General features: G+C 68.7%; 57 protein-coding genes (2 of these 57 only partly in view). 31 read left to right on the top strand and 26 right to left on the bottom strand.

Annotated features, from left to right (window positions below; genetic code table 11):
* A protein-coding gene (locus ABZ195_RS22455) for an EspA/EspE family type VII secretion system effector (protein ID WP_355221654.1) crosses the window boundary here: on the bottom strand, positions 1 to 499 show its 5' portion. Its footprint begins 416 nt before the window's first position; the window shows 499 of its 915 coding nt (coding positions 1-499); its start codon is at positions 497 to 499; its stop codon lies off the left edge, out of view.
* Positions 500 to 611: 112 nt separating this feature from the next.
* Here ABZ195_RS22455 and ABZ195_RS22450 point away from each other — a divergent pair, with 112 nt between their 5' ends.
* Complete coding sequence (locus tag ABZ195_RS22450) at positions 612 to 1,619, top strand: PHP domain-containing protein (RefSeq protein ID WP_355221652.1); 1,008 nt, start codon at positions 612 to 614, stop codon at positions 1,617 to 1,619.
* Here ABZ195_RS22450 and dinB read toward each other — a convergent pair.
* Positions 1,616 to 2,848 (bottom strand): DNA polymerase IV, encoded by a 1,233-nt coding sequence (gene dinB, locus ABZ195_RS22445; protein ID WP_355221651.1) that lies wholly within the window; start codon positions 2,846 to 2,848, stop codon positions 1,616 to 1,618. The genes ABZ195_RS22450 and dinB overlap by 4 nt on opposite strands.
* Before the next feature lie 158 nt (positions 2,849 to 3,006).
* Positions 3,007 to 3,645 (bottom strand): TetR/AcrR family transcriptional regulator, encoded by a 639-nt coding sequence (locus ABZ195_RS22440; RefSeq protein ID WP_355221649.1) that lies wholly within the window; start codon positions 3,643 to 3,645, stop codon positions 3,007 to 3,009.
* 76 nt (positions 3,646 to 3,721) lie between these two features.
* On the opposite strand from ABZ195_RS22440, the gene ABZ195_RS22435 reads away from it, so the two are divergent.
* Positions 3,722 to 5,191, top strand: a complete 1,470-nt coding sequence (locus tag ABZ195_RS22435; RefSeq protein ID WP_355221647.1) for an NAD(P)/FAD-dependent oxidoreductase — start codon at positions 3,722 to 3,724, stop codon at positions 5,189 to 5,191.
* A 66-nt stretch (positions 5,192 to 5,257) separates the two neighbouring features.
* Here ABZ195_RS22435 and rraA read toward each other — a convergent pair whose 3' ends face one another.
* The 7 genes from rraA to ABZ195_RS22400 form a co-directional block, all read right to left on the bottom strand.
* Positions 5,258 to 5,737 carry a ribonuclease E activity regulator RraA gene (gene rraA / locus ABZ195_RS22430; protein ID WP_355221645.1) on the bottom strand — a complete coding sequence of 160 codons (480 nt, stop codon included), beginning with the start codon at positions 5,735 to 5,737 and terminating at the stop codon, positions 5,258 to 5,260.
* Between the two features lie 14 nt (positions 5,738 to 5,751).
* Positions 5,752 to 6,210 (bottom strand): hypothetical protein, encoded by a 459-nt coding sequence (locus ABZ195_RS22425; protein ID WP_355221643.1) that lies wholly within the window; start codon positions 6,208 to 6,210, stop codon positions 5,752 to 5,754.
* A gap of 85 nt (positions 6,211 to 6,295) precedes the next feature.
* Positions 6,296 to 7,210, bottom strand: a complete 915-nt coding sequence (locus ABZ195_RS22420; protein WP_355221642.1) for a CopD family protein — start codon at positions 7,208 to 7,210, stop codon at positions 6,296 to 6,298.
* A gap of 11 nt (positions 7,211 to 7,221) precedes the next feature.
* Complete coding sequence (locus ABZ195_RS22415) at positions 7,222 to 7,728, bottom strand: copper resistance CopC family protein (protein WP_355221683.1); 507 nt, start codon at positions 7,726 to 7,728, stop codon at positions 7,222 to 7,224.
* Positions 7,728 to 8,369 (bottom strand): YcnI family protein, encoded by a 642-nt coding sequence (locus tag ABZ195_RS22410; RefSeq protein ID WP_355221681.1) that lies wholly within the window; start codon positions 8,367 to 8,369, stop codon positions 7,728 to 7,730. Before ABZ195_RS22410 ends, ABZ195_RS22415 begins: the two co-directional genes overlap by 1 nt.
* A gap of 103 nt (positions 8,370 to 8,472) precedes the next feature.
* Positions 8,473 to 8,943: a hypothetical protein gene (locus ABZ195_RS22405; RefSeq protein ID WP_355221640.1), complete on the bottom strand. Its 471-nt coding sequence runs from the start codon at positions 8,941 to 8,943 to the stop codon at positions 8,473 to 8,475.
* Between the two features lie 68 nt (positions 8,944 to 9,011).
* The gene (locus ABZ195_RS22400) at positions 9,012 to 9,668 is read right to left on the bottom strand and encodes a DUF6474 family protein (RefSeq protein ID WP_355221638.1); all 657 of its coding nucleotides are present in this window, start codon (positions 9,666 to 9,668) and stop codon (positions 9,012 to 9,014) included.
* A gap of 165 nt (positions 9,669 to 9,833) precedes the next feature.
* On the opposite strand from ABZ195_RS22400, the gene ABZ195_RS22395 reads away from it, so the two are divergent.
* From ABZ195_RS22395 to ABZ195_RS22385, 3 genes are all read left to right on the top strand, one after another.
* A complete protein-coding gene (locus ABZ195_RS22395) occupies positions 9,834 to 10,844 on the top strand; it encodes a hypothetical protein (RefSeq protein WP_355221636.1) in 1,011 nt (336 codons plus the stop codon).
* A 62-nt stretch (positions 10,845 to 10,906) separates the two neighbouring features.
* Entirely contained in the window at positions 10,907 to 11,398 is a 492-nt protein-coding gene (locus ABZ195_RS22390; RefSeq protein WP_355221634.1) for a DUF955 domain-containing protein, read from the top strand.
* A complete protein-coding gene (locus tag ABZ195_RS22385; RefSeq protein WP_355221633.1) occupies positions 11,395 to 12,519 on the top strand; it encodes a hypothetical protein in 1,125 nt (374 codons plus the stop codon). Before ABZ195_RS22390 ends, ABZ195_RS22385 begins: the two co-directional genes overlap by 4 nt.
* A gap of 12 nt (positions 12,520 to 12,531) precedes the next feature.
* Here ABZ195_RS22385 and ABZ195_RS22380 read toward each other — a convergent pair whose 3' ends face one another.
* From ABZ195_RS22380 to ABZ195_RS22370, 3 genes are all read right to left on the bottom strand, one after another.
* Entirely contained in the window at positions 12,532 to 12,930 is a 399-nt protein-coding gene (locus tag ABZ195_RS22380; protein ID WP_355221631.1) for a helix-turn-helix transcriptional regulator, read from the bottom strand.
* A 513-nt stretch (positions 12,931 to 13,443) separates the two neighbouring features.
* On the bottom strand, positions 13,444 to 13,977 hold the full coding sequence (locus tag ABZ195_RS22375; protein WP_149479948.1) for a peptidase: 534 nt from the start codon (positions 13,975 to 13,977) through the stop codon (positions 13,444 to 13,446).
* 130 nt (positions 13,978 to 14,107) lie between these two features.
* Positions 14,108 to 14,452 carry a S24/S26 family peptidase gene (locus ABZ195_RS22370; protein WP_355221629.1) on the bottom strand — a complete coding sequence of 115 codons (345 nt, stop codon included), beginning with the start codon at positions 14,450 to 14,452 and terminating at the stop codon, positions 14,108 to 14,110.
* Positions 14,453 to 14,474: 22 nt separating this feature from the next.
* Here ABZ195_RS22370 and sodN point away from each other — a divergent pair, with 22 nt between their 5' ends.
* Complete coding sequence (gene sodN / locus ABZ195_RS22365; RefSeq protein ID WP_355221627.1) at positions 14,475 to 14,897, top strand: superoxide dismutase, Ni; 423 nt, start codon at positions 14,475 to 14,477, stop codon at positions 14,895 to 14,897.
* A 79-nt stretch (positions 14,898 to 14,976) separates the two neighbouring features.
* On the opposite strand, the gene ABZ195_RS22360 is transcribed toward sodN, so the two are convergent.
* Positions 14,977 to 15,132, bottom strand: a complete 156-nt coding sequence (locus tag ABZ195_RS22360; RefSeq protein WP_185934890.1) for a hypothetical protein — start codon at positions 15,130 to 15,132, stop codon at positions 14,977 to 14,979.
* A gap of 364 nt (positions 15,133 to 15,496) precedes the next feature.
* Here ABZ195_RS22360 and ABZ195_RS22355 point away from each other — a divergent pair, with 364 nt between their 5' ends.
* From ABZ195_RS22355 to ABZ195_RS22345, 3 genes are read left to right on the top strand one after another with little or no spacing between them, the layout of a single operon-like run.
* The gene (locus ABZ195_RS22355) at positions 15,497 to 15,838 is read left to right on the top strand and encodes a rhodanese-like domain-containing protein (RefSeq protein ID WP_355221625.1); all 342 of its coding nucleotides are present in this window, start codon (positions 15,497 to 15,499) and stop codon (positions 15,836 to 15,838) included.
* Positions 15,839 to 15,857: 19 nt separating this feature from the next.
* On the top strand, positions 15,858 to 16,949 hold the full coding sequence (locus ABZ195_RS22350; protein ID WP_355221623.1) for a DUF4328 domain-containing protein: 1,092 nt from the start codon (positions 15,858 to 15,860) through the stop codon (positions 16,947 to 16,949).
* Positions 16,946 to 17,776, top strand: a complete 831-nt coding sequence (locus ABZ195_RS22345) for a glycerophosphodiester phosphodiesterase (RefSeq protein WP_355221621.1) — start codon at positions 16,946 to 16,948, stop codon at positions 17,774 to 17,776. Before ABZ195_RS22350 ends, ABZ195_RS22345 begins: the two co-directional genes overlap by 4 nt.
* Here the strand turns inward: ABZ195_RS22345 and ABZ195_RS22340 are convergent.
* From ABZ195_RS22340 to ABZ195_RS22325, 4 genes are all read right to left on the bottom strand, one after another.
* The gene (locus ABZ195_RS22340; RefSeq protein WP_355221619.1) at positions 17,773 to 18,318 is read right to left on the bottom strand and encodes a ferritin-like domain-containing protein; all 546 of its coding nucleotides are present in this window, start codon (positions 18,316 to 18,318) and stop codon (positions 17,773 to 17,775) included. The genes ABZ195_RS22345 and ABZ195_RS22340 overlap by 4 nt on opposite strands.
* Positions 18,319 to 18,456: 138 nt before the next feature.
* On the bottom strand, positions 18,457 to 19,674 hold the full coding sequence (locus ABZ195_RS22335; RefSeq protein WP_355221618.1) for an LCP family protein: 1,218 nt from the start codon (positions 19,672 to 19,674) through the stop codon (positions 18,457 to 18,459).
* A gap of 32 nt (positions 19,675 to 19,706) precedes the next feature.
* Entirely contained in the window at positions 19,707 to 20,486 is a 780-nt protein-coding gene (locus ABZ195_RS22330) for a CPBP family intramembrane glutamic endopeptidase (RefSeq protein ID WP_355221616.1), read from the bottom strand.
* Positions 20,487 to 20,528: 42 nt separating this feature from the next.
* Positions 20,529 to 21,305 (bottom strand): DUF2470 domain-containing protein, encoded by a 777-nt coding sequence (locus tag ABZ195_RS22325; protein WP_355221614.1) that lies wholly within the window; start codon positions 21,303 to 21,305, stop codon positions 20,529 to 20,531.
* 147 nt (positions 21,306 to 21,452) lie between these two features.
* On the opposite strand from ABZ195_RS22325, the gene pheA reads away from it, so the two are divergent.
* Together pheA and ABZ195_RS22315 are read left to right on the top strand one after the other, a co-directional pair.
* Positions 21,453 to 22,373, top strand: coding sequence for a prephenate dehydratase (gene pheA, locus ABZ195_RS22320; protein WP_355221612.1), 921 nt, complete (start codon positions 21,453 to 21,455; stop codon positions 22,371 to 22,373).
* Positions 22,370 to 23,050: a histidine phosphatase family protein gene (locus tag ABZ195_RS22315; RefSeq protein WP_355221610.1), complete on the top strand. Its 681-nt coding sequence runs from the start codon at positions 22,370 to 22,372 to the stop codon at positions 23,048 to 23,050. Before pheA ends, ABZ195_RS22315 begins: the two co-directional genes overlap by 4 nt.
* A 6-nt stretch (positions 23,051 to 23,056) precedes the next feature.
* Here the strand turns inward: ABZ195_RS22315 and ABZ195_RS22310 are convergent, their stop codons facing one another.
* From ABZ195_RS22310 to ABZ195_RS22300, 3 genes are all read right to left on the bottom strand, one after another.
* Positions 23,057 to 23,260, bottom strand: coding sequence for a hypothetical protein (locus ABZ195_RS22310; RefSeq protein ID WP_355221608.1), 204 nt, complete (start codon positions 23,258 to 23,260; stop codon positions 23,057 to 23,059).
* Positions 23,261 to 23,345: 85 nt separating this feature from the next.
* Positions 23,346 to 23,696 carry a metallopeptidase family protein gene (locus ABZ195_RS22305; RefSeq protein ID WP_355221606.1) on the bottom strand — a complete coding sequence of 117 codons (351 nt, stop codon included), beginning with the start codon at positions 23,694 to 23,696 and terminating at the stop codon, positions 23,346 to 23,348.
* A gap of 5 nt (positions 23,697 to 23,701) precedes the next feature.
* Positions 23,702 to 25,150: a septum formation family protein gene (locus tag ABZ195_RS22300; protein WP_355221604.1), complete on the bottom strand. Its 1,449-nt coding sequence runs from the start codon at positions 25,148 to 25,150 to the stop codon at positions 23,702 to 23,704.
* A 103-nt stretch (positions 25,151 to 25,253) separates the two neighbouring features.
* Here ABZ195_RS22300 and serS point away from each other — a divergent pair, with 103 nt between their 5' ends.
* Genes serS through ABZ195_RS22280 form a run of 4 tightly spaced genes read left to right on the top strand, consistent with a single transcriptional unit; the run spans position 25,254 to position 29,182 of the window.
* Positions 25,254 to 26,507, top strand: coding sequence for a serine--tRNA ligase (gene serS, locus ABZ195_RS22295; protein ID WP_355221602.1), 1,254 nt, complete (start codon positions 25,254 to 25,256; stop codon positions 26,505 to 26,507).
* Between the two features lie 46 nt (positions 26,508 to 26,553).
* Positions 26,554 to 27,336: a DUF5718 family protein gene (locus tag ABZ195_RS22290; RefSeq protein ID WP_355221679.1), complete on the top strand. Its 783-nt coding sequence runs from the start codon at positions 26,554 to 26,556 to the stop codon at positions 27,334 to 27,336.
* Positions 27,337 to 27,344: 8 nt separating this feature from the next.
* Positions 27,345 to 28,337 (top strand): MOSC N-terminal beta barrel domain-containing protein, encoded by a 993-nt coding sequence (locus ABZ195_RS22285; RefSeq protein ID WP_355221600.1) that lies wholly within the window; start codon positions 27,345 to 27,347, stop codon positions 28,335 to 28,337.
* Positions 28,334 to 29,182 carry an SDR family oxidoreductase gene (locus ABZ195_RS22280; RefSeq protein ID WP_355221598.1) on the top strand — a complete coding sequence of 283 codons (849 nt, stop codon included), beginning with the start codon at positions 28,334 to 28,336 and terminating at the stop codon, positions 29,180 to 29,182. Before ABZ195_RS22285 ends, ABZ195_RS22280 begins: the two co-directional genes overlap by 4 nt.
* Here ABZ195_RS22280 and ABZ195_RS22275 read toward each other — a convergent pair.
* The 3 genes from ABZ195_RS22275 to ABZ195_RS22265 are packed head-to-tail and all read right to left on the bottom strand — an operon-like array spanning position 29,179 to position 31,773.
* Positions 29,179 to 29,511, bottom strand: coding sequence for a hypothetical protein (locus ABZ195_RS22275; protein ID WP_355221596.1), 333 nt, complete (start codon positions 29,509 to 29,511; stop codon positions 29,179 to 29,181). The two genes, ABZ195_RS22280 and ABZ195_RS22275, sit on opposite strands and share 4 nt — an antisense overlap.
* On the bottom strand, positions 29,508 to 31,052 hold the full coding sequence (locus tag ABZ195_RS22270) for a Rieske 2Fe-2S domain-containing protein (protein WP_355221594.1): 1,545 nt from the start codon (positions 31,050 to 31,052) through the stop codon (positions 29,508 to 29,510). The genes ABZ195_RS22275 and ABZ195_RS22270 overlap by 4 nt, the downstream gene beginning before the upstream one ends.
* Positions 31,053 to 31,107: 55 nt before the next feature.
* On the bottom strand, positions 31,108 to 31,773 hold the full coding sequence (locus ABZ195_RS22265; protein WP_355221592.1) for a phosphotransferase: 666 nt from the start codon (positions 31,771 to 31,773) through the stop codon (positions 31,108 to 31,110).
* 45 nt (positions 31,774 to 31,818) lie between these two features.
* Between ABZ195_RS22265 and ABZ195_RS22260 the strand changes: the two genes are divergently transcribed.
* From ABZ195_RS22260 to ABZ195_RS22250, 3 genes are read left to right on the top strand one after another with little or no spacing between them, the layout of a single operon-like run.
* A complete protein-coding gene (locus ABZ195_RS22260; protein ID WP_355221590.1) occupies positions 31,819 to 32,586 on the top strand; it encodes a lysophospholipid acyltransferase family protein in 768 nt (255 codons plus the stop codon).
* 4 nt (positions 32,587 to 32,590) lie between these two features.
* Positions 32,591 to 33,337: a lysophospholipid acyltransferase family protein gene (locus tag ABZ195_RS22255; protein ID WP_355221588.1), complete on the top strand. Its 747-nt coding sequence runs from the start codon at positions 32,591 to 32,593 to the stop codon at positions 33,335 to 33,337.
* Complete coding sequence (locus tag ABZ195_RS22250) at positions 33,337 to 34,149, top strand: HAD family hydrolase (RefSeq protein ID WP_355221586.1); 813 nt, start codon at positions 33,337 to 33,339, stop codon at positions 34,147 to 34,149. Before ABZ195_RS22255 ends, ABZ195_RS22250 begins: the two co-directional genes overlap by 1 nt.
* A gap of 3 nt (positions 34,150 to 34,152) precedes the next feature.
* Here the strand turns inward: ABZ195_RS22250 and ABZ195_RS22245 are convergent, their stop codons facing one another.
* Together ABZ195_RS22245 and ABZ195_RS22240 are read right to left on the bottom strand one after the other, a co-directional pair.
* Complete coding sequence (locus ABZ195_RS22245; protein ID WP_355221584.1) at positions 34,153 to 35,763, bottom strand: N-acetylmuramoyl-L-alanine amidase; 1,611 nt, start codon at positions 35,761 to 35,763, stop codon at positions 34,153 to 34,155.
* A gap of 135 nt (positions 35,764 to 35,898) precedes the next feature.
* A complete protein-coding gene (locus ABZ195_RS22240; protein ID WP_355221582.1) occupies positions 35,899 to 36,798 on the bottom strand; it encodes a hypothetical protein in 900 nt (299 codons plus the stop codon).
* Between the two features lie 223 nt (positions 36,799 to 37,021).
* Here ABZ195_RS22240 and glf point away from each other — a divergent pair, with 223 nt between their 5' ends.
* The 13 genes from glf to ABZ195_RS22175 form a co-directional block, all read left to right on the top strand.
* Positions 37,022 to 38,251 (top strand): UDP-galactopyranose mutase, encoded by a 1,230-nt coding sequence (gene glf, locus ABZ195_RS22235; RefSeq protein ID WP_355221581.1) that lies wholly within the window; start codon positions 37,022 to 37,024, stop codon positions 38,249 to 38,251.
* Positions 38,252 to 38,253: 2 nt separating this feature from the next.
* Positions 38,254 to 40,206 carry a glycosyltransferase gene (locus ABZ195_RS22230; protein WP_355221579.1) on the top strand — a complete coding sequence of 651 codons (1,953 nt, stop codon included), beginning with the start codon at positions 38,254 to 38,256 and terminating at the stop codon, positions 40,204 to 40,206.
* Positions 40,203 to 40,733 carry a phosphatase PAP2 family protein gene (locus tag ABZ195_RS22225; protein WP_355221577.1) on the top strand — a complete coding sequence of 177 codons (531 nt, stop codon included), beginning with the start codon at positions 40,203 to 40,205 and terminating at the stop codon, positions 40,731 to 40,733. Before ABZ195_RS22230 ends, ABZ195_RS22225 begins: the two co-directional genes overlap by 4 nt.
* Entirely contained in the window at positions 40,730 to 41,647 is a 918-nt protein-coding gene (locus ABZ195_RS22220; RefSeq protein ID WP_355221576.1) for a decaprenyl-phosphate phosphoribosyltransferase, read from the top strand. The genes ABZ195_RS22225 and ABZ195_RS22220 overlap by 4 nt, the downstream gene beginning before the upstream one ends.
* Positions 41,648 to 41,663: 16 nt before the next feature.
* The gene (zomB, locus tag ABZ195_RS22215; protein ID WP_355221574.1) at positions 41,664 to 43,655 is read left to right on the top strand and encodes a flagellar motor control protein ZomB; all 1,992 of its coding nucleotides are present in this window, start codon (positions 41,664 to 41,666) and stop codon (positions 43,653 to 43,655) included.
* 206 nt (positions 43,656 to 43,861) lie between these two features.
* Positions 43,862 to 44,857: an alpha/beta hydrolase family protein gene (locus tag ABZ195_RS22210; RefSeq protein WP_355221572.1), complete on the top strand. Its 996-nt coding sequence runs from the start codon at positions 43,862 to 43,864 to the stop codon at positions 44,855 to 44,857.
* 159 nt (positions 44,858 to 45,016) lie between these two features.
* The gene (locus ABZ195_RS22205; RefSeq protein ID WP_355221677.1) at positions 45,017 to 45,877 is read left to right on the top strand and encodes an alpha/beta hydrolase family protein; all 861 of its coding nucleotides are present in this window, start codon (positions 45,017 to 45,019) and stop codon (positions 45,875 to 45,877) included.
* A gap of 70 nt (positions 45,878 to 45,947) precedes the next feature.
* On the top strand, positions 45,948 to 46,406 hold the full coding sequence (locus ABZ195_RS22200) for a DUF732 domain-containing protein (RefSeq protein WP_355221570.1): 459 nt from the start codon (positions 45,948 to 45,950) through the stop codon (positions 46,404 to 46,406).
* Positions 46,407 to 46,426: 20 nt separating this feature from the next.
* Entirely contained in the window at positions 46,427 to 47,440 is a 1,014-nt protein-coding gene (locus tag ABZ195_RS22195; protein ID WP_355221568.1) for a cutinase family protein, read from the top strand.
* Positions 47,441 to 47,619: 179 nt separating this feature from the next.
* Positions 47,620 to 49,509, top strand: coding sequence for a long-chain-fatty-acid--AMP ligase FadD32 (gene fadD32, locus ABZ195_RS22190; RefSeq protein ID WP_355221566.1), 1,890 nt, complete (start codon positions 47,620 to 47,622; stop codon positions 49,507 to 49,509).
* Positions 49,510 to 49,561: 52 nt separating this feature from the next.
* Positions 49,562 to 54,970 carry a polyketide synthase Pks13 gene (gene pks13 / locus ABZ195_RS22185; protein WP_355221564.1) on the top strand — a complete coding sequence of 1,803 codons (5,409 nt, stop codon included), beginning with the start codon at positions 49,562 to 49,564 and terminating at the stop codon, positions 54,968 to 54,970.
* Between the two features lie 8 nt (positions 54,971 to 54,978).
* Positions 54,979 to 56,547: an acyl-CoA carboxylase subunit beta gene (locus ABZ195_RS22180; RefSeq protein WP_355221675.1), complete on the top strand. Its 1,569-nt coding sequence runs from the start codon at positions 54,979 to 54,981 to the stop codon at positions 56,545 to 56,547.
* A 135-nt stretch (positions 56,548 to 56,682) separates the two neighbouring features.
* Positions 56,683 to 56,857: the beginning of a DUF222 domain-containing protein gene (locus ABZ195_RS22175; protein ID WP_355221562.1), read on the top strand. 767 nt of this gene lie beyond the right edge of the window; the window shows 175 of its 942 coding nt (coding positions 1-175); the start codon lies at positions 56,683 to 56,685; its stop codon lies off the right edge, out of view.

Raw genomic sequence — 56,857 nt, 5'->3', positions numbered from 1 at the left:
CCTCCGTGTCGAGAACCCTGCCCACCTCGGCGTCGGCAACGGACATATCCGACACCATCTTGCGGTGTGCCTTGCTTCTTTCGTCGTACGTGGTCGCGGCCGCGCCGTCCCACGCATCTGTTTTTACTTCGGCACGGATGAGTGTCTCGACGGCCTCCTCCAGTGTCGTTGCCGACGCGGTGTATCCGGACCCGCCGTGCGGATCGCCCGATCCGGTGAGCTTCTTCTCGCCTTCGATCGCCAGCTGCGCAGCCGAGAGGATTGGCGAATCCGCAAGTTTCCCGAAGGAACCCAGATACTTGGCGGGAACGCGCCCGATCTCGACACCGAGAGCGCCAGCACCCTCGATCACGTCGTTGGCATCGCCGAGGACCTTTCGCCCATCAGTTAGCACACCGTGCAAGTCGCCGGTGGCGAGGTCGCCCAAGAGAGCCGGCACGTCTTCGACACCGCTTCTGATGCCGTTGCCGAGATTGAACAGCTTCTCCAGGATGCTCACGCAGATTCCCCCTCGAAGCCAGCCTAACAACCCTTCGACGACCCCCAACGCACGTCTTTCGGTCGTCCAGCGAGGGGTATCGAATGCCCACGTCTGCGGGCACACTGGACCCGTGGACCCCGTCACGGCACTGCGCCAGATCGCGTACTACAAGGACCGTGCCCGCGAGGACTCTCGCCGGGTGATGGCCTACCGCAACGCCGCCGACGTCGTGGAGCGGCTCGACGACGCCCAGCGCGAGAAGCACGGCAAGGCCAACAGTTGGCAGTCGCTGCCCGGCGTCGGCCCCAAGACGGCCGCGGTCATCGCCCAGGCCTGGGCAGGTCGCGAGCCCGACGTCCTGGTCGAATTGCGTTCCACTGCCAAGGATCTCGGCGGCGGTGAGATCCGCGCGGCCCTCAGGGGCGATCTGCACCTGCACTCGAATTGGTCGGACGGGTCGGCGCCGATCTCGGAGATGATGGCCGCCGCCAAGGCGCTCGGTCACGAGTACTGCGCATTGACCGACCACTCGCCCCGCCTGACCGTCGCGAACGGACTGTCCCCCGACCGGTTGCGCGAACAGCTCGACGTCATCGACGAACTGCGAGAGACGTTCGCGCCCATGCGAATTCTCACCGGCATCGAGGTCGACATCCTCGACGACGGCAGCCTCGACCAAGAGGACGACCTGCTCGAGCGGCTCGACGTCGTCGTGGCCAGCGTGCACTCCAAGCTCAAGATGGACTCCGCGGCGATGACCCGCCGGATGGTGCGGGCGGTCTCCGAGGGCAAGGCCGACGTGCTGGGCCACTGCACCGGCCGACTCGTCGAGGGCAACCGGGGCACCAGGCCCGAATCCGCCTTCGACGCAGAGAAGGTCTTCACCGCCTGCCGCGACCACGGCACCGCCGTCGAGATCAACTCCCGGCCCGAACGCCGCGACCCACCCACCCGGCTGCTCACCATGGCCTTGGAGATCGGCTGCGACTTCTCGATCGACACCGACGCCCACGCCCCCGGGCAGCTGGACTTCCTCGGCTACGGCGCCCAAAGGGCCTTGGACAACGGCGTCCCCGTCGACCGGATCGTCAACACCTGGCCCGTGGAGAAGCTGCTGGCGTGGACGACGGCGGATTAGTCCGGCAGCATCGGCATCTCGAGTCCCGGGTCGCGCCCGATCAGGACGCCGCGCGTCACCGACGCGTTGCCGAACCGCTGGCGCACTCGATCCATCGCCGAGTCGACGGCCAACAGGTGCTCCGGCCTGCCCGTCGTCCTGTGCCCGTCGCCGGAGGACTCGAACGGCAGTTCCAGCTCGAGCTGCTGCGCGCCCTCACGGTCGATGTTGGACACCGCAAAACCGACGAGCGTCAGCCCACGTTCGTTGATCAGCGGCCCCGCGGTGGACACCAAATCCCTTGCCGCCGAAAGGATCGCATCGGTCGAGGCGGTGGCTTGCGGCAGGGTGTGTGACCGGGTGACCCGGCTGAAGTCGTCGAATCGCAAGCGCAGCACGACGGTGCGTCCGGTGCGGTCGGACTTGCGCATCCGTCGCGTGATGCGATCCACCAGGTTCACCACCACCGCGTCGATCTCACTGTGCGACATGGTGTTACCCGATCGTCCGAGCGCCCGCTGTGCTCCGACTGAACGACGCCGGACACCGGTGACGACCCGTCGGCGGTCGATGTTGTGCGACAGCGCGAACAACTGGTGCCCCATGCCGCCGCCGACGATCGACCCGAGCATCGACTCGCTGAGCTCGGCCACGTCGGCGACGGTGTGAATCCCGTGCGCGTGTAGCTTGTCGGCGGTCTTGGCACCCACCCCCCACAGCCGCCGCACGGGCAGCGGATGCAGGAATTCCAGCTCGCGGTCGGGCGGCACCAGCAACAGTCCGTTGGGCTTGCCCTCCTGGCTGGCCACCTTGGCGAGGAACTTGGTGCGGGCGATGCCAACCGTGATCGGCAGGCCGACCTGTTCGCGCACCCGTTCCCGCAGGCGCGCTCCGATCTGCACCGGGGTGCCCGACACCCGCAGCAACCCGCTGACGTCGAGGAAGGCCTCGTCGACCGAGAGTGGCTCGACCAGGGGAGTGGTGTCGTGGAAGACCTCGAACACCGCGGCGCTGGCCTCGGAGTAGGCCGACATTCGCGGTGGTACCACGATGGCGTGCGGGCACAGCGCCTTGGCTTGGCGGCCGCCCATCGCGGTCTTCACGCCGTAGGCCTTGGCTTCGTAGCTGGCCGCCAGCACCACGCCACCGCCGACGATCACCGGCTTGCCGCGCAGCGACGGGTCGTCGCGCTGCTCGACCGAGGCGTAGAACGAGTCCAGGTCGGCATGCAGGATGCTCGCTTGCCCCACTGCTCGATCCCGCCCGTCGGACACGAACACATGTTCCCATGATCGTCCGGCCAGCGAAATGGGTCTCGCCAGACATCAGCGGTGGCGGCGACACGCCGGACGGCCCCGCCGAGGGTTATGTCTCGTCGCGTGGGCGGGCCGGATGGATCCGACGGACGCTAGGGGCTCTCGGCGTAGATGCTGGTCAGCCAGATGTGGACCAGCACGTCCAGGACGTGTTCGGCCGGCACGGACGGCACCTCGGCGCCGAACGACGTCAACATGACCTTCTCGTTGAGCAGATTCAGCGCCGTCGCCAGATCGGCCGACGGCACGGTGTGCGGGGCGGCGCCGCGCGCTCGTTCCACGTCGATGATCGCCGCCCCGTGGGCCACCCACTTCTGCATGAAGGTCGACCACAACGCGCCGACCTCGGGGTTGGTCCTGGACTGTTCGGCGGCCAGCGACACCGCCCGGTGGACGCCGAAGGTACGGACGAAGATCGCGATGCCGTCGCGCCACAGCGTCTTGGCCTCGGCGGGTGGGTTGGCGGTCAGCGCGTCCAATGCCGAGTCGGCCTCGACGACGACTCGCTTTAGCAGCGACAGCAGTACGGCTTCCTTGGACGGGAAGTAGAAGTAGAACGTGGGCCGCGAAAGGCCGGCGCCCTTGGCCAGGTCGTCGACCGAGATCTCGGCGAAGTTCCTGGCCTCGAGCAGGCGCTCGGCGGTCGCGAGAATCGCTGCCTCGCGCTCGTCGCCCGACGGCCGCGTCGAACGACGGCCGCGTGCGGTGCGAGTCGTGCCGGCAGTGGTCATGAGTCGGACTTTACTCGATGTCGAGAGTTTCGACAGGGTGTTGACTGATTCGACACACCGTTGATAACGTGTCGCCATGATCGAACACCTCGACGTCCTGATCGTCGGCGCCGGCATCTCCGGCATCAGCGCTGCCTGGCACCTGCAGGACCGCTCGCCGTCGAAGACCTACGCCATCCTCGAGCGCCGCGAGAACATGGGCGGCACCTGGGACCTGTTCAAGTACCCCGGTATCCGGTCGGACTCGGACATGTTCACCCTCGGCTTCCGCTTCAAGCCGTGGACCTCGGCCAAGGCCATTGCCGACGGCCCGTCGATCCTGTCCTACATCAAGGACGCCGCCGCGGAGAACGGCATCGACAAGAACATCCGCTACCACCACCGGGTGATCGCCGCCGACTGGTCCGACACCGAGAACAGGTGGACCGTCACCATCGACACCGGCGACGACGAGATCACGATGACGTGCTCGTTCTTCTTCGCCACCACCGGCTACTACAACTATGACGAGGGCTACTCGCCGGAGTTCCCCGGGTCCGAGGACTTCGCGGGCACCATCGTGCACCCCCAGCACTGGCCCGAGGATCTCGACTACGCCGGCAAGAAGGTCGTCGTCATCGGCAGCGGCGCGACGGCGATCACCCTCATCCCCGCGTTGGTCAACAGCGGTGCCGGGCACGTCACCATGCTGCAGCGTTCGCCGTCCTACGTCGGCTCCCTGCCCGACGTCGACCCGGTGGCCGTCGCCGCCAACAAGTACCTTCCCGAGAACGTGGCCCACGTGGTCAACCGCTGGAAGGCGATTCTGTTCAGCACCGCCCAGTACCAACTCGCGCGCAAGTTCCCCAACTACATGCGCAAGACGCTGATGACGATGGCGAAGCGTCGCCTACCCGAGGGCTACGACGTCGAGAAGCACTTCGGCCCCAGCTACAACCCCTGGGACCAGCGACTCTGCCTGGCCCCCAACGGAGATCTGTTCAAGACGATCCGCAAGGGCAATGCCGACGTCGTCACCGACACGATCGACACCTTCGTCCCGGAGGGCATCAAGCTGACCTCGGGACAGGTACTCGACGCCGACATCATCGTCACCGCAACGGGTTTGAACATGCAGCTGCTCGGCGGCCTCAAGCCCACCCTCAACGGCGAACCGATCGACCTGACCTCGTTGATGACCTACAAGGGTCTGATGTTCTCCGGCATCCCCAACTTCGCCATCACCTTCGGGTACACCAACGCGTCGTGGACGCTCAAGGCCGACCTGGTCTCCGAATTCGTCTGTCGCGTGCTGAACTACATGGACGACAACGGTTTCGACCGCGTCGTGCCCGAACACCCCGGATCGTCGGTTGGCGAACTTCCCTTCATGGACTTCGCGCCCGGCTACTTCCTGCGGGCGATCGACCAGCTGCCGAAGTCGGGGTCGCGCGCGCCGTGGCGGCTCAAGCAGAACTACCTGCTCGACCTCCGGCTGATCCGCCAGGGCAAGGTCGACGACGAGGCTCTGCACTTCACCAAACACCGTGCGCCCGTGGGGGTCTAAACTCACTCCCTAGACGTCGACGCCCCTCATCCGACCGGATGGGGGGCGTCGACGTCGGCGGGAAGCCTAGGCCGACACGACCACGATTCCGTCGTCGTCACAGTAGGCGATCTCACCGGGGACGAACGTCACGCCGCCGAAGGTGACCGGCACGTCGCGCTGGCCCTCCCCGGTCTTGGTGCCCTTGCGGGGATTGGTGCCCAGGGCCTTGACGCCGAGATTCATCGTCCGCAGTGCAGCGGCGTCACGCACCGCGCCGTGCACGATCACACCGGCCCAGCCGTTGTCGACGGCGAGACCGGCGATCACGTCACCGACCAGGGCCGTGTGCAGCGATCCCTCGCCGTCCACCACCAGGACTCCGCCGTCCCCCGGCTCGGACAGCATCGACTTGAGCAGTGCGTTGTCCTGGAAGCAGCGCACGGTGCTGATGGGTCCGGCGAACGCGGTGACGCCGCCCAGGTCTCGCATCTGCAGGTCGCAGCTGCGGACGTCGGGGTAGATGTCGTCGACGAGGTCTGCCGTGGCGCGCGGTTCGATGGTCACGGCTCGATGCTAGGTCAGTCGTCCTCGGAGCCGCGACGTGCCAGCAAGACGACCAGCAGGGCCACCGCTCCCGCCGCCACCGCGACGATCAGCGGCAGCCGGGAGGGCTCCGGTCCGGGCAGCGGAATCGGCGTCGGCGCGCTGGCGATCGTCGACTTCGCCTGTGCCGCAGCCTCCTTCGCCGGTGAGATGGGGGGTGTCGGCGGCGACGGGACCGTTGCGGCGGGCGGCGGGGGCGCCGGTGCGGGTGGCGGCGGCGCGACCTTCTTGGCCGCCGCCTTCTTCACGGGCGCTGCCTTCTGTGGAGGGGCAGCCTTCTTGGCAGGTGCCTTCTTCGCGGGCGCCTTCTTGGCCGCCTTGGCCGGCGGCGTCTTGGCAGGCGTCTTGGCCGGTGCCGTCGGGGCCTGATCGGCGACGGCGTCCGGCGGCCGGTTCTCAGGCGTCGGACCCTGTCGATCCTGCTCGTCGGCCATGGGGGCTGCTCCTCTGCGGTCTTGCGTCAAAGAGTCGGCGTGCGATGGTTGATCGAAGCCATCATGCCAGTTGGCGAAATCAGGACTAACCGGTCACCGCCAACGCAGCCGCCAGCGTCAGAGCCACCGCCATCACCGCCAGCTCGAGCCGGGACCTGCCCCGCGACACGTCGACCGTGACGCGGTGAGACCGCGCCGCGGGCAACCACCCGGCGCGGTTGCGGGCGGCGAGCACCACCAAGCCGACCGTCACGACCAGCTTCGCGGCCAGCACCCGCCCGTAGGCCGATTCGTAGAGGTCGGCGGGGGAGTGCAGCGTCGTCACCGCCCCCACCACGCCGAAGGCCAGCAGCACGACGACGCACCAGAACGACATCTGCGAGAACCTCGGCAGCACCCGGGCCCACTGACCACGGTGCGTCACCACCAGCACCAACGCGGCGAGGACGCCGCACCACAGCGCCGCCGCCAACGCGTGCACTGCCACCGCCAGTCCACCCCACGGACTCTCGGAGAGGTGACCGACCAGGCTGCGGCCCGCCATCCCGATGGCCGCCGCGCCGACGGCGACCACCCCCGTCGTCGACGACGGCTGGGCACCGCCGGGTGAGGCCAACGCGAGCGCACCCACCACCAGTGCTGCAAGGAGGCAGACCAGACCCGCGCGCCCCACCGCGGTGTCCACGGCGAACACCGCCGTGGTGCGCACCCCGACCCGGGCCGCCGACGAACCCGCTGCCTCCACCGCGCCGAGGAAGAGCCGGATCAGCTCGGCGACCGCCCAGAGCGCGGACACCGCGACGAGCGGTCGCGCGGCGCGCACGGCCAGCTCGTCGCGGTGACGCCCGACGTCGACCGCCGGCACGACGACCAGGCCGAGGGTGGTCACCGCCGCCAGATCGCATGCCGCACGGACCAGGCCGTCCGCCGGCGAACTCTGCGACAGCGCCCAGGCCAACCCGGCGGCACCCCCGACGCACAGGGCGCCGAGAGCAACCACTCGACATCGGGTCACGCGCGCCGCCGCACCGCCAGCCACGCCCCCGCACCGACGATGGCCGCCGCCAGGGCCACGAACGGCCAGACCGGCACCCCGTCCGACGCGTCGGACGAACCGCCGACCTTCGGCCCGGGCGAGCCGGTGCCGGCCACCGTCAGGGTGAACGACCACGCGCCGCTGACCACGTGACCGTCGGCGGAGGTGACGCGGTAGTTGACGGTGTAGCTGCCGGTCGGGCCCAGTGGCAGCAGCGCGACGCTGGCCACGGGGCCCTGTACCTGGACCTGCCCCGTCGACCAGAGGTTGCCGTCCGGCCCGACGACCGTCATCGCCGCGAAGTCGGTCTGCAGCCGTTCGTTGAACGTCGCGCTGACCCGCGCCGGTCCGGCGGCAACGGAACTGTCCGGTGCCGGATCGGCGGCCACGCGAATGGCGTGGGCGGACGCGACACCGGCCCCGGCCAGCGCGGCCGTCGCGAGTGCGATTCCCATCAAGGCGGTGGCCGCCAACCGCCGGATCACGTCCGGCGGCGTCCGGTCAACGCCACGACGAACCCCACGGCGGCGAGCACCAGCGCGCCTCCGGCCAACCACCGTGCGGTGTCGTCCGGCCGGGCCGGCGCCGGAGCCGCGGCGGCGGTCGGCTCCGCGGTGGCCGCAACCGTGGGTGCGGCCGGTGATCCGTGGTCGTCGTCGCCACCGGCCGGGGCGCCGGTCAGCTTCAGTTCCGGTGCGGGGTGTTCGGGCTCGCCGCCTCCCGGCAGAGGTGGCTGGTCCCACCGCACGACGGTGCCGTCCGAGTAGGTCTGGGTGGCCGGCAGGGTCACCGTCGGTTGGTTCGGCAGGGTCACCGAGACGTTGAACAACGCGAACTGGTCGGGTGAGATGCCGACCGACGGTGCGGCCGTCCAGGTGACCGACCGGACCGTGCCGGCGGCGGCGTCGCGGTCCAATCGGGCCGTCCACCCGGGCATGACCTCGGTGCGTGCCGAGGCGACGTTGGGCAGCGTCACGCTGAATTGTGTTGTCAGAGCGCCTGTTTCGGATTCGCCCGGGACGCGGAACGTCAGCACCGAGGTACTGCCCGGTGCTGCGCCGTCGGCGTCGACGTGGACGTGCGCGGAGGCCGTTGCCGAACCGGTCAGTAGCGCGGTGGACATGACTGCGGCGGTGGCGGCGGTCGTGATGAGGGCGCGCGAGGACGCCCGGTGAATGGATCTCATGTGGTTGTGCCTTCGTAGGTCGGAGGGGTCGTTCGGTCGGTTAGACGACGACCGGTGGACCACGATGCGACAACGACGCCGACAGGAGGCGTGCGGACTGAAGGGGTTGATCGGCGCCGTCGACCGGCGACGGGGCCGGTGCGGCGACGGGGAGATGCACGACGCGGGCCGCGGCGACCGTCACCCGCGACAGCGCTGCGGCCAGACGTCCGCCAGCCGAGATCAGGGCGGCGCCGAGCGTTACCGCGACCAGATGGGCGCAGAGCATCGGCAGCGGCGGCGCCCCACCGGCCGCCGAGTGGGCGTGGCCGCTCGAGCTCAGCAGGACGTGGCCGACGAGCTGACCGGCGGACAGGACCGCGACGAGCACCCGGAAGTCGACGGCGTCGCGCACGGTCGCCACCAGGGTTCCAAGGGTGGCCGAGAGCAATGCCAGCACGGCTGCGGTAGGTCCCGACGGCAGGCCACCACCGGCGACGCCATGCGCGGCCACCGCCAGCGCCGCCGTCACCGCCCCGGCCGCCGCCCCAGCTAGGCGGGCAGCCGGCGGGGTACGCCGACGACGGGACTGGCGCTCGATCAGACCACTCCGAGGCGCGCCATCAGATCCGCGTCGACTCCGTCCAACTGCTCGCTGATCGCGGCGTGCGCGGCCTTGCGTCGAGGCGTCGGCATGTTCTCCGCGGCGGTCACCGCGGCGGAGAGGTCGCGCAGGCGGTCGGTCACCGCGGACGTGAACTGCTTGGTCTCGGCGTCCTTCGGCTTCTTGGCCGCGACCTGTGTCAGCGTCTGCTCGGCGCTGGCGATGCGGGCCGACAACGCTCCGCCGGCACCGGAGAACTGGCCCACCTGACTGAGCGGGACGCCCAGCCGGTCGGCCCGCCGCTCGTCGACGAACCCGCGCGCGGCGATCGCGACGCGGTAGGCGATCGGCACCACGATCGGCGCCAGCATCCGCGACACGGTCAACGCCCGGCGGATGCGCGACGCCGACAGCAGCTTGCCCTCGCGGGCCGCCTTCAGTTGGGTTTCGGCCACCTTGAGTGCGGTGCGGTCGCTGGCCCGCTGCGCCTTGAGACCGGCCTTCATGGTCTTGACCTGGCGTCGGGCGTCGGCCTTGATGCGCCGCGCTTCGTTCTTCGCGGAGAGGCGCGCCTCGAGTTTCGCCTTGGCCTTGATGGCCTTGGCCTCGGCACGCCGAGTCGCGCGGCTCTTGCGCCGTCTGAACAGGCCCATCCCGGCTGCCTCCCGGTCATTTCGTCGTGATCTGGCGCTCGTGGGTGCGCTGGTGCCGCCAACACTAATGCCGATGACCGGGAGCCCCCGTTCCGGCCCCGGTCCAGGCCGCACACCCCGCGAAACTCAGCAAACGGCGACCACGACTCGTGCGAGAATCTGCACGTGGCCCAGCGTGTTCGCATCGCCGCGGCGGCATGCGTGGTCGCGACCGGGTTGCTGCTCAGCGGAGCAGGCGCCGCATTGGCCCTGGCCGAGCCCGATACCTCCCACGGCGAGGACGCGGGTGCGGCGCCGGCCGGGCCGACGAGCGGTGCCGCCTCCGATTCCCCGGCCGAACCCTCGGCGACCCCGCCGCCCGGTGCCGGGTCGAGTGCCGGCTCGACGGCGAGCGCGACCAAGCCCACGTCCCCGGTCGGCGACGGCCGAGGTGGGGCGCCGCGCAGCGGTACCGAGCCCAGTCGCGCCCCCGAGACGTCCACTGCACGACCGACCCCCACCACCACCGGCGCCCCGGTGCCGCCCGGCCAAACGGTGACGGTCGACGACCCGGAAGACCATCCGGGATGGGCGTGGTGGCCGTCCTGGTGGCACTGGTGCTGGCCGAACCCGCCAGGCCCCGGCCTGCCGCCGGGTACGGGCGCAGGTGGCGGCACGGGCAACCACGGCGGCGCCACCATCGGAACACCGCCTCGCGGTGTCGGCATCCCGAGATCGCCCGCGCTGCCCGTCGTCCCGGTCGACCCGGCCGGCGACGTCGTCGGCGGATCGTCCACGCCCGCAGCGCAATTGCCGCTGGTCCCCATCACGCTCCCGGCCGTCGTCGCACCGCTCGGCGTAGGAGCGGGCGGCGGCGGAACGGCTGCAAGCGGGGCGGGCTCGGGGCCGTCGGCGCCGCGTCCCACCGGCGGGGGACCCGAGGTTGCCCCGCCACCACGGGTGCGAGAACCCAGCCCGCCGGCGTTCAGCGCCGGCAACGGCGCGATGCCCGCGACCTACCGAGCCGGTTACGGCGACTACCTGCGCACGGCACGCGTCACGGACATCGCCGCGATCGCGGTGCCGGGCGCCGCGGGCATCGTCGCGCTCACCGCTGCCGGCGGTGTGCTCGGGTTCCGACAGGCCCGCGCCGGACGTGCCGTTCGCGCCCACGGCACCGCTCGATTCATGGGTTGACCGATTCACACGGCTTGAGTGGGAAAGGACGGGGATAGTGGAGTCAACGAGAGGGGGTTCGAATGCCAGCCAGTCGTCGCGTCACGCGCGCCGTCAATGAGGTTCTCGACCTCGCGCCCCGGCGAGGCGAGGTGTCCCTCCCACGTCTCGTGGAATCGGTGGCGCAGAGTCGCGGCCGGCCCATCGAGCTGAAGATGGCGGACCTGCCGTCGGGGGTGTGCGGCCAGTGGCGCCAGTACGCCGACCGCGACGTCTTCCTGATCCAGCAGGGCCTGCCCGCCGGAGACCGCACCCTGGCCCACGAGCTGGGCCACCTCGTCCTCGGCCACGAGGGCATCTCGGTGGTGGAGGCGGCCCGGGACCACACCGAGTTCGCGAGCTCCGACCTGATCGGGTACATGCTGAACCAGCGGACCGGATGCATGGGTCCCAGCGGTGAGGACCTCGAGCAAGAGGCCGAGGACTTCGCCGCACTGCTCATCTATCGGCTGGGCCGGCTGCCGTCGGACCGCGCGTCCATCGTGCAGGTGCGCCTCGGAGAGGCGTTTGGTTGATCATCTGGGTGATCGCCGGTCTCCTCGGACTGGCAACCGGCTTGCGCATCGGCTGGGCACTCGTCAACAAGCAGTCTCTGGTCAGCGCGGCGATGATCCTCGCGCTCGGCAGCCTGGGGTTGGTCGCCGCCCTCAACTGGGAGCCGCTGACGCTGTTGATCGACACCCTGGTCCGGTGGCCAAACGTGTCCACCGTGCTCAGCCAGGTCGCGCTGATCTCCTGTGCCGCTGGAAGCTGCGTGATGATCACCTCAGCGGCCTCCGAACGCACCCCGGCGACGATTCGTCGCATCGCCGTCGTCCAATACGGGATCGCCACCCTCATCGCGGCGCTGACGTTGGTGGCGTTCTTCACCTCCGCGCAGCAGCCCGAGATGGCACCGCAGGAGTACCTGCGTCGAAACCTGGGATCCGGTGCGATGACGGTGTCGTGGCTGCTGCCGCTGCTCTACGTCATGCTCGCGCTGACCCTGGTCGCCTGGGCCGGCATGCGTCACTCCAACCGCACTCGACGCGGGCGGGCGCTGTTCGTGTTCACCGTCGGGGTGGCGCTGATGGTGCTGGCCAGCGCGTTCTTCCTGTTGCGGGCCGTGGGCACCACCGAATTCATTGGTGTGGGGGCCGCGGCGACACTTCTCGGTTGCGCGATGCTCGTCGTGGCCAGCGGATCGCTGCTCCCGAGCGTGGAGGACTGGTTCGGGGCGCGGCACGAACTGCGCGTCATCCAACCCCTGCTCGAGGAGCTCAGCCGCAGGCACCCGAACGTCGGCATCGGGGTGCGACCCCGTGGACCGTTGCTGTTCCGGGTCGCCGAACAGATGTCGATGATCTCCGACGCGCTCTACCTGGAGGCCACTCGTGCGCTGGGCGGCGAGGTCGTCGGGGCGGACTCCGACGACGCCAGCATGGACTCACCGGACGTGGACCCGGAGGATCAAGCCCTACGCATAGCGGAATGGGTCGACGCCGGGCGGGAGAATCCCGGGGACGAAGCGGACGCCAAATTCCCCGGACCGCATTGGCTACGCCAGCCGCCGTCGTATTCGGATCGCGAGTGGATCCTGGCCATCGCCGATCAGTATCGAACGCTGGAGAAGAGAGTCAGCGTCACCTCGAGCTGAGTCGGCGTGGTCCTAGTCGTCGAGGTGCTCTTGGCGTCGCAGTTCGTCGACCTTCTGGAAGAGGTCCTGCTGAGCCTCCGGCGAGAGCCCCACGGTGCGAGCCGCGATGCGACGGATGCCCTCGTCGCGCATGCTCGCCAGCCAGGTGAGTTCCTTGTCGAGCTTCTCGTAGTACTCGTCGTCGGTGAAGTACGCCGGCTTGATCCGGAAGAAGTTGGCCAGCGCGGCCATGGTGGCCACCGAGGGGTTGGTGCGGTTGCCCGATCGCAGCTGCGACAGGTACGGCGCGGACATCGTCACACCCTCGGCCTTCAACGCGGCAATGACTTCAGCCGACGTATGGGGACCACGGCCAGGGGGGTAGACGGTGTCGAATAGGCGGTTCAGCCTGGCTGAAAAAGTCATGCTCATCGATCTGTCCTCCACTTAGCGTTACGAGCGGGCGTCCCTTGAGGCGTATTTGCTGATCATCGTAGCGAGACTTCAGCCGACAACCAAGTGCAAACCACCCTAAAGTCGTTCCCACCCCACGGTACTACCCTTCCCTGTGCTGTCTAGCAGCAGTTATCCGAGGACCCCGCCGCGGCGGACTGCATCGCCGCTAAGCCAAAAATGACGCGTGAGTTGTTTTGCCCTATGTACCGGTGCGCTCGTCGCCAAATAGCGGGACCAGGTCTGCGGCCCGGGCAATCCGGGGTTCGCGAGCCATCGACGGCATCGGTGATTTGCTCCTGAAATCGACCGCGCGACGCAAACCTAGCTACCGTGCCCGCCTTCGCGCACGTCAGTCCGCGACGCAGTCACGCGGACTTCGCCGCGGGGCTCGCCGGACTGACAGTAGCCAATGGTCGCTTCCGTCCCAGCGGTCGACGAATCACGCATCAAAGACGTGCGGAGGCGGCCCTCGAGAGCGACGCGGAGGCGCTAAGCCGCAAGCAGCATGGCCAAGACGGCCGTGTCGGGATGCGTGATCGGGTCGACTCCGACCCTGCTGACCATCGAGGTGATGGTGCCGTCGGATTCGGCCTCCACCCACGCCGCCCGGTGGTCGAGACCCAGGTGTGGGAGACCGGGGAGGAGTACGCATCCCGAGGCTGCGCCCGCGCACTCGGGAAGCGACGGCATCGTCTCCGACGGGGGATGCAGCATCAACAGCGCTGGCGGCTGGCGGCTGGCGAAGTAGCCCGGCGGGATCGCGGCGTCGCCCACCACGGTGCCCTCGGCCATGACCAGTCCGACGGTTCCCGGCGCAGGCTCGTCAGGCAGCTCCTCGCGGACGCCGAAGATGGTCGTCGTGGAGAGCAACCCGGGCAGCGACGCGACGCGCACCGCCACGATCAGCAGTTGGGCCCACTCCTTCGTCGAGTCCGGCCACCGGCCCGAGACGACGAAACCCTTCAGTGATCCACCCGAGTGGAATGGTGCGACTTCGATGGCCCCATGGGATCCGGTGTCCATCCTCGCCTCCGATCGGTGCGCAGGGTTGCCGCCCGACACGGCTGTGGGTCGATCACGGAAGTTTGCGGCAGCTGACCGTTGGCACGCAAGAGGACACGACTGCCAGTAACACAACCGACACCGAACCCCGTCAGCGCGCCCGGCGCCCGGCCGAGCGCCACAGGACGCGGTAGGAGCCCTCTGCTCTGACCGGTCCGAAGTCGTGGGAGTCGGACGCGTAGCGTGCCCGCGGATTGTCCGAGCGCGCCTCGAAGACCGCGCCGTGCGACGACGGCTGTACGTCGCCGACCCGCTTGACGAGCCAGCGGGTGGACTTCGTCGGGTCGCGGAACACCCTGATCTGATCGCGTCGGGGCTCGCGGCCGTCGCGAAGGGCCAGCAGCCACTCGCCGGGGCGCAGGGTCGGACGCATCGACTCACCCTCGACGCGAAAGATTCGCAGGGGCCAGCTTCGCGGAGCTTGATTGCCGCTCATGCCCAAAGGGTAAGTTGGACACATGCTTCCTCGACTCTTACCCAACGCAACTTCCGCCCACGCTCACTGCGACCTCTACTGCGGTGTCTACGATCCGGCCCAGGCCAAGATCGAGGCGTTGTCCTGCCTCAAGACGCTCAAGAAGTTCCACGACTCCGATGACGAGCACTTCAAGACTCGCGCCATCATCATCAAGGAACAGCGCGCCGAAGAGGTCAAGCATCATCTGATGGTGCTGTGGGCCGACTTCTTCACCAAGGACCACTTCGAGCAGTTCCCGAACCTGCACCAGCTCTTCTGGGACGGTGTGCACGGCGCGGGCGACGTGAAGAAGTCCACCGACGTGGCCGTCGCCGAGAAGTTGCTCAAGACCATCGACGAGATCTCCGACATCTTCTGGCAGACCGAGAAGGCCAAGGACATGGGCGTGTACCCGCCCGCCTGATCACCACCTACGACGAAGGCCGGCTCCGCGCACTGTGCGCAGGGCCGGCCTTCGTCATGGGCCGAGTGGATGGTCGACGTCAGGTCAGCACGATGAGGGCGAGCACGCCGAGCAGGGCGAGTGCGATTAGGCCGGCCCGCAGGCACGCCATCAGATGGCTGTGTGTGTACACGTGTGCAGACGTGTGCCATTCCGACGGTGGTACGGCTCCTGGCCCCAGTGGATGCGATGCCATCAACAGCTCCTGACCTGCGCGATCAATGTTGTACCCCAGTGAGATCAGTCACAACGGAGGTTAGTGATGGCGATCATAGCCCCTCGTCGAGGGGCGATAGAAATCGGTGGCGGGACCTGAGTTCGATGGTTAGCTGCACGTGCTTTTTCGCTCGACGGGTCGAATCCTGTTGATCGTTCGACGCCGCGAACGCGAGTTGTCCACAGGGGACGCGGGGGCGACGGCGAACGGCCCGGGTCAGCCGGGGTCGGGGAGTTTCGACCCCTGTGCATGAACCTGTGGAAACTGTGGATAGGCCTCTGATTGCTGACGACACCGTGCCAGCATTGAGGCATCCGAAGCCGCGACGAGCAAGGAGTGGGCAGTGACTGACGACACGGTCGGAGAGGTCCAGATCGCCGACGTCCCCGAGACCTTCGACGAGTCGGTGGTGCTCCTCGACGTCCGCGAGGACGACGAATGGCAGCGAGGGCACGTGCAGGGCGCCCAGCACATCCCCATGGGTGACGTGCCGGCGCGCGTCGGCGAGATCGACCCCGACGCGACGCTGTACGTGGTGTGCCACGCCGGCGGGCGGTCGATGCGGGTGTCCCAATGGCTGGCGCGCAACGGCTACGAGCCGCAGAACGTCGCGGGCGGGATGGCGGCGTGGGCCGCGGCCGGGCGAGCGGTCGTCACAGACGACGGCTCAGCGGGCAGCGTCTGAGGAACCGTAGGCTGGTCGCGTGATCCAGGTTTGTTCGCGGTGCGGCACGCGGTGGAACGTCCGCGACCGTCAGCGCGTCTGGTGCCCGCGCTGTCAGGGCTCGCTCCTGCCGCCGACCACCGAGCAGGCGCCGCAGTGGGCGGCCCGGTCCGATGCGTCCAAGCCGGGGGCCGCCGGTCCGTCGCAACGTCTGCCCGCCGGCTACCGCTGGATCGCGGTGCGGCCGGGAGCGCCGCCGCCTCCCCGTCGCACGTCTCGCCCCCTGGGGCCGACGCCCAGGTACGCGGTGATCCCCCGGTGGGGTCTGCAGGACCGGTTCGACCCGCCGGCGCCCGCGGCGGCGGCCGAGCCGCCCAGGACGTCCACCCGCATGGTTCAGCCCACCGTGGTGATCACCCTTCTGGCGTTGGTGTTCGCCGTGGTCGTCCACCTCGCGAACTATGCATTGCTGCTGTGGAACCGCTCCCGGTTGCTCAACCCGATCGTGGCCGGCGCGGCCACCTGGGCCGGGGTCGCCGCCAGCGTGCTGGTGTTCTTCGCGTTGATCGCCACCACCGTGGTGCTGACCAACTGGCTGATCGTTCGGCGCGCGAGCACCTACGCCGCGCATGGCGCCGAGGATCCGCGTCCCGCGTGGCAGCTCTGGGTGTGCTGTCTGGTGCCCGTGGTCAACCTCGTCTGGGCGCCGGTGTTCGTCCTGGAGCTCGCCAGAGTCGAGGGGCGGCTGTCCTGGCTGCGCACCCCGATCGTGGTGTGGTGGTGCGCGTGGTGGGTCAGCTTCCTGGTGTCGGCGTTCTCGTTCGCGACGAGCTTCACCACCGATTCCCAAGGCATCGCCAACAACACGGTCGCCATCACGATTGCCTACCTGGCCGCACTCGCCGCTCTGCTGTTGACCGTGCGGATGTACCAGGGGTTCGAGCATTCTCCCGGCGTCGACCAGCGGCCCACGAAGCGCTGGGTGGTCGTCGCCGACGGCCCTCGGAACGACTCCACGCCGTCACCGGAACCCCCCGCGGACCCCGAGCCGCTCGACGACGAAGCCGAAACCGCGACTCACGCGGAGCCGGACCAGAAGCAACCGGCGGCATCGGGCATCATCAGCACATGACTTCGGCCGACGGGGCAGTGGGCGGCCACCCGTTCGTGGTGGCGCACCGGGGCGCATCGGCAGAACGCCCCGAGCACACCGTCGCGGCCTACGAGCTTGCGCTGAAGGAAGGCGCCGACGGCGTCGAGTGCGACGTGCGCCTCACGCGCGACGGTCACCTCGTGTGCGTCCACGACCGGCGCATCGACCGAACGTCGAACGGCACCGGTCTGGTGAGCGACATGACGCTCGCCGAATTGCGTGAGTTCGATTATGGCGCTTGGCATTCCAGCGCGACCGCCGAGGGCGGGCAAGGCGAGACGGGGCTGCTGACCCTCGACGACCTGCTCGGGCTGGTCTTGGACTGGAACCGGCCGGTCAAGATCTTCATCGAGACCAAGCACCCCGTCCGCTACGGCGCACTGGTGGAGAGCAAGGTGCTGGCGTTGCTGCACCGCTACGGCATCGCGTCACCAGCGTCGGCTGATCTCTCCCGGGCCGTGGTGATCTCCTTCTCGGCGGCCGCGGTGTGGCGGATCCGCCGGGCGGCACCGATGCTGCCGACGGTGCTGCTGGGTGACACGTCGCGCTACCTGGGCGGCAGCGCGGCGACGACGGTCGGCGCCACCGCGGTGGGACCGTCGATCGCCACGCTGCGTGAGCACCCCGAACTCGTCGACCGGGCCGCTGCCCACGGCAGGGCGCTGTACTGCTGGACCGTGGACCACTACGAGGACGTGCGCTACTGCCGCGAGGTCGGGGTGGCGTGGGTAGCCACCAATCACCCGGGCCGCACCAAGGACTGGCTGCAGAACGGGTTGACCGAGGCCCGGCCGGACGGCGCTTAGAGCCTGCCGCCGGCGGCCTTGGGAGCGGTCGCGTCGGCCTCTTCGGCGCCGATCTCGCGGGCGACGAAGTCCTCCAGGTGGAAGAGGTCGGCACCGGCGCGCTCGCTGACCCGGACCAGAGTCGTCATCAGCGCGACTTCCTCGACCTGTTCCTTGAGGAACCACTGCATGAACTGCTCGCCGAGGTAGTCGTGCTCGTCACGGGCGACGGCGGCGAGGCGGCTGATGTGCTCGGTGACGGTCCGCTCCTGCTCGAGCGCGAGGCGCAGCGCCTCGGTCGGCGTGGTGAACGCGTTGCGCACCGCGTCGGTGCCGGGGATCTCCACCTCGACGTCGCGGTCGATGAGGTACTGGACGAGCATCATCGCGTGGTTGCGCTCGTCGAGGGCCTGAGCGTAGAAGTGCTTCGCGAGTTGGGGGAGATCGGCGGCGTCGAAGTGAACGGCGATCGCGGTGTATTGCTGCGAAGCGGTGAACTCCATGCGGATCTGCTCCTGTAGCAGGTGGTGGAACTTGGTCTCGTGGGTGGCAGATTCGCTCATGGCGATGACGCTAGTGCAGGTCAAGGACCACTGTCATCAAAGGTCTGACTAATTAAGGCGAGGTTGCCCTAATCGACCCGCCGAGCACGACGGCGCTCGACGCGGGTTTGCTAAGTACCCCGGCAAACAAAGGGTCGGCTAACCGGTGGCCGCGTCGAGAACGTCCTGGGGCACCGCGGCATCGGTGGCCATCGCGTGGAACAGCCGGGTGGCGGCGTCGGTGTTCCACACCACGACCGAACCCGAGTCGCTGCTGGTGAACTCGCCGATCGGCACGGTGGTGGTGGTGACCTTGCCGTGCAGTGCCCACGCGAGCCGCGCCAGGTCCCAGACGTGCGCGCCGGTGTCGACCGTGACCGCGCCGGACGCCGCGTGCGTCATCGGATACCAGCGCAGGGGGTTGAACAGGACGGCCGGACTGCTCGCACGTTGCATCAGTGCCGCCATGAACTCGCGCTGGTGGGTCATCCGGTCCAGGTCGGCGCGCGGTGTGGCCCGGGATCGGACGTATCCCAGCGCGTTGCGGCCGTCGAGCTTCTGGCAACCGGCGGCCAAGTCGACGCCCGCGAGCGGATCGTCGATTGGTTCCGACGGGCACATCGTCACCCCGCCGACGGCGTCGACCATGGTCGCGAAACCGTCGAAGCCGATCTCGGCGTAACGGTCGAGCCGCAGCCCGGTGGCCTGTTCGACGGTCTGCGCCAGCAACGGCGCCCCGCCGAGCGCGAACGCCGCGTTGACCTTGTCCTCACCGAAGCCGGGGATCGGCAGGTAGGAATCGCGCGGGATCGACACCATCGTGGTCGGCACGTCGGATCCCAGACCGGGCACGTGGACCAGCAGGATCGTGTCGGTGCGACCGTTGCCGAGGTCTCCTCCGGTGGCGAGTTCGGACTGCTGCTCGTCGGTCAGCCCCTGGCGGCTGTCGGAGCCGACCAGCAGCCAGGTGGTGCCGCTGTCGGCGGGGGGACGGTCGGGTAGCGCGGTGAGGGCGGGCACGCGGTGAAGCGACGTGTCGACCCAGACGGCGGCGCCGACCGTCGCCGCGACTGCCAGCAGAACGACCGTCATCAGGATGCGGCCCCAATGCCGCCTGCGCTTGGGTGCGCGGACTCTGGGTGCGCGGGCCGGGGGTGCGATCGTGGGTGGCGGTGCCGCTTGCACCGGTCGACGCGGCGGGGGAGGCCGGCGCGGCGGTGGGAGTGGCGCGGGTCGCTGCCTCGGCGGGGCGATCGGCTGGGTGGCGTCGGGCGGTCGTCTCGGCGGCGGCCGGTAGCTCGGATCGCGGCGGATGACCTGCGACGCCTCCTGCGGTGGCCGGGGTCGCCGCGGATCGGGCGGCCGGTTCTCGCTCACGGTCTGAATGTACGTGCCCTCGACGCCCGAGGTCAGGGCTTGATCCCCAGCCAACCGAGGTGTCCGGCGAGCAACGCGTATCCGACGTAGGCGACCGCGTCGATGAGGCCGTGCGCCACGATCAGCGGCCACAGTCGACCGGTTCGCCGCCAGACGTAGCCGAATACGAGGCCCATCGCGATGTTGCCGACGCCCGCGCCGAACCCCTGGTAGAGGTGATAGGCGCCACGCAGCAGGCTCGAGGCCACCAGCACGACTGCAGGGGAGAGGCCGAGCTGCCGCAGCCGCGTCATGAGGAACGCGACGACGACGACCTCCTCGGCCCAGCCGTTGGCGAACGCCACTGCCAGGAGGACCGGAATGCGCCACCACGTGTCGCCGAGTTCGGACGGCACGACGGCCACCCCGATGCCGAGCGCGCGCCCTGCGACGTAGAGGGCCAGACCGGGGATGCCGATGAGCGCCGCGAGGCCGAGCCCGCCCAGCAGGTCCGGACGCCAGCGAAACCGGCCGAGGCCGACGCTGCTGGGCCCGTATCCGCTGCGCCACAACAGGTAGAGGCCGAGCAGTCCCCAGGCGATCAGCTGGAAGACCGAGGCCAGGTTGAGCGCGAAGTTGATGAGGTCGATCGGCGACAGCCTGCGGTTCAGCGTCACCTTCTGACCCGAGAGGCCGAGCAGGACGGCTTCGATCAGACTGACGAGTGCCGTGTAGGCGGACAGCCCGAAGGTGACGGCCAGGACGACGGCGATCTCGAGGCGGATCTCTCGTTTGCCGGGATCGGGCAGGAGGTCGTCGGTCGGGCCCGTCACCGGAGCTACGGTAGCCGCCCGGCCCGATCGGAGCTCGTGCCGTCAGATCCGGCGGGCGCGCAACCCGTTGAGGAAGGGACAACCCATCAGGATGCGAATGGCCTGACTGAGTCCGGGGACGTCGTCGACCGGCTTGGCGAAGGGCAGCCGGACGTCGTGGTCGCCGTCCTCGGCCTCGACGCGGAGCTGGACGCCATAGCGGTCCAGCGCCAGCGGCCGGACGTGACCGCGTCGCAGCGCGGCCGGCAGCCGATTGGCCAGGCGGTCGACCACCTCGCGGTGGGCCGACTCGAGGTGCTGCAGCCATCCGGACTCCATGGCGCAGAACGGATCGGGTCGGGCGTCGAGGAGGGCGCCGACATCCACCGACTCGGCTCCGGTCGAGTCGGCCACCACCACGGAGTCGATCTCGAGCCGCACCAGGGTGTAGGCGGTGTCGGCCCCCTCGGCGTCGGTGTTGACCTGCAGCAGAGCGGGATTGGGATTCTTCTCGGCGATGAGGTCGAGCAGTCCGGACAGGCCGGGTGCAGGGACGTCGAACAGCCTGCCGCTGATCCACACCAACGACCGCACCGGTTCGCGCAGGGGCAGCGGCGCGTAGTCGGTCATCTCCAGCACCGCCTGCACGCCGGCGGCACCCGCGGCGACCGACATCGCGGCCATTGGTCCCCCGGCGGGCACCATGACGGCGAACGACCCGTCGTCGAGCAGATGATGCACGGGTGTGGAGGTTGGGTCGACGCCGTCGGTGGCCAGGATGGCGCTCCCGCCGCGAGCGCACGCGCTTCGTATGCGTTCGGCCGTCGTGGGTGCCACCATGGCGGTTCCTGTCGTCGCGTCGCCGAGCATCGCGCCTGCCTTCCGTCGAGTGAGGTAACCCTAACTTAGGCTAGCCTCACTGGGCGGTGCAAGTGTTCACGACGTGGTTCTCCTGGCGCGGCGTCGGCTGCCGATAGGGTTGACCCCGTGCCACGCGTCGCCTACCTGGGTCCTGAGGGGACCTTCACCGAGGCGGCGTTGCTGCAGATGGCCGAGGCCGGCGTCATTCCCGACCCGTCCCAGGTCGAGCCGGTTCCCCGCGACAGCGCCGACGGCGCCCTGGCCGCCGTACGCAGCGGGGCCGCCGACTACGCCTGCGCCCCGATCGAGAGCTCCATCGAGGGCTCGGTCGTCCCGACGATGGACAGCCTGGCCGCGGGCACGCCGCTGCAGATCTTCGCCGAGCACACCCTCGACGTCGCGTTCAGCATCGCCGTCCGCCCCGGCACCCCCGCGTCGGCCGTCCGGACCGTCGCGGCCTTTCCCGTCGCCGCGGCACAGGTCAAGCGGTGGCTGGCCGAACACCTTCCCGACGCCCGCACCGTGCCGACCACGTCCAACGCCGCCGCGGCCCACGACGTCGCCGACGCTCGGGCCGACGCCGGCGTCAGCACGGCGCTGGCCGCCCGGCGGCTCGGACTGGCCACACTGGCCGACGGCGTCGTCGACGAACCGAATGCCAGAACGCGATTCGTCCTGGTCGGGCCCCCGGCTCCGCCGCCGGCGCGTACGGGCGCGGACCGCACGTCGGTGGTCCTGCGGTTGGACAACGTGCCGGGCGCGCTGGTCGCGGCGATGACCGAACTGGCCATCCGCGACATCGACCTGGTCCGCATCGAGTCGCGGCCGACCCGCGTCGAGCTGGGCACGTACTTCTTCTTCCTCGACTGCGTGGGACACGTCGACGACGATCCCGTCGCCGAGGCACTTCGCGCGCTCCACAGACGTTGTGCGGACGTGAGATATCTGGGTTCATGGTCGACGGGCACCGCCGTCGGTGCGACACCGCCGGTCACCGACGAGGCATCCGAGTGGTTGGCCGCACTGCGAGAGGGGCGCACCCGATGACCGGTCGACTGATCCTCGTCCGCCACGGCCAGTCGCATGGCAACGTCGCCCGCCGGCTCGACACCCGGCCTCCCGGCGCGGCGCTGACCGACCTGGGGCACGATCAGGCGCGGGCCTTCGCCCGATCCCTCGAACGTCCCGTCGGGCTGTTGGCGCACTCCACGGCGCTGCGCGCGATCGAGACGGCCACCGAGATCGGCGAACACCTCGGCTTGGACGCCGTCGAGCTGGACGGCATCCACGAGGTGCAGGCCGGTGATCTCGAGGACCGCAGCGACGACGATGCGCACGAGGAGTTCAACGGCATCTACCGGCTGTGGCAGAACGGCGAGCTCGACATCTCCATGCCCGGCGGTGAGAGCGCTCAGCACGTGTTGGACCGCTACGTCCCGGTGATCAACCAGCTACGGCTGCGCTTCCTCGACGACCATGCCTGGGTGGGCGACATCGTGGTGGTCAGCCACGGCGCCGCGATCCGGCTGGTCGGCGCTGCACTGGCGGGCGTCGACCCGGGTTTCGCCATCGAACATCACCTCGCCAACACCGAGTGCGTCGTGTTGAGTCCGATCACCGACGGCCGGTGGAGCTGTCTGCAGTGGGGCCCGCACACGCCGCCGTTCGAACCGGTCGAGCATCCGGTCGACGACTCGGCGCACGACGCCGATCCGATGGGCTGACCGGGCTCAGGAAGCCGCGGACGCGACGATCGTCACCCCGCACGTGCATCCGACCGCCTCGCAGTCGACGCTGAAGGAGTGCAGGCCGTCGGCCATGCCGCAGTCCTCGGTGCACTCGACGTGGAACGAGGCGGTGGACGGAAAGTGGTGCACGAGGGTGCCGTGGCAGTGTTCGAGGTCCTCCCGACACTCGCGACAGACATCCGACATGCCTCAGTTGTAGCACCGCCCACCGACGACACCCGGTCAACGCGCCCGGTAAACCCCCCGTCGCTCCGCTCGCCCCCGAAGTGGTTCAGGCCCAACCGAGTTCGTGGAGCCGCTCGTCGTCGATGCCGAAATGGTGGGCGATCTCGTGGATGACGGTCACGGTCACCTCGTCGACGACGTCACCCTCGGTGTCGCAGATGTCGAGCAAGGCCTCGCGATAGATCGTGATCGTGTCCGGCAGCGAGCCGAAGTAGGTCGAGTCGCGTTCGGTCAGCGCCACCCCCTCGTAGAGGCCCAGGAGGTCGGGCTCCTCCGGGTGGCGGTCCTCGACCAGGACGACGACGTTGTCGATCGCCTTCGCCAGGGCAGGCGGGATCTCGTCGAGCGCGTCGGACACGAGCTCGTCGAACCTCTGCGAGCTCATCTGGACGGCCATCGCCGCTACTGCCCGGGCGGTGGGCCCGGGACGACCGGAATCACGGGTGCGGGCGGCGCGGCCGGGTCTCCCGCGGGCGGTGGCGGTGGCGGGCCGTCCTGCGGTGGCAGACCGCCGTCGCCCTGCGGTCCTGGCGCAGCAGGCGGAGGGGGCGGACCGTTGAGGAACGTGTTGCCCTGCGGCGGAGGCGGCGCGCCCGAGGTCGAGGTGCTCTCGGTCTGCGTGCTCTGCGTCTGCGTGGCTTGCTGCTGACCAGGCATGTGGTCGTTGCCCTGGTTGCCCGAGCTGCTGGAGCTGCTGCTCGAACTGCCCTGGTCGCTGAGGTCGATCTGCGACGACGTCTGCGACGAGGTGTCCACCGAGGGCAGCGGGATCGGCGGCAGGTCCAGCCGCTCCTCCGGAATGTCCGGGACGGCGACCGGGGGCTGCCCGTTGATCAGCAACGGTCCCTTGGCGCTGTTCAGCAGGGTCGACCAACCGCCGTTGCCGAGCGTCGCGCCGATGCTGCAGGACACCTGCTTGCTGCCGGCGGTCCAACTGGGCAGCGAGATCGTGCTGTAGATGAGCGTGAGGGTGGTCTTGCGGAGCGCCACCGGCGCGAGGTACGCATCGGTCATCTTCGTGCACGCGTCCTTGACGAACTGGTCCTGATCGCCGTCCGGCGGCACGGGTCCGGGGAACTTTCCGGCGAGGTCGACCGCGCCGGTGACCTCCATGGCGTGCGGCTTCGCGCAGTCGACCGGGATGTCGGTGGGTTGGTTGGTGGCCGGGTCGATGCCGAGGCACGTGCCTGCGGGCCACACCTTCGACTGGTCGTTGTCGGCGACCTTGCCGGTGAAGGCGAGCTGGTGACCGTCGGGACCGGCCAGCTGCAGGCCGCACAGCATGCGGCGCTCGTCGGCCTGGCGCCACGCCTTGTCGCCGGACCAGACCAGGCTGACGCTGAACCGGCCGTTGGGGTCGTACTTCGCCCCGAGGTACTGCCGCGCCGCGGCCTGGCACTGTTCCTGGCTGATCTGACGGATGCGCGCCTCGCTCGGCGGGGCGGCGTCGGGGCCGTATTCGGTGCCCGGGAAGGTCCTCATGTCGATGCGGTCGGCGACCTCGAAGCGGTGCTCGTCCTTGCAGTCCACGATCTGCGCGGCGTCGGGTACCTGCTCGGGCCAGTTCAGGCAGGTGCCACGGACGGCGTCGTCGAACGTGGCGTTGCCGCGAGAGCCGCCGCCCAGTGCGGTGGCGCCGGCGTTGAGTCCGACGGGGAGGCCGCTGCGGTCACCACCGGGGATCGCGGTGATCACGCCGGCGATCAGAAGGCCGCCGAGGGCCGTCAGCAGTAGGGCTCGCCGCGTGGACTCGGCCTGCAGACTTTGCCACCACGCCGGTCGGCGCGACGGCGCTGCGGCCTCGTCTGCGCGCGGTTCGGCGTCATGGGGTGCATCCAACATCCGGTCCATTGTGACAGGCGAGCCAAGTCGTGTGACAAGAGATGCAGTTGTAACGTTATGTGGTTGTGCCCCGGCGTCGGTGGAACGAGCCGCCGAACGTAGGGTTTCCTTCGTGATCGACCTCAAGCTGCTACGTGAAGATCCCGACCGGGTCCGCGCGTCGCAACGGGCGCGGGGTGAGGATCCCGCCCTCGTCGACGTGCTGCTCGCCGCCGACGCGACGAGGCGCTCGTCGATCTCCACCGCCGACGACCTGCGGGCCCAGCAGAAGGCGGCGAGCAAGGCCGTCGGGGCCGCCTCCGCCGAGGATCGCCCGGCGTTGCTGGCCCGGGCCAAGGAGCTTGCCGAGGCGGTCAAGGCCGCCGAAGTGGAGCAGGCCGCCGCCGAGGCCGCCTTCACGGCCGCGCACATGGCGATCTCGAACGTCATCCTCGACGGGGTGCCGGCCGGCGGTGAGAGCGACTTCGTGGTGCTCGACACCGTTGGGGAACCGCCCGCCATCGACGATCCGAAGGACCATCTGGAACTCGGCGAGTCGCTGGGTCTGCTCGACATGGAGCGCGGGGCCAAGGTCTCCGGCTCGCGCTTCTACTTCCTGACCGGGTACGGCGCGCTGCTGCAGCTCGGGATCATGCAACTCGCGGTCAAGCTCGCGACGGAGAACGACCACACGCTGGTCATCCCGCCCGTACTGGTGCGCCCAGAGGTGATGTCGGGCACCGGTTTCCTCGGGTCGCATGCCGAGGAGATCTACCACCTCGAGGCCGACGACATGTATCTCGTCGGCACCTCGGAGGTGCCGCTGGCGGGCTATCGCTCCGACGAGATCCTCGACCTCTCCGACGGGCCCCTGCGCTATGCAGGCTGGTCGTCGTGCTTCCGCCGCGAAGCCGGCAGCTACGGCAAGGACACCCGCGGCATCATCCGCGTGCATCAGTTCGACAAGGTCGAGGCCTTCGTCTACTGCAAGCCCGAGGACGCCGAGGCCGAACATCAGCGGCTGCTGGACCTCGAGCGGCGGATGCTCGCCCTGATCGAGGTGCCCTACCGGGTGATCGACACCGCCGCAGGCGATCTGGGCTCATCGGCCGCCCGCAAGTTCGACTGCGAGGCCTGGGTGCCCACCCAGAGGACCTACCGGGAACTGACGTCGACCTCGAACTGCACCACGTTCCAGGCGCGGCGACTGGCCACCCGATACCGCGACGAGAACGGCAAGCCCCAGATCGCCGCCACCTTGAACGGAACGCTCGGAACGACCCGCTGGATCGTCGCCATCCTGGAGAATCACCAACAGCCGGACGGCAGTGTCCGCGTTCCCGAGGCATTGGTGCCCTACGTCGGAAGGTCGGTGCTCACACCGTGAAGACCCAGTGACGGATCTCAAGACGGTCGACCTCGACCTCGACGACATGCACTCGTGGTTCGGGTTCGGGGTGGCCGGTAACTTCGCCGGGCACCTCGAGCAGGCGGGCGAGGCCGCCGACTTCGTCAACGTCTCCAGCGAGGGCGAGGCGCCGAAGGGCATCTTCCCTTGGTACGCACCAGGTTCGGACGGCGTCCTGGGCCAGTTCCCGCTGTCTCACGACGGCATCCTGCTGCCGGAGAGCGACAGCCCGCTCAACCTGCAGATCGAACCCGAGGTCGGGCTGGCGTGCCACGTGAGCTGGAACGGCGACACCGTCTCGGCGCTGCAGCCGTTCGCCCTCGGCGCCTTCAACGACTGCTCGATCCGCCGGCCAGGTGCCCGCAAGATCAGTGACAAGAAGAACTGGGGGCCGGCCTCCAAGGGGGTGGCCGCGCGGTTCTTCGACATCGGCGACCTGACCCCCGACGGTCCGACCTCGACCCTGCGCCTGGTGTGCGATCTGCGCACCGCCGACGGCAACGAACACGGCTACGGCGTCGACAGCCCGCTGCTGGGCTACTCCTACTACGGCGAGGTGCTGCTCGACTGGGTCACCGAGCGGTTGGCCAACCAGAAGGGCGCCGACGAAACCCCGCTGGAGGACGTCGGGGCGCTGATGGTCGCGGCCGGTCATCCGTCGACGGTCCTGATCGGGATCGGGGCCACCCGGTACACCAAGCTCGGCGAGTCCACGTTCCTGCAGCCCGGCGACGAGGCGATCGTGCGGGTGTACGACACCGAGTCCGATGTTCATTCCGAACTGCGCCAACTGGTGTCGTCCCGCTAGGAGGACCGATGGCCGACGTCGTGGTGTCGCAGTTGTGGCGTTTCCCGGTCAAGTCCATGGGCGGCCGGCGGGTCGAGGAGGTGCGCGTCGACCGGCGCGGCGTGCACGCCGATCGGCTGTGGGCGGTCCGCGATCTCGAGAAGGGCGTCACCGCGTCGGCACGCCGAATCCCCGCCCTGCTCGGGTGTTCGGCCGCCTACGTGTCCGACCCGGGCCCGAATGCCGGACCGGGCGACGTGCCCGAGGTGACGATCACCTTCCCCGACGGCACCGAGTGCTCGAGTTCCGACGACGCGGTGCACGGGTTGCTCTCAGACCTGGCCGGCCGCGACGTGCGACTGGTCGCGCTGCCGCCCGCCGACGACACCAGCCAGCACCGGATGTCGACGTCGACGTCGCTGGCGAACTTCCGGGCGTCGCAGGTGCGCAAGGACTTCGGGCTCGACGACACCGAGGATCTGCCCGACACGTCGGTGTTCAGCACCAAGGACATCGTGACCCTGGCCAGGTTCTCCACCCCGCCCGGCACCTTCGTCGACCTGGCGCCCGTGCACGTGCTCAGCACGTCGAGCCTGGCGTCGCTGGCCGGTGACGACGCGCCACACGACGTACGGCGGTTCCGGCCGAACGTCCTCGTCGACGCCGGGCTCTCGGACGCCGACTACCCCGAGGCGGCGTGGGTGGGCGGTGACATCGAAATCGGTTCAGCCGCACTGCACGTCACGATCCCGACCATCCGCTGCGTGGTTGCCACCAGGCCTCAACGGGGGTTGGACCGCGACGGTCGCATCACCCGGCAGCTCGCCGAGCGGACGAACCGCTTCCTCGGCGTCTACGCCGACGTGACGCGCCCCGGACTGGTCCGGGTGGGTGACGTGGTGTCGGTGCGGCCGGGGCGCCCGCCGACCGCCGGTCATCGCGCGTGGTCGGCGGTGGAGAAGGCCGCCACCCGGCAGGTGCAGCGGTTGCTCGAGGCGACCGTGCTGCGGGAGAAGCATTGACGCCGCCGACTCGGGTGGCGGTGATCACCGGCGGTGGCGGCGGCATGGGTCTGGCCACGGCGAGAATCGTCGGTCGGGAGCACGCGATCGTGCTGTGCGACATCCGCCAGGACCGACTCGACCGTGCGGCCGCGACGCTCCGCGGATCGGGCATCGCGGTGACGGCAGTCAGATGCGACGTCACCGACCGGGTGGAGGTCGCCGAGACGTTCTCCACCGCAGCGGGTCTCGGAAGGATCGTCTCGGTCATCCACACCGCCGGCGTGAGCCCCAGCATGGGTGATGCCGAATTCGTGACGAGGACCAACGCGCTCGGCACGCTGCGCGTCGGCGAGGCCTTTCACGAGAGTGCGCCAGAGGGGGCGGCGATCGTCAACGTGGCTTCGATGGCGGCGTCCCTGATTCCCGAGGAACTCGTCCCCACGGCGGCGTTTCCGCTCGCCCTGCACGACGAGGAAGCGTTCTTGGCTCGTGTCCGCTCGGCGTGCGACGCCATGCCCGAGGCGTCGAGGTCCAGTTTCGCCTACGCGGTCAGCAAGGGTTTCGTTCGGTGGTACAGCGCATCTCGGGCCGAGCGGTTCAACGCACGGGGGCATCGGATCGTGTCCGTCTCGCCCGGTTCGGTGGACACCGAGATGGGCAGGCTCGAGGAGCGCAACGGCGCGGGGTCGATCGTCGCCGACTTCGCGGTGCCGCGCTGGGGCAACGCCGAGGAGATGGCCGAACTCTTCGCCTTCTGTGCCAGCGACAGGGCCGGATATCTCACCGGCACCGACATCCTCGTCGACGGCGGCGTGGTGGCCTCGTTCAGGGAGCGAGCCAGGGTCGCCGCCCAGGGGGCTTAGTCCTTCAGCAACCGGTCCAGCAACTCAACGAATTCCTTGGCGCGCAACGGGGTACACGCCGGGCTGGGACGCGTGCCCGGGACGTCGAGGGTCACCATCGTCGACTTGATCGGCCGCCAGACGTCCAGTGGCAGCCAGCGTCGCAGATCCGAACTGCCCCAGATGCGGAAGCGGTTCAGCGCCAGACCAAGAGACTCGACCTGATAGCCGCGAACCGACCGCAGCGGGATCACCTTCGAGGTGCCCGAGGGAAAGTGGTACCGCCGCAGGGTGATCGCGTGACGATCCAACTGCACCAGCCCGTCGTCGTAGGTCCCCTCGCCGCTCACGCCTTGGCGCTCCGCAGCTCGTGTCCCTTCGACGTCAAGCACTTGCCGTTCGTCAGGTTCCACGCCCACCCGTGCAGGTTGCAGGTCAGCGTGGTGCCCTCGACGACACCGAACTTCGACAGGTCTGCCTTGAGGTGTGGGCAGCGACGCTGAATCTCCCAGCCGTCCAACGTGATCGACGCCGAGTCGTCATGCGCTTCGGCGAACCAACCGTCGGCGTAGGCGATGCGCTCGTCGGTCAGGCACTTGAAGAACGTGTAGAGGTACTCGTTGTAGCCGCCGACGCGCCAAGCCCGGAACCGGGTGGACAGGAAGATCGTGTTGACCCAGTCCGGCTCGTCGTCGCGCAGCACCGTGCGGACCAACTCCGGCGCGATCTCGAACCCGTAACGGAACTTCTCGTCGGGGATCGGTTCGCGCACCGTGCGTTTGGGGAAGTCCAGGACGACCGACTCCGGCCCCATTCGGAGTTCGACGGGATAGCCGATGCCGTCGCAGATCTGGTCGCTCTGCAACATGATCGGCTCGAACTTGGCCCGCAACGGCTCCAGCAGCGGTTCGCCCTCGGCGGGTGCCCACGAGGCCTTGGCCGCGGCGAGTACCGGTGCCATCCGCCGGGCGTACTCCTCGATGTAGGCGGCCTTGCCCACCGTGAAGATCGTCTCCGGGTCGTCGACCGGATGAATCAGCGAATTGAGTTGCGACGCAGTGAAGTCCGCAACCGTACCCGGGATCATCAATAGTCCGCGGTCGTGGCGGTGGGTGCGCATCTGGTCGAGGAAGACGACTTGATCGGGGAAGATGTTGGCCGGGTCGCCGTGATCGTCGTTGAGATCGCGTAGGTCGTCGTCGAGGAAGCAGGGCGGTCCGGCGGACGGAACCACCCAGGTGGCGCCGACCTGGGCGATGTACTGCCGGCAGCGGTCCATCTGGCGCTGACGCTTCTGGACGCCGAACGCCTCCTTGGCCCGCGCCGGCATGTCGTAGACCATCGGGTACCAGATGGCGCCCGAGTACTGCAGCATGTGCACGTCCACGTGGCCGAACTGGTCGCCCAGGGTTTCCAGATCAGTGGGCCGGGCGTCGTTCATGTTGAACGCGACGGTCTCTCCGTCGGAGACGACCAACCCCGAGTCGCCAATCGGGCCGTCCGCGGGGGCGCGCAGGGCGATGATCATCACGTCGAGATCGCCCTTGGGGCCGCTCACCCGGTGCTTGGTCGAGTCGGTGGTCTCGAAGAACCGGTGGAAGCCCAGGGCCTCCAGGGCGCGGCGTAGGTCCGGCACCGGGTAGTCCGGCAGCAGCACCACGGCGTCCTTGTTGACGTGCGCCGTCAGGTGCGCGGGATCGAAGTGGTCCTTGTGGAGGTGGGACACGTAGAGGTAGTCGCAGTCGCCGAGCGCGTCCCAGTCCAGCGTGCTGTTGTCGGGGAACGGGAACCACGACGCGAAGTACGCCGGGTTGACCCAGGGGTCGCAGAGGATGCTTCCGGCGGCGGTGTCGATCCGGAATCCTGCGTGTCCGACGCTTGTGACCTGCACGTATTGCCTTCCCTGCGGGGTTTGCGTACCGCCGATCCTACCGGGGCCGGTCGGTCTACTGCGCCCAGCGCCCGCGGTAGTAGGCGATGCGGTCGTGGTCGGGGGTGACGCCGTATGCCGCGAACAACTCCGCCTCGTGCACCGTGCCGAAGTTCCACGCCAGTGACATCGTCGCGACGGCCAAGTCGGCCCAGCGGTCCGCGACACCGAGGTCACCCAGGTCGACGTGCCCACTGCATCGACCGTCGTCGCCGATCAAGGTGTTGGGGGCGCACGCATCCCCCTGGCAGACCACCAGACGATCGGCCGCGGGCGCGTCGGCGGGCACCCACGACGGTCTGCCGAAGGGAAACCCGTCTACGGGCAGCACGTCGTGAAATCGCCGAAGGCCGGCACCGATCGCGCGGGCCGCCTCCTCGGGGCGGCCGACCCACCGTGGGTCGACGGCCGATCGGCCCGGGAGTGCCGCGGTGTGCAGCCAGCCGGGTCCCGCCTCGATCACGTGTGGAACGGCGGCGAACGCCGATGCCCACCGCAGTCGGTCGCTCTCGGCGTCCAGCAGTGCGGCGTGTTCGGCGGGATACACCTTCACGAATGCGTCCTCGGAGATCGAGAAGGTGACACCGCCGAGTTCGTTCACCCAGACTGCCCGTGACGGTCTGCCGGCGGCGATGCGGGCGACGACGTCGGGAACGGGGATGGGTGCGAGGGGAAAGCTCACGCTCCGCAGCATGTCAGGTGGGGGCCACGCACTAGGCTGGCCACCGTGGAACCCGTATACGGAACCGTCATCACCCTCGCTCGCTGCGTGTGGCGGCTGCAGGGGCTGAAGTTCACCGTCACCGGCGTGGAGAACCTGCCCGCCACCGGCGGTGCGGTGGTCGCGATCAACCACACCAGCTACTTCGACTTCACCTTCGCCGGTTTGCCCGCCTATGAGCAGGGGCTCGGTCGCAAGGTGCGCTTCATGGCCAAGCGGGAAGTGTTCGACTCCAAGGTCAGTGGTCCGATCATGCGCAGCCTGCGGCACATTCCGGTGGACCGCGACAACGGCGCGGCGTCCTTCGCCGAGGCGTGCCAGCGCCTGAAGGAGGGCGAACTCGTCGGCGTCTATCCCGAAGCGACGATCAGCCGCAGCTTCGAGATCAAGGAGTTCAAGTCGGGGGCGGCGCGCATGGCGATCGCCGCCGACGTGCCGATCGTCCCGCACATCGTGTGGGGCGCCCAGCGCGTCTGGACCAAGGGCCACCCCAAGAACATGCGGCGGCCCAAGGTGCCCATCTCGGTGGCCGTCGGCGAGCCGATCATGCCGACGTTGCCGGCCGCCGAGCTGACCGCGTTGCTGCACTCGCGCATGCAGCATCTCCTCGAGCAGGTGCAGACCAGTTACGGCCACCACCCGGCCGGCGAGTTCTGGGTGCCGCACCGGATGGGCGGCGGCGCACCGACGCTGGCCGAGGCCAACCAGATGGATGCCGACGAGGCAGCCGAGAAGGCCAGCCGGCGAGCGCAGCGAAACGAGTCCACGGAATAGCACGATGGAGCCGGTCTTCCGAATCTTGGAGATCACGGCCAGGACCGCCGTGCGGGTCACCGGCACGCGTATCACCTACCGGGGCTTGCAGAACATCCCTGCCGAGGGTGGCGCGGTGATCGCCATCAACCACACCGGTTACGTCGACTTCCTGCCCGCCGCCTTGGCCGCGACCCACCGTCGTCGCCGTCTGCGCTTCATGATCAAGGCCGAGATGCAGCGGGTGAAGTTCGTCGACTTCCTCATTCGGCACACCAAGACCATTCCGGTGGACCGTCGCGCGGGTGCGGGTGCCTACGCGGTGGCCGTGGCCCGGTTGCGCGAGGGCGAGCTCGTCGGCGTCTACCCCGAGGCGACGATCAGTCGCAGCTTCGAGCTCAAGGACTTCAAGACGGGTGCGACGCGGATGGCGGTCGAGGCGCGGGTTCCCGTGGTCCCGGTCGTCGTCTGGGGTGCGCACCGCATCTGGACCAAGGACCATCCGCGACACCTGGGTCGTCATCGGATCCCCGTCGCCGTCGCGGTGGGACGGGCTCTGGCGCCGACCGGGCCCGCCGAGGAGTTGCTGCGCCACCTTCGTGCGGAGATGGCCGACCTGCTCGACGACGTGCAGCAGTCCTACGATCATCCCGAGGGCGCCCACTGGGTGCCGCATCGCCTCGGTGGAGGCGCCCCGACCATGGAAGAGGCCAGAGTGCGCGAAGAAGCCGAGCTTGCCGAGCGCGCGCGCCGGGACTCGGGGGAGCGGTAGTGCTGCCATTGCTGATCGCCACCGACGTCGACGGGACGCTGCTCGACGAGCACGAACTCGTCACGCCGCGCACCAAGGCGGCGGTACTGGCCGCGGTGGCCGCGGGCACCAAGTTCGTGCTGGCGACGGGCCGGCCGCCGCGCTGGATCCCTCCGGTCGTCGAGGAGTTGGGCTTCGCTCCCATGGCCGTGTGCGCCAACGGCGCGGTCCTCTACGACTCCGCGGCCGATCAGATCCTGTGGGCCAGGACGTTGTCGGTAGACGTGCTGATGGAGCTTGCCGAGGTGGCGAGCCGCGTCATCCCCGGTTCCGGGCTCGCGGTGGAACGCGTCGGTAGCAGCGCCCACGACGCGGCGACGCCCCAGTTCCTGAGCTCGCCGGGGTACGAGCACGCCTGGCTCAACCCCGACAATACGGAGGTCTCGCTCGAGGACGTGTTGAACGCGCCGGCGGTCAAGCTGCTGATCCGCAAGGCGGGGGCGAAGAGCGCGGACATGGCCGCGGCGCTCGCCCCGCACGTCGGTCTGCAGGGCGATCTGACGTACTCGACCAACAACGGTCTGATCGAGGTGGTGCCGCTGGGCATCAGCAAGGCGACCGGCGTCGCGGAGGTCGCCACCCCGCTCGGCATCATGGCCGAGGACGTGATCACGTTCGGGGACATGCCCAACGACGTGCCGATGCTGCGTTGGGCGGGTCTCGGCGTCGCGATGGGCAACGCCCATCCCGAGGCCAAGGCGGCGGCCGACGAGGTGACCACCCCCAACACCGACGACGGGCTGGCGCGCGTTCTCGAGCGGTGGTGGCTGTAGCGCTCAGGCCTTGTTGCCGATGGGCGTGAAGCGTTCCAGCTGGACGGGAGCCTCGCTCGGGTCGAGGGGGATCTGCAGTTCCACTCCGTCGATGACGCGGGTGACGGTGCCGTGCTCGCGGTCGAAGTTGAGCGTCCCGTGCTGGAAGTTCTGCACGATCCACTGTGGTTCCTGGATCTCGCCGCTGGTCGGCAGTCCGAGCGCGCCGCGTTCGAAGCCCAGCATCCCCCACGCCTCGTAGATCACACCGGTGACGGGTTCGGCGCCGCTGTCGGGGGACCAGTACAGCGCACCCCTGTCGAAGGTGACGTAGCGAGACGCGCCGTCACCGGGCGTCTCAGGCGTCTGCGGGGCGCCCAGCGGGCTGGCGTCGCCACCCATCTGCGCCCACTTTCCGTAGATGGCTCCACCGCGCAGGGTGTCGGCCAGGTCGCGGGGTCCGATGGGGGTGTTGAAGTGGGCGGCGGTGTCTCGAAGCAGCGGCATCGCGGCGTAGGCGGCGTTGCCGGGACAGTCGGTGTTGCCGACGTCGCGGTGGGTGAAGATCGTCGGCAGCGTGACCGGTGTGCCGCCGGGGAACTTGGTGAACGACCCGCCCGCGGAGGTCAGGGTGACCGAACCCATCGGGTCGACGTGGTCGAGGCCCAGTCGCCAGCCGAGCAGTCGTCCGGTGGTGCGCAGCTGGATCGGGGTCGGGGGCACCAGGTCGAAGTTGCCGAGCATGGCCACGCCCCAGGTGTCGGCGTTGAAGCCGCCGGTGTGGGCGCCCTCGACGGGTCGGTCCATCCCGCCGGCGCGGCCCTCGAACACCTGGCCGTACTTGTCGACGAGTGCGTTGTAGGCGATGTCGCACCAGCCGAGCGTCCGGGTGTGGTACTCGAAGATGGAGCGGACGATGCCGGCCGAGTCCTCGGGGGCGTAGTCGTTGCTGCCCGCGGTGTGGTGGACGATCCCGGCGCGAACACCGTTGTCATACACGGGTTTTCCGCAGAGTTCGGATTCGTTGGCGCCCCATTGGGCGCGCCCGATGACGGCGGGTGGCACGCCGGGCGGGGTCGCCGCCTCCGGCGGGATCGAGGCGATGTCGACCGGTGCCTGAGGCGGGCTGATCAAGACGGCCTTGAGGTCTTGGCCGAGTGGACGCTCGGCGTTGGCGGGCACGTAGCCGAGGTCGGGCGTGGCTCCGGCGGCGTGGGGGCCGGGCGTGGCGTCGGGTGCGGAGCGGTCCACCTTGATCTGGACGTCGGTGGTGTGACCGACGAAGACGGGGTCGGTGCCCTTGATTCCACCGCCGTCGGGGCCGACGCCCTCGAGGTTCTCGGCGTCGTACCAGGGGCCCCACGATCCGTCGGCCTTCTTGGCGCGCACGCTGGCCGAGGTTCCGCTGAGGTCGTCCGCGGTCAGTGCGACCATGGCGAACGGGGTGTCCTGGTGCAGTTCGCGGATGGTCTCCCCGCCGCCGACTCCGGTCAGGGGACGCTCGACGATCAGGGGTGAGGTGTCCACCGGTCGGGCGGCCTCACCGGGCAACCCGTACATGGCCAGCGGCATCATCACCGCGGTCGCTGCGACTGCAGAGAAGAGCAGCGACGGAAGTTGGCGGCGACACGACACGGCCCGATGTTACGTATGTGTCAGGTGTTACCAGTGTTTCGACACGGCGTGGCGTCGGCCCATCTCGCGCGCAACGACACCGCAGAGCCGCGTCGGGGGGCCGATGGCTTCTGCGGTGCCGTTTCGTCGCAGGATCTAGGCGGCGGGGACGGCCGCCGGAGCCGCCGCTGCGGCCGCGGCGGGTGCCGCCGCCGCTCCGGCCGCACCCTTCTGGATGGCGCCGGTGATCATGGGCATGACCATGCCCTTGAGCAGGTCGATCGCCTGGCCGGCGCCGAGGGACTGCGCAGCGCTGTTGAGGTCACCGAGCAATCCGCCGCCGCCACTGCTGGCCGCCGGTGCGCCGAGGCCGAGTCCCGGATCGCCGCCGAGGATCGGATAGGTGCCCGAGGTCGGGTCCAGTCCGATCGGATCGGCGATCGGGACCTCGCCGGCACCTGGAACGCCGAGGCCGAGGCCGGTGTTGGCGGCCGGGGTCGTCAGACCGGGCACTGCCGCGGTGGGGCTGGTCAGAGCCGGATTGGACAGGCCCGGATTGGTGAGGCCGGCGTCGGCGAGGCCCGGTGTAGTCAGCCCGGGCGTCGTGAGGCCGGGGGTCGTCAGCCCGGGCGTGGTCAGACCGGGCGTGGTCAACCCGGGGGTGGTCAGACCAGGCGTCGTCAGGCCGGGGGTGGTCAGGCCGGGGGTCGTCAGACCCGGGGTGGTCAGCGCGGGAGCCGTCAGACCGGGCGCGGTCAAGCCGGGGCTGGTGAGCCCGGGGCTGGTGAGCGTGGCCGCCGAGGGGGCGCCGGTACCGCCGAGGATTCCACTCGGCTGGTTGACGCCGAACTGCGAGAGTCCCTGGGACAGGGCCCCGAGGAGCTCGCTGGGCAGGTCGGTGACCAGGGCGGCCTGCACGAACTCGCGGTGCTGCGGCGCGGCCTGATTGGTGGTGGACATGTCGGACAATGCGACAGCGGCAACTGGACTTGCGACGGCCAGGGCGGCGACGGCACTCATGGCTGTCGAGAGCTTGCGTCGACGACGGTTAGGCACGGAAGTCTCCTCGTGTGTTCTCGGACCGTGGCTTCTTGGACCGTGTAAATGGACTGCGGACGTTCTGATGCAACGTGTTCGATGGTACGGCTGTGACTGGTGATGCCAGAGTGGCTCCGGATGTTGATGCGTAATCGTGAGCGAATTGCGACCTGCCGCGGGCGGACGACCGGCCGAGCGCGCATTCGGGTCGCGACCCCCTAGTCGGATACCCTTGCTGCCGATGACAGCTCCTACCTCCCGGGTCGCTGCCCAGGCCAACTTCGACCTCATAGTCGTCGGTTCCGGATTCTTCGGCCTGACGATCGCCGAACGCGCGGCCACCCAACTCGGCAAGCGCGTACTCGTCCTCGACCGCCGCTCGCACATCGGCGGCAATGCCTACTCCGAGCCCGAGCCGCAGACCGGCATCGAGATCCACAAGTACGGCGCGCATCTGTTCCACACCTCTAATCAGAGGGTGTGGGACTACGTGCGGCAGTTCACCGAGTTCACCGGGTACCAGCACCGGGTCTTCGCGATGCACGCCGGGCAGTCCTACCAGTTCCCCATGGGACTCGGCCTCGTGTCGCAGTTCTTCGGCCGGTACTTCAGCCCCGACGAAGCCCGCGCCCTGATTGCCGAGCAGGCCGCCGAGTTCGACTCCAAGGACGCGCAGAACTTCGAGGAGAAGGCGATCAGCCTCATCGGGCGGCCGCTCTACGAGGCGTTCGTGAAGCACTACACCGCCAAGCAGTGGGAGACCGACCCCACGAACCTGCCGGCCAGCAACATCACCCGCCTGCCGGTTCGCTACACCTTCGACAACCGCTACTTCAACGACACCTACGAGGGTCTGCCGGTCGACGGGTACACCGCGTGGCTGGAGAACATGGCCGCCGACGACCGCATCGAGGTGCGGCTCGACACCGACTGGTTCGACGTCCGCGACGAGCTTCGCGCCACGAGCCCCGACGCCCCCGTCGTCTACACCGGTCCGCTGGATCGCTACTTCGACTACTCCGCGGGCCGGCTCGGCTGGCGCACCCTCGACTTCGAGACCGACGTCTTGGACACCGGCGACTTTCAGGGCACGCCGGTGATGAACTACAACGACGCCGACGTGCCGTTCACCAGGATTCACGAGTTCCGGCACTTCCACCCCGAGCGGTCCTATCCGACCGACAAGACCGTGATCATGCGTGAGTACGGTCGATTCGCCAAGGACGACGACGAGCCGTATTACCCGATCAACACCCCCGAGGACCGTGCGATGGTCGCGGCCTATCGCGAACTCGCCCGCGCCGAGACGGCGTCGGGAAGGGTCCTGTTCGGCGGGCGGCTCGGCACCTATCAATACCTCGACATGCACATGGCCATCGCCAGTGCGCTGAACATGTACGACAACACGCTGGCGCCGCATCTGCGCGACGGCAGTGCGCTGTCGACCGACGAAGACCGAGAAAGCAGCTGAGCATGAGTGACATTCCGTCGGGCGCGCTCGACACCGGACAGTCCAAGGCCGTCAGCCTGCTGTCTCGCATCATCTTGCCCCGGCCCGGCGAACCGCTGGACGTGCGCAAGCTCTACATCGAGGAATCCGAGACCAACGCGCGTCGCGCCCACCCCCCGACGCGCACCACCCTGGAGATCGGCACCGAGTCCGAGGTGTCGTTCGCGACCTACTTCAACGCCTTCCCCGCCAGCTACTGGCGCCGGTGGTCCATCCTCGAATCGGTGGTGCTGCGCGTCGAGCTGACCGGCAGCGCGCGCATCGACGTGTACCGGTCCAAGGCCACCGGGGCCCGCATCACCGTCGGGGGCACCGAGGCGGTGAGCGTCGACCCCGACACCCCCTCGGTCACCGAGTTCGAGATCGGACTCGACCCGTTCGAGGACGGCGGCTGGATCTGGTTCGACATCACCACCGACAGCAAGGTGACGGTACACAGCGCGGGTTGGTACGCGCCCATCCCCGCGCCGGGGCGGCCCAACGTGGCGATCGGCATCCCCACCTTCAACCGGCCGGCCGACGCCGTCAACGCTCTGGCGGCCCTGACCTCGGACCCTCTGGTCGACGAGGTCATCACCGCGGTGATCGTCACCGACCAAGGCACCAGCAAGGCCAAGGACAACCCCGGGTTCGCCGAAGCTGCTGCGGCCCTTGGCAACCGGCTGACCATTCACGACCAGCCCAACCTCGGCGGCTCCGGCGGCTACAGCCGGGTGATGTACGAGGCGCTCAAGAACACCGACTGCGACCAGATCCTGTTCATGGACGACGACATCCGCATCGAGCCGGATTCCATCCTGCGGGCGCTGGCGTTCAACCGCTTCGCCAAGACTCCCACTCTGGTCGGCGGTCAGATGCTCAACCTGCAGGAGCCGTCGCACCTGCACGTCATGGGTGAGATGGTCGACCAGGCCAACTTCATGTGGACCAACGCCGTCAACACGGAGTACGACCACAACTTCGCCAAGTTCCGGCTCAACGACGAAGAGGAATACCGCAGCAGGCTGCTGCACCGTCGCGTCGACGCCGACTTCAACGGCTGGTGGATGTGCATGATCCCGCGGTCGGTCGCTGAAGAACTGGGCCAGCCGCTGCCCCTGTTCATCAAGTGGGACGACTGCGAATATGGCTTGCGCGCAGGCGAACACGGCTACCCGACGGTGACTCTCCCCGGTGCGGCGATCTGGCACATGGCCTGGAGCGACAAGGACGACGCCATCGATTGGCAGGCGTACTTCCATTTGCGCAACCGGTTGGTGGTGGCGGCCCTGCACTGGGACGGCAGCGTCACCGGCCTGGTCGCCAGTCATCTCAAGGCCACCATCAAACACCTTCTCTGTCTTGAGTATTCGACGGTGGCGATCCAGAACAAGGCGATGGACGACTTCCTCGCCGGCCCGGACCACATCTTCTCCATCCTGGAGTCGGCGCTCCCCGAGGTGCGCAAGATGCGCTCGGAGTTCCCCGACGCCGTGGTGCTGCCGAGCGCGACGTCGCTGCCCACGCCGTCGGACAAGCGCTGGCGCAAGAAGGTTCAGATTCCGGTCAGCCCGGTCGCGATCGCGGTGCGCCTCTCCCGCGGCGTCCTGCACCAGCTGAAGGCGCACGACCCGCAGCATCACGTTCGGCCACAGATCAACGTCGCCACGCAGGACGCGCGCTGGTTCTCGCTGTCGCGCGTGGACGGGGTCACCGTCACCACGGCCGACGGCCGCGGGGTCGTGTACCGCCAGCGCGATCGCGACAAGATGTTCGACCTGCTCCGCGAATCGCTCAAGCGACAGAGCGTGCTGCTGCGCAAGTTCAACCGGATGCGCCGCGTGTACCGCGGTGCGCTGCCGACGATGACCAGTACGCAGCAGTGGGAGAGCGTGTTGTTGCCCGCGGCGAAGACTCCGGCGGAAGTGTCCCGGTGACCGACACCCTGCGGGGCGAGGATGCGGCGCTGGTCGCGGTGCAGTCGACCCTCGCCGGCCGCCCCGGCGTCCTGCCCGGTGCGCGCGCGCTGTCGCACTTCGGTGAGCACAGCGCCGGCTGGATCGCCGTGTCACTTCTCGGGGCGCTGCTGCAACCGAAGCGCCGCCAGGCGTGGTTGACCGCCGGGGTCGGCGCGTTCCTCGCCCACGCTGCTGCCGTCGTCATCAAGCGGGTGGTCAAGCGCCAGCGCCCCCACCATCCGTCGATCGCGGTCAACGTGGCGACGCCGAGCCGGCTGAGCTTCCCCTCGGCCCACGCGACGTCGACCACCGCTGCGGCCATGCTGCTGGCCCGCGCATCGGGCTTGCCGCTGCCGTGGCTGCTGGTGCCGCCGATGGCGTTGTCGCGCTTGGTACTCGGAGTGCACTACCCCACCGACGTGCTCACGGGAGTGGCCGTCGGCGCGGTCGTGGCCAAGACGGTCGAGGCGGTCGCGGACCGGAAGGAGACAGGTGAGCGCGCATGAGTGAGGAAGCTCCGCCGGTGGCGGGCCCGCCGAAGAACCTCGCCGTCGGTCTGGTCAAGGCACTGCGGCCGCGGCAGTGGGTGAAGAACCTGCTGGTGCTCGCCGCGCCCTTGTTCGCCTTCGGCGGAGACGTCAAGTACGACTACCGCGAGGTGCTGACCGACGTCGGCATCGCCTTCGTGTGCTTCAGCCTGGCGGCATCGTCGATCTATCTGGTCAACGACGCCCGCGACGTCGAGGCCGACCGCGCACACCCCACCAAGCGGTTCCGGCCCATCGCCGCAGGCGTGGTCCCGCAGCAGCTGGCCTACGTGCTCGCCGTCGTGCTGGCGGCCGTCGCGCTGACCGTCTCCTGGCTCGTCACGCCCAACCTGACCGTGGTCATCGCGGTGTACCTCACCATTCAGCTGGCGTACTGCTTCGGACTCAAACACCAAGCCGTCCTCGACATTTGCATCGTGTCGTCGGCGTACCTGATCCGGGCGATCGCCGGCGGCGCCGCCGCGGGCATCCCGCTGTCGCAGTGGTTCCTGCTCGTCATGGCGTTCGGTTCACTGTTCATGGTGGCGGGCAAGCGATACGCCGAACTGCAGCTCTCCGAGCGCACCGGCGCGAAGATTCGCAAGTCGCTCGAGAGCTACACCGCCTCCTACCTGCGTTTCGTCTGGACGTTGTCGGCGACCGCGGTGGTGGTGTGTTACGGCTTGTGGGCGTTCGAGCGTGATCGCATCACCGACGGGTCATGGTTCGCCATCTCGATGATTCCGTTCACCATCGCGATCCTGCGATACGCGGTGGACGTCGACGGCGGGATGGCAGGCGAGCCCGAGGACATCGCGCTGCGCGATCACGTCCTGCAGTTCTTGGCCATCGCCTTGATCGGATCCCTTGGTGCCGCAGCGTACTTCAGCTGACGCTGCGGGGAAGGGCATGGCGGACCGGTTCGCGCGCTGGCCCGCCTTCCGCTTCACCCCCACCGTCCGCGTCAGCCTCTGGGTCGGCGTGGTGGTGGTGGGAGCGCTGTTCGCGTGGGGCGCCTGGCAGCGTCGGTGGATCGCCGACGACGGCCTGATCGTCCTGCGCACCGTCCGGAATCTCCTGGCGGGCAACGGCCCCGTCTTCAATCAGGGGGAGCGCGTCGAGGCCAACACGTCCACGGTGTGGACCTACCTCGTCACGTTCGCCGCCTGGATCGGCGGCCCGCTCCAACTCGAATACGTGGTCCTGACCCTGGCGTTGACGCTCAGCGTCGCCGGCATGGTGTTCGTGATGCTCGGCACCGGACGGCTCTACGCACCCGGGCTGCGCGGCAGGCAGGCGCTACTGCTGCCGGCCGGGGCGATCGTCTACATCGCGATCCCGCCGGCGCGTGACTTCGCCACGTCCGGGCTCGAAAACGGTTTGATACTGGCGTATCTGGGCTTGCTGTGGTGGATGATGGTCTGCTGGTCGCAGGCCCCACGGGTGAATCCGCCCCCACCCAACGAGACCGGTGGCAACGCGACCGGACGGGTCTTCGAGGGCTCGCTGGCCTTCCTCGCGGGACTCAGCGTCCTGATCAGGCCCGAGCTTGCGCTGGTCGGCGGGGTGGCGTTGCTGATGATGCTCGCCGCGGCTCACGGCTGGCGCCGGCGGCTGCTCATCGTCGTGGCGGGCGGTCTGCTGCCCGTGGTGTACCAGGTGTTCCGGATGGGCTACTACGGCCTGCTGGTCCCCGGCACCGCGGTGGCCAAGGACGCCTCGGGTTCCAAGTGGGCGCAGGGTTTCGTCTACCTCACCAACTTCAACCACCCCTATCTGCTGTGGATCCCGCTGGTGCTCCTCGGTGGTCTCGGTCTGCTGCTGCTCGGGGTGCGAAGCCTGTTGTGGCGCAAGCGCAGTCAGCCCATCCGCACCCGTGGTCGGTGGACGAGCCTGCTGCAGAGCCCGACGGCCGTCGTCGTCTTCATGGCCGGCAGCGGTCTGATCCAGGCGGTCTACTGGGTGCGCCAGGGCGGCGACTTCATGCACGGCCGCGTCCTGCTCACGCCGTTGTTCTGCCTTCTGGCACCGATTTCGGTGATTCCCGTCGTCCTGCCGGCCGGCATGCGCACCGTCCGCGGTCCGGGTTATCTGCTCGCCGGTGCCTCGGCGGTGTTCTGGTTGGCGATCGTCGGCTGGTCCCTGTGGGCGGCGAACTCACCGGGTCTGGGTAGCGATGCGACCCGGGTCACGGCCTCCGGCATCGTCGACGAGCGTCGCTTCTATGCCCAGGCGACCGGCCATGCGCATCCCCTGACCGCGGCCGACTATCTGGACTATCCGCGCATGCGGGCCGTCGTCGCCGCCATCGACGACACCCCCGACGGCGCACTTCTCCTGCCGTCGGGCAATTACGACCAGTGGGACGTCGTGCCCGCGCTCCCGCCGCCGCTCCCGCCGCCACCGGTCGGTGCCGCGCCCGCCTTCGCCACGTCGCGAACCGGACCCCACACCGTGTTCTTCACCAACCTCGGCATGCTCGGCATGAACGTGGGGCTCGACGTCCGGGTGATCGACCAGATCGGCCTGGCCAATCCGCTGGCGGCCCACACCGCCAGGCTCGACGACGCCCGAATCGGCCACGACAAGAACCTCTTTCCCGACTGGGCCGTCGCCGAGGGCCCGTTCCTCCCGATGCGACCCTTCATTCCCCCCTATCTCGACGAAGACTGGATCGCCCAGGCGAAGGCGGCGTTGACGTGCCCGGACACCGACGCGCTGCTGACGTCGATCCGCGGTCCCCTCGGCGCGAAGCGCTTCCTGTCCAACGTGTTGCACGCGGCAGCCTTCACCAAGTACCGGATCGACCGAGTTCCCCGCTATGACCTGGCCAGATGTGGCGTGCCGGTGCCCCCGCTCAAGGCGCCTCCGTACACCGGAATGCCTGCGACGGGCCCGTGATCGAGACCTCGTGTAACGCCGGGGACGGCCGAGGCGATACACCGCCCGAGTGAGTTGGGATCCAACGTCGTCTTCCCAAGTGAGCTAAACCATTTGACCAGGCACGACGCATGCGGGAGAGAGTTTTCACCCTCGTGTGTGGTTGACTACAGCGGCACGCAGCGGGTCTGTCGTGCGGCATTCAAACGAAAAGGATCCATACAAGCATGAGTTTCGTAGGGAAGATGGCGCGCCGCGCTGCGGTTGCCGCCCTGGCGGTGGGAACGCTGTCAGGACTGGTTGGCGTCGTCGGAGGCTCGGCGACAGCGGGAGCCTTCTCGAAGCCGGGTCTGCCGGTCGAGTACCTGATGGTTCCGTCGGCCAGCATGGGCCGCGACATCAAGGTCCAGTTCCAGAGCGGCGGTCCCAACTCACCGTCGGTGTACCTGCTCGACGGCCTGCGCGCGCAGGACGACTTCAACGGCTGGGACATCAACACCCAGGCGTTCGAGTGGTACGACGGTTCCGGTCTGTCGGTCGTGATGCCGGTTGGCGGTCAGTCCAGCTTCTACACCAACTGGTACCAGCCGGCCTGCGGCAAGAAGTCCGGCACCTGCCAGACCTACAACTGGGAGACCTTCCTGACCCAGGAGCTCCCCGCCTACCTCGCGGCCAACAAGGGCGTCAACTCGACCCGCACCGCGGCGGTCGGCCTCTCGATGGCTGGTTCGGCGTCGCTGACGCTGGCCATCCACCACCCCCAGCAGTTCCAGTACGCGGGCGCCCTCTCGGGCTTCCTGAACCCCTCCGAGGGCTGGTGGCCGGGCTTGATCAACACCGCGATGGGTGACGCCGGCGGCTACAAGGCCAACGACATGTGGGGTCCGGCTGAGACCGATCCGGCATGGAAGTACAACGACCCGATGGTCCCGGCCAACATGGCGACGCTCGTCTCCAACGGCACTCGAGTGTGGATCTACTGCGGCAACGGCACTCCGTCGGGCCTGGGTGGCAACAACTTGCCCGCCAAGTTCCTCGAGGGATTGACGCTGCGCACCAACAAGCAGTTCCAGACCGATTACCTGGCTGCCGGTGGCAACAACGCCGTGTTCAACTTCCCGGAGAGCGGCACCCACGACTGGCCCTACTGGGGACAGCAGCTGCAGGCCATGAAGCCTGACATCCAGCGGGTGCTTGGCGCTGTTCCCACGGCTGCCTCCTAGGCGCCAGCAAAACAGATCGACCGGCGGCGGCGATCCCCTTGGGGGTCGCCGCCGTCGCTTCGTTTCCGGCGCGGCCCGTCGTCGTGATGTGATTCACTACAACCGAATCGACAGATTGGTGAGATGGGTATGAGGCTGCTCCTGGGACTCTTCAGGACGATGTGTGCGCTGACTCTGGCCCTGGGGCTGTGGGTGGCGAGCCCCCACACCGCGAGGGCCGAGGGCGTCGAGTACCTGATGGTCCCGTCGGCGTCCATGGGCCGCGACATCCCGGTGGCCTTCCAGGCCGGCGGCCCGCATGCGGTGTTCCTGTTGGACGCCTTCAACGCCGCCCCGGACACCAGCAACTGGGTGACGGCCGGCAACGCGATGAGCACGCTCGCCGGCAAGGGCATCTCGGTCGCCGCCCCGGCCGGTGGTGCCTGGAGCATGTACACCAACTGGGAAGCCGACGGATCTAGGCAGTGGGACACCTTCCTGTCTCAGGAGCTGCCGGACTGGCTTGCGGCGAACAAGGGCCTGGCGCCCAACGGGCACGGAGTCGTCGGCGCCGCTCAGGGCGGCTACGCCGCCATGGCCCTGGCCGCGTTCCACCCGGACCGGTTCCGCTACGCGGGGTCGCTGTCGGGTTTCCTGACACCGTCGCAGACGGCCTACAACGGCGCCATCACCGCTGGGATGGCCAGCTTCGGCGGCGTCAACACCCAGGCCATGTGGGGTGCGGCCCAGCTCGGCCGGTGGAAGTGGCATGACCCCGACGTACACGTGAACCTGTTGAATGCCAACAACACTCGGCTGTGGGTCTACAGCCCCGCGGCACTGGACTGCAGCGATCCCGCGGCGATGATCGGTGTCTGCGACCAGACCGCGGGCAGCAACCGCACGTTCTATCAGCACTACCGCAGCGTCGGCGGGCACAACGGACACTTCGACTTCCCCGACTCTGGCCAGCACGACTGGGGTAGCTGGGCACCGCAACTCGCAGCGATGTCGGGAGACCTGTCGGCCGCGATCCGGTAGGCGCGCAACGCCCGGCAGACCTGGCAAACGGCTTCCCCGAGCCGCCTCGGCGAGCCGGTACGTTGGAGGCGTGCATCTGGGCGGACCTCGAACGGCAAGCGCGGCCATGGCCTGCGCTGCCCTCGTCGTCAGCGGCTGCGGCATGGGTGACGACGTCATGGCAACCATCGGAATGCCGTCGGAGACGACCTCGAGCGGCAGCGGCGCCCAACCGTTCGCCCAGGCTCCCGTCGTCGCACCTGGGGAGAGCCCCGAACTCGTCGTCACCCCGGCCCAGCGCGAGTACCTCGACGCCGTCGACGACGCGGGCCTGAGTCCGTCCAGTGAGCTGTCGGCGCTGAACATCGGGTCCTGCGTGTGTCAGGCGAAGGCGGCCAAGCACAGCGCCCAGGAGGTCTGGGACTTCGTCTTGCCGATGGTGCGCGGCGACGTCCGCGACTCGTACGCCGAGTCCGTGGCGCCACCGGCCGGCCAGGTCAACTCCGAGACGTCGGACTACATTCGCATCGCCACTGAAACACTCTGCTAAGTAGGAGACCTCCCCACGTCATGGCTACCAATCGCCAACGCAAGCGTCATCGCCTTCTCGCCCTGGTGGCGGCCGGGTCGGTGGCGGTGCTGGTCGGCCTCCTCGTCGTCGGGCTGTGGATCCTGATGCGGTCGCCCGAGTCGCCGCCCAGCGCGACCCCTCCGACGGCGCAGCCCTCGAGCGGCATCCCGACCACGCCCGGTTCCAAGCCGCGCCCGGAGTTTCAGGACGCCAGCTGCGCGGACGTGATGGTGCTGTCGATTCCGGGCACGTGGGAGTCCTCGCCGCAGCTCGATCCCGTCAACCCGACGCAATTCCCGATCGCGTTGCTGCTGAACGTGACCAATCCGCTGCGGCAGGCCTACGGCGAGGATCGGGTGGCCGAATACACGGTTCCGTACACCGCGCAGTTCCACAATCCGTTCGCCGCCGACAAGCAGATGTCGTACAACGACAGTCGCGCCGAGGGCACCAAGGCCGCGATCAAGGCGCTGACCGACATGAACGGTCGGTGCCCCCTGACGAGCTACGTGATCGTGGGATTCTCGCAGGGCGCCGTCATCGCCGGGGACATCGCCAGTGACATCGGCAACGGTCGCGGTCCGGTCGACGCGGATCTGGTGCAGGGCGTGACGTTGATCGCCGACGGGCGCCGCCAGCCCGGCGTCGGGCAGGACATCGGCCCCAACCCGCCCGGCCAAGGTGCCGAGATCACGCTGCAGGAGGTGCCTGCGCTGTCGGCCCTTGGTCTGACGATGACGGGACCGCGGCCCGGGGGCTTCGGATCCCTCAACGACCGGACCAACCAGATCTGCGCCACCGGCGACCTGATCTGCTCGGCGCCCGAGGGGGCGTTCTCCATCGTGAACCTGCCCAAGACGCTCGAGGTGCTCAGCGGTGGGGCTGGTCAGCCGGTGCACGCCATGTACAACACCCCGGACTTCTGGGTGCTCGACGGGCAAACGGCGACGCAGTGGACGCAGTCCTGGGCGCGGGGCGTGATCGACAACGCGCCGCACCCGAAGCACGGGTGATTTGGCCTTAGCCCTACGCTCACCTAACATTAAGAGAAAAGTAAGAGCGGCTCGTCCTTGAAACCCGGCGGGCCGTCGTCAGAGTGGGTCCCAAGGCGCAGGCCTTCCCACGGATATGATCTTGGGGTTTGGCCTCGGCCGGTTCGCGACGGCGGGGGCAGCGTCGACAGAGGAGTGACATGGGATTCCACAACCCGTTCCTGAAGGACGGCCTGATCCGGTTTCCCGACAACGGCAACCTGGTGCGGCACGTCGAGAAGTGGGCGAAGGTTCGCGGCGACAATCTCGCCTACCAATTCGTGGACTTCTCCACCGAGCGCGATGGCGTGTACCGCAACCTGGGCTGGCGCGACTTCAGCGCCCGTAACAAGGCGGTCGGCGCCCGACTGCAGCAGGTCACCCAGCCCGGCGACCGCGTCGCGATCCTGTGCCCGCAGAATTTGGAGTACCTGATCGGCTTCTTCGGCGTGCTCTACGCCGGCCGCATCGCCGTCCCGCTGTTCGACCCCTCGGAGCCCGGCCACGTCGGCCGGCTGCACGCCGTCCTCGACGACTGCCAGCCCACCGCGATCCTGACGACGACCGACTCGGCCGAGGGCGTCCGGAAGTTCTTCCGCACCCGGCCCGCCAAGGAACGGCCCCGCGTGATCGCGGTCGACGCCGTGCCCGACGAGGTCGGCGCCACCTGGGTGCAGGAGGACGTCACCCACGACACGGTTGCCTACCTGCAGTACACCTCGGGCTCGACCCGCGTTCCGACCGGCGTGCAGATCACCCACCTCAACCTGGCCACCAACATCGTCCAGGTCATCGAGGGCATCGGCGGCGACGAAGGCGACCGCGGCGTCACCTGGCTGCCGTTCTTCCACGACATGGGCCTCGTCACCGCGATGATCCCGCCCGTCGTTGGTCACTACATCACCTTCATGACCCCCGCCGCGTTCGTCCGCCGGCCCGGCCGCTGGATCCGCGAGATGGCCCGCAAGGACGACGACACCGGCGGCGTCATCTCGGTCGCGCCGAACTTCGCGTTCGACCACGCCGCCGCGCGTGGCGTGCCGAAGGACGGCGAGCCGCCGATGGACCTGTCCAACGTCAAGGCGGTCCTCAACGGCAGCGAGCCGATCTCGGCCGCGACCGTCGCCCGCTTCAACGCCGCGTTCAATCCCTTCGGGTTCAACCCGAAGGCGATCAAGCCGTCCTACGGCCTGGCCGAGGCGACCCTCTTCGTCTCCACCACCCCGACCGACGAGCCGCCGAAGGTCGTCTACGTCGACCGCGAGGAACTCAACGCCTATCGCTTCGTCGAGGTCCCCGAGGACGCGCCGTCCGCGGTGGCTCAGGCCTCAGCCGGCAAGGTCGGCGTGGCCGAGTGGGCCACCATCGTCGATGCCGAGAGCGCGACCGAACTGCCCGACGGGCAGATCGGCGAGGTGTGGATCAGCGGCCAGAACATGGGCACGGGGTACTGGAACAAGCCGGATGAGACGGCGGCGACGTTCCAGAACATCCTCAAGTCCAGGACCGACCCGTCGCACGCCGAGGGTGCCCCCGACGACGCCACCTGGGTGCGTACCGGTGACTTCGGGGCGTTCCACGACGGCGACCTCTACATCACCGGCCGCGTCAAGGACCTGGTGATCGTCGACGGCCGCAACCACTACCCGCAGGACCTCGAGTACTCGGCGCAGGAGGCCAGCAAGGCCTTGCGCACCGGTTTCGTCGCGGCCTTCTCGGTGCCGGCCAATCAGCTTCCCGACGTGGTGTTCGACAACGCCCACGCCGGTCTCAAGCGCGATCCCGACGACACCTCCGAGCAACTCGTCATCGTCGCCGAGCGTGCCGCCGGCGCCAACAAGATGGACCTCGAGCCGGTGGCCGACGAGATCCGGGCCGCCATCGCGGTCCGGCACGGCGTGACGGTGCGCGACGTGCTGCTGACGCCCGCTGGCGCCATCCCGCGCACCTCGAGCGGCAAGATCGGCCGCCGGGCCTGCCGGTCGGGCTACCTCGACGGCAGCTTGCGCAGCGGAAAGATCGCCAACGACTTCCCCGACCAGACGGACTAACGCGCACCGTCGGTCCACCCCAGGCCGCACCTCGGCGAAAGTGACTGTGAATATGACTGAATCCGACGACAATTCGCCATCGCCCGCCGGGGACGGTTCGTCGAAGCCCGACGACGGGCCGGCTCGCACCGACAAGACGATCCCCGAGTTGCGCGAGTTCCTCCGCAACTGGATCGCCGAGGCCACCGGACAGCCCGCCGGCGCCATCGACGAGTCCGCTCCGATGGTGGAGTTGGGCCTGTCGTCGCGCGATGCGGTGTCGCTGGCCAGTGACATCGAGGACCTCACCGGCGTCACGCTCACGGCGACGGTCCTGTTCCGGAACCCGACCATCGAGTCGCTTGCGACGGTCATCGTCGAGGGCGATCCCGAGGACGAGAGCGTCGTCGACGAGGGTTACGACTGGTCGCGCACCACGGACGTCGACTCCGCGGAGATCGACGTCGCCATCGTCGGCATCGGCACGCGGTTCCCCGGTGACCTGAACACCCCCGACGAGATGTGGCGCGGCCTGCTCGACGGCGTCGACGCCATCACCGACCTGCCCGACGGCCGGTGGGAGGAGTTCCTCGGGGACCCCAGGATCGCCGAGCGCGTGGCCCGGGCGCACACCCGCGGTGGCTACCTGTCCGACATCAAGGGTTTCGACTCCGAGTTCTTCGCGCTGTCGAAGATGGAGGCCGACAACATCGACCCGCAGCAGCGGATGGCCTTGGAGCTGACGTGGGAAGCGTTGGAGCACGCCAGGATTCCGGCGTCCAGCCTGCGCGGTGAGACCGTCGGCGTCTTCGTGGGCGCGTCGAACAACGACTACAGCTTCCTGTCGGTCTCGGACGCCTCGGTCGCCCACCCCTATGCCATCACGGGAACGACCAGCTCGATCATCGCCAACCGCGTCTCGTACTTCTTCGACTTCCGCGGACCGTCGATGGCCATCGACACGGCCTGCTCGTCGTCACTGGTCGCCGTGCACGAGGGTGTCAAGGCGCTGCGGGCCGGTGACGCGGACGTGGTGCTCGCCGGTGGCGTCAACGCGTTGATCACCCCGCTGGTCACCATCGGCTTCGACGAGGTCGGCGGCGTGCTGGCCCCCGATGGGCGCATCAAGTCGTTCTCCTCGGACGCGAACGGCTACGCCCGCTCCGAGGGTGGCGGCATGCTGGTGCTCAAGCGGGTCGCCGACGCCCGCCGTGACGGTGACGAGATCCTGGCCGTCATCGCCGGCAGTGCGGTCAACCACGACGGCCGCTCCAACGGTCTGCTGGCTCCGAACCCCGACGCGCAGGCCGACGTGCTGCGCAAGGCCTACAAGGACGCGGGAATCGACCCGCGCACCGTCGACTACGTCGAGGCGCACGGCACGGGCACCATCCTCGGCGACCCGATCGAGGCCGACGCCCTGGGCCGGGTCATCGGCAAGGGCCGCGCTGCCGACAAGCCGGCGCTGCTGGGTGCGGTGAAGTCCAATGTGGGACACCTGGAGTCGGCCGCTGGCGCGGCCAGCCTGGCCAAGGTGGCGCTGTCGCTGAAGAACGACAAGCTGCCGCCGTCGATCAACTACGCGGGACCCAACCCGTATATCGACTTCGACAAGATCAACATCAAGGTCAACGACGTCGTCGCCGACTGGCCGCGCTACAGCGGTCACGCGATCGCCGGTGTGTCGGGCTTCGGCTTCGGCGGCGCCAACGCCCACCTGGTGGTGCGCGAGGTGCTGCCCTCCGACCTCGTCGAACCGGAGCCGGTGGCCGACGTGGTCGTGCGTGAGGAGAAGTCCGACGCCAACGCCGCGTACGTCGGCGGGGTTCTGGTCGACGACGACGACGACCACGGCGACGACTTCATGGGCGAGTTCGGGGCGTCGGCGTCGGCTCACGATGGTGAGCTCGAGCTGCCCGGTCTGACCGACGACGCACTGCGTCTGCTGGAGGCGGCCCGGGAAGCGCTCGCCGCCGCCGAGGTCGAGACGCCCACCAAACCCCTGGTCCCCCTGGCGGTCTCGGGCTTCCTGACCTCGCGCAAGCGTGCCACCGCCGCCGAGCTGGCGGATTGGATCGACAGCGAGGAAGGCCGGTCCTCGTCGCTGGAGTCGATCGGTCGCTCCCTCTCGCGACGCAACCACGGGCGTTCGCGCGCCGTGATCCTCGCCCACGACCACGACGAGGCAGTCAAGGGACTGCGGGTGCTCGCCGAGGGCAAGCAGTCGCCGTTGGTAATCTCCGCCGACGGACCCGTCACCAGCGGACCCGTCTGGGTGTTCGCCGGATTCGGTGCCCAGCACCGCAAGATGGGCAAGAGCCTGTACCTGCGCGACGCGGTCTTCGCCGAGTGGATCGACAAGGTCGACGCGCTGATTCAAGACGAGCGCGGCTACTCCATCGTCGAGTTGATCCTCGACGACGCCGTCGACTACACCGACGAGACCTGCGAGTACCCGATCGAACTGGTGCAGACGGTGATCTTCGCCATCCAGATCGCCCTCGGCGAGCTGCTCAGAGCGCACGGCGCGAAACCCGGTGCGGTGATTGGTCAGTCGCTCGGGGAGGCCGCGGCGGCCTACTTCTCCGGTGGTCTGTCGCTGGAGGACGCCACCCGCACCATCTGCTCGCGGGCCCACCTGATGGGCGAGGGCGAGGCGATGCTGTTCGGCGAGTACATCCGCCTGATGGCGCTCGTCGAGTACTCCGCCGACGAGATCAAGACGGTCTTCTCCGATTACCCCGGTCTCGAGGTGTGCGTCTACGCGGCGCCCACGCAGACCGTGATCGGCGGCCCGCCCGAGCAGATCGACGCGATCATCGCCCGCGCGGAGTCGGAGGGCAAGTTCGCCCGCAAGTTCCAGACCAAGGGCGCCAGTCACACCCAGCAGATGGATCCGCTGCTCGGTGAGCTCTCGGCGGAGATCCAGGGCATTCAACCGCATCCGCTGAAGACGGCGTACTACTCGACCGTCCACGAAGGCAGCCTGGTTCGGGCGAGTGCCGAACCCATCCACGACGTCGACTACTGGAAGAAGGGGCTGCGCCACAGCGTCTTCTTCACACACGGCATCCGCAACGCCGTCGACGACGGGCACACCACGTTCCTCGAACTGGCGCCAAATCCGGTGGCGCTCATGCAGGTTGGGCTGACCACGGCATCGGCTGGTCTGCACGACGCGCAGCTCGTCGCAACCCTGGCTCGCAAGCAGGACGAGGTCGACTCGATGACCACGGCCATGGCGCAGTTGTTCACCCACGGTCACGACCTCGACTTCCGCACCCTGTTCCCCCGGGGTGAGTACGCCGAGATTCCGCCCACGCGGTTCAAGCGCAAGCCACATTGGCTCGACGTTCGCTTCTCCGGTGACGGCTCCAACGTCGTTCCGGGTACGCACGTCGCGATGCCGGACGGTCGCCACGTCTGGGAGTACTCCCCGCGCGCCACCACCGATCTGGCCGCCCTGGTGAAGGCCGCTGCGGTACAGGTACTTCCGGACGCCAAGCTGACCGCTTACGAGCAGCGGGCCGTTCCGGCCGACGACGCGCGACTGGTGACGACGTTGACGCGTCACCCGGGCGGGGCGACGGTGCAGGTTCACGCCCGCGTCGATGAATCGTTCACGCTCGTCTACGACGCCATCGTGACGCGCGGCGGTCAGGCGACGTCGTTGCCGACCGCGGTCGGAGCCGGTACGGCCGTCGCCGAAGTGGCAGTGGCTCAGCCGATTCCGGTCGACGAGCCCGAGCCCGAGGATGACGCCGCGATCCTGCAGGACAACCTCACTGCCGGAGCGGGGCTCGCGGCCGGCTTCGCCAAGTGGTCACCCGAGTCGGGCGAGACCATCTCGCAGCGGCTCGGCACCATCGTCGGCAGCGCCATGGGTTACGAGCCCGAGGACCTCCCCTGGGAGGTGCCGCTCATCGAGCTAGGTCTGGACTCGCTGATGGCGGTCCGGATCAAGAACCGCGTCGAGTACGACTTCGACCTGCCGCCAATCCAATTGACCGCGGTGCGCGACGCCAATCTCTACGCCGTCGAGAAGCTGATCGAGTACGCCATCGAGCACCGTGACGAGGTGGATCAGCTCGCCGAGGTGCAGAAGACGCAGACCGACGAGGAGATCGCCGCCGCGCAGGCCGAGCTCATGGGCGGTGCGACCACCGTCGCCGAGCTCGAGGAGATGCTCACCAAGAAGGCCGCCGAGGCGGAGATCCCCGTGGAGAGTGAAGCTCCCGCTCCGCCACCCGCGCCGATCGAGACGGCCGGGATCGTCCCGCCCCCGCCACCGCCGCCGAGCAACCCGACCGGCCCGGCAGCCGCGGCGAAGACGCCGAACCTGGCCGGTGCGGCACAGGTGCTGAACCAGCAGGCGATCTCGGAGGCACTGAACTCCGACGTGCCGCCGCGTGACGCCGCCGAACGCGTGACGTTCGCGACGTGGGCGATCGTCACCGGGAAGTCGCCGGGCGGCATCTTCAACTCGCTGCGCGAGCTGACCGACTCCGAAGCGCAGAAGATGGCGCAACGCCTGTCGGAGCGCGCCGAGGGCACGATCACCGCCGAGGACGTCAAGAAGGCGCAGACCATCGAGGAGCTGGCCTCCACAGTGCGCGAGTTCCTCGAAGCCGGTGAGCTGGACGGGTTCGTCCGGACCATCCGCGCGGCCGAGCACGACAGCGACGTTCCGGTGTTCGTGTTCCACGCCGCGGGTGGCTCGACGGTGGTCTACGAGCCGCTGCTCAAGCGGCTGCCCGCCGGCGTGCCGATGATCGGACTGGAGCGGGTCGAGGGCACCATCGAGGAGCGGGCCGCCCAGTACGTCCCGAAGTTGTTGGAGCTCAACGGCTGGACCGAGGGCAAGACCGGCAAGCCGTTCATCCTCGCGGGCTGGTCGCTGGGTGGGGCACTGTCCTACGCCTGCGCGATCGGCCTGAAGGAGGCCGGTGCCGACGTACGGTTCGTCGGCCTGATCGACTGCGTGCGACCCGGCGAGCCGATCGACACGTCGACGGAGGGCACCAGGGCCCGCTGGGACCGCTACGCGAAGTTCGCCGAGAAGACCTTCAACGTGCAGATTCCGGCGATCCCCTACGAGGAGCTCGAAAACCTCGACGACGCCGGGCAGGTCGAGTTCGTCCTCAACGCGGTCAAGGATTCCGGCGTGCAGATCCCGGGCGGGATCATCGAGCACCAGCGCACGTCGTACCTCGATCAGCGCGCACTCGACGTCGCCGACATCAAGGATTACGACGGGCACGTCACGCTCTACATGGCCGACCGCTATCACGACGACGCCATCACCTTCGAGCCTGCCTACTCGACGCGGCAGCCCGACGGCGGTTGGGGTGAGTTCGTCTCAGATCTCGAGGTCGTGCACATCGGGGGCGAGCACATTCAGGCCATCGACGAGCCGTACATTGCGAAGGTCGGCGCGCACATGAGTGAGGCGATCAACCGCATCGAGAGCGAGCACAAGTGACCCAGGAAGTGGCCCCCGTCGCCAGCAGAGCCCACACCACCGCCGAGAAGCTCGCCGAGCTCCGTGAACGGTTGGAGCTCGCCAAGGATCCCGGCGACGAGAAGGCCAAGGCCCGACGCGACAAGAAGGGCATCCCCAGCGCCCGCGCCCGGATCTACGATCTGCTGGACCCGGGCAGCTTCCTGGAGATCGGTGCGCTCGCCCGCACTCCCGGTGATCCCAACGCGTTCTACGGCGACGGCGTCGTCACCGGGCACGGCACGATCAACGGTCGTCCGGTGGGCGTGTTCAGCCACGACCAGACGGTGTTCCAGGGTTCGGTCGGGGAGATGTTCGGCCGCAAGGTGGCCAGGTTGATGGAGTGGGTGGCCATGGTGGGCTGCCCGATCATCGGCATCAACGACTCAGGCGGCGCCCGCATCCAGGATGCCGCGACCTCGCTGGCGTGGTACGCCGAGCTTGGCCGGCGCCACGAGATGCTTCGCGGCCTGGTGCCGGAGATCTCGCTGATCTTCGGCAAGTGCGCTGGCGGAGCGGTGTATTCGCCGATCCAGACCGATCTCATCGTCGCCGTGCGCGACCAGGGCTACATGTTCATCACCGGGCCCGACGTGATCAAGGACGTCACCGGCGAAGACGTCACCTTCGACGAGCTCGGCGGCGCCGACGTGCAGGCCCAGCGCGGCAACATCCACAAGGTGGTGGAGTCGGAGAGCGCGGCCTACCAGTACGTGCGCGACTACCTGAGCTTCCTGCCGCCCAACCACTTCGACAGCCCGCCGATCGTCAATCCTGGGCTGGAACCCGAACTCACGCCGACGGACCTCGAGCTCGACACGATCGTGCCGGACTCGGACAACCAGGCCTACGACATGCACGAGATCCTGCTGCGCATCTTCGACGACGGTGACGTCTTCGAGATCGCCGAGCAGCGCAGCCCGTCGATGATCACCGCCTTCGCGCGGGTGGACGGGCATCCCGTCGGCGTCATCGCCAACCAGCCGTTGAACAACGCGGGCGCCGTGGGCAACGAGGCGTCCGACAAGGCGGCCGGGTTCATCCGCTTCTGCGACTCCTTCAACTTGCCGCTGGTGTTCGTCGTCGACACGCCGGGCGCGATGCCTGGCCTCGAGGAGGAGAAGGGCGGCATCATCAAGCGCGGCGGGCGGTTCTTCAACGCCATCGTCGAGGCGGACGTGCCGAAGGTGACGTTCGTCATCCGCAAGGCCTACGGCGGTGGCTACGCAGTGATGGGTTCCAAGCAGCTGTCCGCGGATCTGAACTTCGCGTGGCCGACTGCCCGCATCGCCGTGATCGGCGCCGAGGGTGCTGCGCAGCTTCTGGTGAAGCGTTTCCCGGATCCGACCGCACCCGAGGTGCAGAAGATTCGCGCGGACTTCATCGAGGGCTACAACCTGAATCTGGCCACACCGTGGATCGCCGCCGAGCGCGGTTACATCGACGGCGTCATCGAGCCGCACGAGACCCGTCTGTTGCTGCGCAAGTCCATGCAGCTGCTGCGGGACAAGCAGAGCCGCAACAAGGTGCTGCGCAAGCATGGTTTGACGCCACTCTGACCTCCCTGGCCGGAGTTATCCACAGGTAGCTCGCCGGGTCTTGCGGGGCTCTGATAGCCCGAATACCATCGAACATGTGTTCGATTTATTGGTGGATGCCGCGGCTGGCACCTCGGGTGCCGGGGCGGCGTCGGCGTGGCCCGGGTGGAGTCCGCGGCGTGCGCGCGGCGGGTCGCGGCGATGGCCGCGATGCTCGAGGAGGCCTATGCCGCCTCCGGGTCGGCGAGTCGGGATCAGTGGTGTGTGGACGACTTCGACGCCGTCGCCGCCCACGTCGGGGCGGCGTTGTCCATCACCCCGGGCGCGGGGG

It is taken from the genome of Mycobacterium sp. NPDC006124, from assembly GCF_040614235.1.
GTDB lineage: Bacteria > Actinomycetota > Actinomycetes > Mycobacteriales > Mycobacteriaceae > Mycobacterium.
The sequence above is the reverse complement of the archived record's forward strand: the minus strand, read 5'-3'. Positions and strand labels throughout refer to the sequence as shown.

Coding starts and splice junctions, on each gene's coding strand:
- pks13 (WP_355221564.1), top strand. CDS start 49,562: ATGACTGAATCCGACGACAATTCGCCATCGCCCGCCGGGGACGGTTCG.
- ABZ195_RS22410 (WP_355221681.1), bottom strand. CDS start 8,369: ATGTCCACCGCGCTACTGACCGGTTCGGCAACGGCCTCCGCGCACGTC.
- ABZ195_RS22380 (WP_355221631.1), bottom strand. CDS start 12,930: ATGAGCATGACTTTTTCAGCCAGGCTGAACCGCCTATTCGACACCGTC.
- ABZ195_RS22230 (WP_355221579.1), top strand. CDS start 38,254: ATGAGTGACATTCCGTCGGGCGCGCTCGACACCGGACAGTCCAAGGCC.
- fadD32 (WP_355221566.1), top strand. CDS start 47,620: ATGGGATTCCACAACCCGTTCCTGAAGGACGGCCTGATCCGGTTTCCC.
- ABZ195_RS22255 (WP_355221588.1), top strand. CDS start 32,591: ATGGAGCCGGTCTTCCGAATCTTGGAGATCACGGCCAGGACCGCCGTG.
- glf (WP_355221581.1), top strand. CDS start 37,022: ATGACAGCTCCTACCTCCCGGGTCGCTGCCCAGGCCAACTTCGACCTC.
- ABZ195_RS22310 (WP_355221608.1), bottom strand. CDS start 23,260: ATGTCGGATGTCTGTCGCGAGTGTCGGGAGGACCTCGAACACTGCCAC.
- sodN (WP_355221627.1), top strand. CDS start 14,475: ATGCTTCCTCGACTCTTACCCAACGCAACTTCCGCCCACGCTCACTGC.
- ABZ195_RS22305 (WP_355221606.1), bottom strand. CDS start 23,696: ATGGCCGTCCAGATGAGCTCGCAGAGGTTCGACGAGCTCGTGTCCGAC.
- ABZ195_RS22440 (WP_355221649.1), bottom strand. CDS start 3,645: ATGACCACTGCCGGCACGACTCGCACCGCACGCGGCCGTCGTTCGACG.
- ABZ195_RS22425 (WP_355221643.1), bottom strand. CDS start 6,210: ATGGCCGACGAGCAGGATCGACAGGGTCCGACGCCTGAGAACCGGCCG.
- ABZ195_RS22340 (WP_355221619.1), bottom strand. CDS start 18,318: ATGAGCGAATCTGCCACCCACGAGACCAAGTTCCACCACCTGCTACAG.
- zomB (WP_355221574.1), top strand. CDS start 41,664: ATGGCGGACCGGTTCGCGCGCTGGCCCGCCTTCCGCTTCACCCCCACC.
- ABZ195_RS22290 (WP_355221679.1), top strand. CDS start 26,554: ATGCACTCGTGGTTCGGGTTCGGGGTGGCCGGTAACTTCGCCGGGCAC.
- ABZ195_RS22325 (WP_355221614.1), bottom strand. CDS start 21,305: ATGGTGGCACCCACGACGGCCGAACGCATACGAAGCGCGTGCGCTCGC.
- ABZ195_RS22195 (WP_355221568.1), top strand. CDS start 46,427: ATGGCTACCAATCGCCAACGCAAGCGTCATCGCCTTCTCGCCCTGGTG.
- ABZ195_RS22370 (WP_355221629.1), bottom strand. CDS start 14,452: ATGAGCGGCAATCAAGCTCCGCGAAGCTGGCCCCTGCGAATCTTTCGC.
- ABZ195_RS22435 (WP_355221647.1), top strand. CDS start 3,722: ATGATCGAACACCTCGACGTCCTGATCGTCGGCGCCGGCATCTCCGGC.
- ABZ195_RS22210 (WP_355221572.1), top strand. CDS start 43,862: ATGAGTTTCGTAGGGAAGATGGCGCGCCGCGCTGCGGTTGCCGCCCTG.
- ABZ195_RS22315 (WP_355221610.1), top strand. CDS start 22,370: ATGACCGGTCGACTGATCCTCGTCCGCCACGGCCAGTCGCATGGCAAC.
- ABZ195_RS22400 (WP_355221638.1), bottom strand. CDS start 9,668: ATGGGCCTGTTCAGACGGCGCAAGAGCCGCGCGACTCGGCGTGCCGAG.
- ABZ195_RS22205 (WP_355221677.1), top strand. CDS start 45,017: ATGTGTGCGCTGACTCTGGCCCTGGGGCTGTGGGTGGCGAGCCCCCAC.
- ABZ195_RS22220 (WP_355221576.1), top strand. CDS start 40,730: ATGAGTGAGGAAGCTCCGCCGGTGGCGGGCCCGCCGAAGAACCTCGCC.
- ABZ195_RS22375 (WP_149479948.1), bottom strand. CDS start 13,977: ATGGACACCGGATCCCATGGGGCCATCGAAGTCGCACCATTCCACTCG.
- ABZ195_RS22390 (WP_355221634.1), top strand. CDS start 10,907: ATGCCAGCCAGTCGTCGCGTCACGCGCGCCGTCAATGAGGTTCTCGAC.
- ABZ195_RS22285 (WP_355221600.1), top strand. CDS start 27,345: ATGGCCGACGTCGTGGTGTCGCAGTTGTGGCGTTTCCCGGTCAAGTCC.
- ABZ195_RS22300 (WP_355221604.1), bottom strand. CDS start 25,150: ATGGACCGGATGTTGGATGCACCCCATGACGCCGAACCGCGCGCAGAC.
- ABZ195_RS22360 (WP_185934890.1), bottom strand. CDS start 15,132: ATGGCATCGCATCCACTGGGGCCAGGAGCCGTACCACCGTCGGAATGG.
- ABZ195_RS22345 (WP_355221621.1), top strand. CDS start 16,946: ATGACTTCGGCCGACGGGGCAGTGGGCGGCCACCCGTTCGTGGTGGCG.